The organism is Streptomyces sp. PR69, assembly GCF_026420845.1.
Lineage (GTDB): Bacteria > Actinomycetota > Actinomycetes > Streptomycetales > Streptomycetaceae > Streptomyces.
In genome coordinates this window covers 1-57671 of the sequence record NZ_JAOWCB010000014.1, presented here as the reverse complement: position 1 = coordinate 57671, position 57671 = coordinate 1, and the positions used below count along the sequence as shown (strand labels likewise).

General features: G+C 70.8%; 45 protein-coding genes, 1 tRNA gene and 1 pseudogene (1 of these 47 running past the window's edge). 15 read left to right on the top strand and 32 right to left on the bottom strand.

Annotation, left to right across the window (positions count from 1 at the left end):
* On the bottom strand, nt 1-304 hold the 5' portion of the coding sequence (locus OF819_RS15785; RefSeq protein WP_267244160.1) for a SigE family RNA polymerase sigma factor. It extends 206 nt beyond the left edge of the window; the window shows 304 of its 510 coding nt (coding positions 1-304); the start codon lies at nt 302-304; its stop codon lies beyond the left edge, outside the window.
* Nucleotides 305-513: 209 nt separating this feature from the next.
* Here OF819_RS15785 and OF819_RS15780 point away from each other — a divergent pair, with 209 nt between their 5' ends.
* The gene (locus tag OF819_RS15780; protein ID WP_267244159.1) at nt 514-1338 is read left to right on the top strand and encodes a hypothetical protein; all 825 of its coding nucleotides are present in this window, start codon (nt 514-516) and stop codon (nt 1336-1338) included.
* Between the two features lie 132 nt (nt 1339-1470).
* On the opposite strand, the gene OF819_RS15775 is transcribed toward OF819_RS15780, so the two are convergent.
* The 3 genes from OF819_RS15775 to OF819_RS15765 form a co-directional block, all read right to left on the bottom strand.
* On the bottom strand, nt 1471-2634 hold the full coding sequence (locus OF819_RS15775; protein ID WP_267244158.1) for an FAD-dependent monooxygenase: 1164 nt from the start codon (nt 2632-2634) through the stop codon (nt 1471-1473).
* A complete protein-coding gene (locus OF819_RS15770) occupies nt 2631-3176 on the bottom strand; it encodes a TetR/AcrR family transcriptional regulator (protein ID WP_267244157.1) in 546 nt (181 codons plus the stop codon). The genes OF819_RS15775 and OF819_RS15770 overlap by 4 nt, the downstream gene beginning before the upstream one ends.
* Before the next feature lie 201 nt (nt 3177-3377).
* Nucleotides 3378-4598: a trypsin-like serine protease gene (locus tag OF819_RS15765; RefSeq protein ID WP_267244156.1), complete on the bottom strand. Its 1221-nt coding sequence runs from the start codon at nt 4596-4598 to the stop codon at nt 3378-3380.
* A 384-nt stretch (nt 4599-4982) separates the two neighbouring features.
* Between OF819_RS15765 and OF819_RS15760 the strand changes: the two genes are divergently transcribed.
* Nucleotides 4983-6245 carry a DNA sulfur modification protein DndB gene (locus OF819_RS15760; protein WP_267244155.1) on the top strand — a complete coding sequence of 421 codons (1263 nt, stop codon included), beginning with the start codon at nt 4983-4985 and terminating at the stop codon, nt 6243-6245.
* Nucleotides 6246-6678: 433 nt separating this feature from the next.
* On the opposite strand, the gene OF819_RS15755 is transcribed toward OF819_RS15760, so the two are convergent.
* The 11 genes from OF819_RS15755 to OF819_RS15705 all read right to left on the bottom strand — a co-directional run bounded on the left by OF819_RS15755 (nt 6679) and on the right by OF819_RS15705 (nt 23571).
* Nucleotides 6679-6755 (bottom strand) — tRNA-Thr (locus OF819_RS15755).
* A gap of 126 nt (nt 6756-6881) precedes the next feature.
* Entirely contained in the window at nt 6882-8438 is a 1557-nt protein-coding gene (locus OF819_RS15750; protein ID WP_267244154.1) for an alpha/beta hydrolase, read from the bottom strand.
* Nucleotides 8439-8718: 280 nt separating this feature from the next.
* A complete protein-coding gene (locus tag OF819_RS15745) occupies nt 8719-9924 on the bottom strand; it encodes a DNA polymerase III subunit delta' (protein ID WP_267244153.1) in 1206 nt (401 codons plus the stop codon).
* A 167-nt stretch (nt 9925-10091) separates the two neighbouring features.
* Nucleotides 10092-13418 carry a dTMP kinase gene (gene tmk, locus OF819_RS15740; RefSeq protein WP_267244152.1) on the bottom strand — a complete coding sequence of 1109 codons (3327 nt, stop codon included), beginning with the start codon at nt 13416-13418 and terminating at the stop codon, nt 10092-10094.
* A gap of 101 nt (nt 13419-13519) precedes the next feature.
* Nucleotides 13520-16405: a type I DNA topoisomerase gene (gene topA, locus OF819_RS15735; protein WP_267244151.1), complete on the bottom strand. Its 2886-nt coding sequence runs from the start codon at nt 16403-16405 to the stop codon at nt 13520-13522.
* Between the two features lie 349 nt (nt 16406-16754).
* Nucleotides 16755-16952, bottom strand: coding sequence for a hypothetical protein (locus OF819_RS15730; RefSeq protein WP_267244150.1), 198 nt, complete (start codon nt 16950-16952; stop codon nt 16755-16757).
* Nucleotides 16953-17290: 338 nt separating this feature from the next.
* Entirely contained in the window at nt 17291-18895 is a 1605-nt protein-coding gene (locus tag OF819_RS15725; RefSeq protein ID WP_416370546.1) for a methyltransferase, read from the bottom strand.
* Between the two features lie 90 nt (nt 18896-18985).
* On the bottom strand, nt 18986-19687 hold the full coding sequence (locus OF819_RS15720) for a small secreted protein (RefSeq protein WP_267244149.1): 702 nt from the start codon (nt 19685-19687) through the stop codon (nt 18986-18988).
* 254 nt (nt 19688-19941) lie between these two features.
* Nucleotides 19942-22356 (bottom strand): sodium-translocating pyrophosphatase, encoded by a 2415-nt coding sequence (locus tag OF819_RS15715; RefSeq protein ID WP_267244148.1) that lies wholly within the window; start codon nt 22354-22356, stop codon nt 19942-19944.
* 303 nt (nt 22357-22659) lie between these two features.
* Nucleotides 22660-23100: an ATP-binding protein gene (locus OF819_RS15710; protein WP_267244147.1), complete on the bottom strand. Its 441-nt coding sequence runs from the start codon at nt 23098-23100 to the stop codon at nt 22660-22662.
* Nucleotides 23101-23217: 117 nt separating this feature from the next.
* Nucleotides 23218-23571 carry an STAS domain-containing protein gene (locus OF819_RS15705; protein ID WP_267244146.1) on the bottom strand — a complete coding sequence of 118 codons (354 nt, stop codon included), beginning with the start codon at nt 23569-23571 and terminating at the stop codon, nt 23218-23220.
* Between the two features lie 79 nt (nt 23572-23650).
* Between OF819_RS15705 and OF819_RS15700 the strand changes: the two genes are divergently transcribed.
* Nucleotides 23651-26245 carry a DEAD/DEAH box helicase gene (locus tag OF819_RS15700; protein WP_267244145.1) on the top strand — a complete coding sequence of 865 codons (2595 nt, stop codon included), beginning with the start codon at nt 23651-23653 and terminating at the stop codon, nt 26243-26245.
* Here the strand turns inward: OF819_RS15700 and OF819_RS15695 are convergent.
* The 7 genes from OF819_RS15695 to ssd form a co-directional block, all read right to left on the bottom strand.
* Nucleotides 26136-26573, bottom strand: coding sequence for an Rv3654c family TadE-like protein (locus OF819_RS15695; protein WP_267244144.1), 438 nt, complete (start codon nt 26571-26573; stop codon nt 26136-26138). The genes OF819_RS15700 and OF819_RS15695 overlap by 110 nt on opposite strands.
* A complete protein-coding gene (locus tag OF819_RS15690) occupies nt 26570-26971 on the bottom strand; it encodes a TadE family type IV pilus minor pilin (RefSeq protein WP_267244143.1) in 402 nt (133 codons plus the stop codon). The genes OF819_RS15695 and OF819_RS15690 overlap by 4 nt, the downstream gene beginning before the upstream one ends.
* The gene (locus OF819_RS15685) at nt 26958-27185 is read right to left on the bottom strand and encodes a DUF4244 domain-containing protein (RefSeq protein ID WP_267244259.1); all 228 of its coding nucleotides are present in this window, start codon (nt 27183-27185) and stop codon (nt 26958-26960) included. Before OF819_RS15685 ends, OF819_RS15690 begins: the two co-directional genes overlap by 14 nt.
* 97 nt (nt 27186-27282) lie before the next feature.
* Complete coding sequence (locus tag OF819_RS15680; protein WP_416370545.1) at nt 27283-28077, bottom strand: type II secretion system F family protein; 795 nt, start codon at nt 28075-28077, stop codon at nt 27283-27285.
* 140 nt (nt 28078-28217) lie between these two features.
* Nucleotides 28218-29072 carry a type II secretion system F family protein gene (locus tag OF819_RS15675; protein WP_267244142.1) on the bottom strand — a complete coding sequence of 285 codons (855 nt, stop codon included), beginning with the start codon at nt 29070-29072 and terminating at the stop codon, nt 28218-28220.
* Nucleotides 29073-29086: 14 nt separating this feature from the next.
* Nucleotides 29087-30235: a TadA family conjugal transfer-associated ATPase gene (locus OF819_RS15670; RefSeq protein ID WP_267244141.1), complete on the bottom strand. Its 1149-nt coding sequence runs from the start codon at nt 30233-30235 to the stop codon at nt 29087-29089.
* Nucleotides 30232-31350: a septum site-determining protein Ssd gene (gene ssd / locus OF819_RS15665; RefSeq protein ID WP_267244140.1), complete on the bottom strand. Its 1119-nt coding sequence runs from the start codon at nt 31348-31350 to the stop codon at nt 30232-30234. The genes OF819_RS15670 and ssd overlap by 4 nt, the downstream gene beginning before the upstream one ends.
* Before the next feature lie 477 nt (nt 31351-31827).
* On the opposite strand from ssd, the pseudogene OF819_RS15660 reads away from it, so the two are divergent.
* A pseudogene (locus OF819_RS15660) lies at nt 31828-32649 on the top strand (HAD family hydrolase); the annotation flags it as partial.
* 551 nt (nt 32650-33200) lie between these two features.
* Here OF819_RS15660 and OF819_RS15655 read toward each other — a convergent pair.
* Nucleotides 33201-34049, bottom strand: coding sequence for an oxidoreductase (locus tag OF819_RS15655; protein ID WP_267244139.1), 849 nt, complete (start codon nt 34047-34049; stop codon nt 33201-33203).
* 95 nt (nt 34050-34144) lie between these two features.
* Between OF819_RS15655 and OF819_RS15650 the strand changes: the two genes are divergently transcribed.
* Nucleotides 34145-35149, top strand: a complete 1005-nt coding sequence (locus OF819_RS15650; protein ID WP_267244138.1) for an ATP-binding protein — start codon at nt 34145-34147, stop codon at nt 35147-35149.
* Here OF819_RS15650 and OF819_RS15645 read toward each other — a convergent pair.
* Nucleotides 35137-36429 (bottom strand): hypothetical protein, encoded by a 1293-nt coding sequence (locus tag OF819_RS15645; RefSeq protein WP_267244137.1) that lies wholly within the window; start codon nt 36427-36429, stop codon nt 35137-35139. The genes OF819_RS15650 and OF819_RS15645 overlap by 13 nt on opposite strands.
* A gap of 297 nt (nt 36430-36726) precedes the next feature.
* Between OF819_RS15645 and OF819_RS15640 the strand changes: the two genes are divergently transcribed.
* The 6 genes from OF819_RS15640 (at nt 36727) to OF819_RS15615 (ending at nt 45117) form a co-directional block, all read left to right on the top strand.
* Complete coding sequence (locus OF819_RS15640; protein WP_267244136.1) at nt 36727-39330, top strand: bifunctional SulP family inorganic anion transporter/carbonic anhydrase; 2604 nt, start codon at nt 36727-36729, stop codon at nt 39328-39330.
* A gap of 240 nt (nt 39331-39570) precedes the next feature.
* Complete coding sequence (gene acs / locus OF819_RS15635) at nt 39571-41526, top strand: acetate--CoA ligase (RefSeq protein WP_267244135.1); 1956 nt, start codon at nt 39571-39573, stop codon at nt 41524-41526.
* A gap of 258 nt (nt 41527-41784) precedes the next feature.
* A complete protein-coding gene (gene nhaA / locus OF819_RS15630) occupies nt 41785-43221 on the top strand; it encodes a Na+/H+ antiporter NhaA (RefSeq protein ID WP_267244134.1) in 1437 nt (478 codons plus the stop codon).
* Nucleotides 43222-43266: 45 nt separating this feature from the next.
* Nucleotides 43267-43722: a phage holin family protein gene (locus OF819_RS15625; protein ID WP_267244133.1), complete on the top strand. Its 456-nt coding sequence runs from the start codon at nt 43267-43269 to the stop codon at nt 43720-43722.
* 52 nt (nt 43723-43774) lie between these two features.
* Nucleotides 43775-44722 carry an alpha/beta fold hydrolase gene (locus tag OF819_RS15620; RefSeq protein WP_267244132.1) on the top strand — a complete coding sequence of 316 codons (948 nt, stop codon included), beginning with the start codon at nt 43775-43777 and terminating at the stop codon, nt 44720-44722.
* Nucleotides 44723-44928: 206 nt separating this feature from the next.
* Nucleotides 44929-45117, top strand: coding sequence for a hypothetical protein (locus OF819_RS15615; protein ID WP_267244131.1), 189 nt, complete (start codon nt 44929-44931; stop codon nt 45115-45117).
* Between the two features lie 105 nt (nt 45118-45222).
* Here OF819_RS15615 and OF819_RS15610 read toward each other — a convergent pair whose 3' ends face one another.
* The 3 genes from OF819_RS15610 to nth all read right to left on the bottom strand — a co-directional run bounded on the left by OF819_RS15610 (nt 45223) and on the right by nth (nt 48290).
* Nucleotides 45223-46422, bottom strand: coding sequence for a MarP family serine protease (locus OF819_RS15610; RefSeq protein ID WP_267244257.1), 1200 nt, complete (start codon nt 46420-46422; stop codon nt 45223-45225).
* Between the two features lie 120 nt (nt 46423-46542).
* Nucleotides 46543-47280 (bottom strand): NUDIX hydrolase, encoded by a 738-nt coding sequence (locus tag OF819_RS15605; protein ID WP_267244130.1) that lies wholly within the window; start codon nt 47278-47280, stop codon nt 46543-46545.
* 146 nt (nt 47281-47426) lie between these two features.
* A complete protein-coding gene (gene nth / locus OF819_RS15600) occupies nt 47427-48290 on the bottom strand; it encodes an endonuclease III (protein ID WP_267244129.1) in 864 nt (287 codons plus the stop codon).
* A 282-nt stretch (nt 48291-48572) separates the two neighbouring features.
* Here nth and OF819_RS15595 point away from each other — a divergent pair, with 282 nt between their 5' ends.
* Nucleotides 48573-49247, top strand: coding sequence for a Crp/Fnr family transcriptional regulator (locus OF819_RS15595; RefSeq protein ID WP_267244128.1), 675 nt, complete (start codon nt 48573-48575; stop codon nt 49245-49247).
* A gap of 226 nt (nt 49248-49473) precedes the next feature.
* Here the strand turns inward: OF819_RS15595 and OF819_RS15590 are convergent, their stop codons facing one another.
* The 4 genes from OF819_RS15590 to OF819_RS15575 are packed head-to-tail and all read right to left on the bottom strand — an operon-like array spanning nt 49474 to nt 51914.
* Nucleotides 49474-50304, bottom strand: a complete 831-nt coding sequence (locus OF819_RS15590) for an MBL fold metallo-hydrolase (protein WP_267244127.1) — start codon at nt 50302-50304, stop codon at nt 49474-49476.
* A complete protein-coding gene (locus OF819_RS15585) occupies nt 50301-51251 on the bottom strand; it encodes an NUDIX hydrolase (RefSeq protein WP_267244126.1) in 951 nt (316 codons plus the stop codon). Before OF819_RS15585 ends, OF819_RS15590 begins: the two co-directional genes overlap by 4 nt.
* Before the next feature lie 37 nt (nt 51252-51288).
* Nucleotides 51289-51756, bottom strand: a complete 468-nt coding sequence (locus tag OF819_RS15580; RefSeq protein WP_267244125.1) for a RidA family protein — start codon at nt 51754-51756, stop codon at nt 51289-51291.
* Nucleotides 51753-51914 (bottom strand): DUF4177 domain-containing protein, encoded by a 162-nt coding sequence (locus OF819_RS15575; protein ID WP_005314434.1) that lies wholly within the window; start codon nt 51912-51914, stop codon nt 51753-51755. Before OF819_RS15575 ends, OF819_RS15580 begins: the two co-directional genes overlap by 4 nt.
* An 83-nt stretch (nt 51915-51997) precedes the next feature.
* Between OF819_RS15575 and OF819_RS15570 the strand changes: the two genes are divergently transcribed.
* Both OF819_RS15570 and OF819_RS15565 read left to right on the top strand, forming a co-directional pair.
* A complete protein-coding gene (locus tag OF819_RS15570; RefSeq protein ID WP_267244124.1) occupies nt 51998-53083 on the top strand; it encodes an ArsA family ATPase in 1086 nt (361 codons plus the stop codon).
* Nucleotides 53080-54438, top strand: a complete 1359-nt coding sequence (locus tag OF819_RS15565; RefSeq protein ID WP_267244123.1) for an ArsA family ATPase — start codon at nt 53080-53082, stop codon at nt 54436-54438. The genes OF819_RS15570 and OF819_RS15565 overlap by 4 nt, the downstream gene beginning before the upstream one ends.
* A gap of 105 nt (nt 54439-54543) precedes the next feature.
* On the opposite strand, the gene OF819_RS15560 is transcribed toward OF819_RS15565, so the two are convergent.
* A complete protein-coding gene (locus OF819_RS15560; RefSeq protein WP_267244122.1) occupies nt 54544-54888 on the bottom strand; it encodes a WhiB family transcriptional regulator in 345 nt (114 codons plus the stop codon).
* Nucleotides 54889-55284: 396 nt separating this feature from the next.
* On the opposite strand from OF819_RS15560, the gene OF819_RS15555 reads away from it, so the two are divergent.
* Nucleotides 55285-57671: transglycosylase domain-containing protein (locus OF819_RS15555; RefSeq protein WP_267244121.1), on the top strand; the 2387-nt coding region annotated here is incomplete at its 3' end.

The window sequence follows — 57671 nt, the reverse complement described above, 5'->3', positions numbered from 1 at the left end:
GAAGGGCCGGATCGCCGCCGGGCGGCGCGGCGGAGTCAGGGAGCTCGCCGAGGGGGCGCTCGGCGGCGGAGCGCCGCCGCTGATGGGTCAGAAAGACGCGTACGAGGATGGTCTGGGCATATCCCGCGGGGTTGTCCGCCTTGGAGACACGCCCCCACTGCGCGTACACCCGCCCGAGCGTCTCCTGGGTCAGGTCCTCAGCGAGATGAGCGTCGCCGCTGGTCAGCAGGCAAGCGGACCGGAACAGCGAACCGGACCGGCCGACCGCGAACTCCTTGAACTCCTCTGCACGCGACCCCCGCATGCCCTCCCCGTTCGTCGTGCTCCGCACCTACATCTGACTGACGCGCCGGCCTCGGCGAAATGTTTCAGCGGTCGTGCCGACCGTGTCCAAACCGTCATCTGGGGAATCCAAGCGTTATCCACAGCCCCCCATGGACGTGATGCATCGCTGTTAAGTTCGAGCCGTTCTGGCAGAAACCAGTCACAAAACCAACCACGGGGGGACCGGGCATGCGTCTCGGGCGAAACAGCGCGGCGGTCTGCGCGGCATCGGCGGTGCTGCTGGCGGCGGCGATCACCGGCTGCGACGACAAGGACGGCGAGGCGGCCGCCGCCCGCAAGGCGACGCCGACCGCCACCGCAACCGCGTCGCCCGGCGCGTCGGAAGGTCCCGACTCCAGCCCGAGCGCCAGCGTGAGCCCGCCCCCGAGCAGCAGCCCCAGCGCCAGCGCCACGCCGGCCGCCTCGAAGCCCGCGGCGTCCACGCCTGCGGCCAGATCCACTCCGCCTGCCGAGCCGGTCAAGCCCATCAAGTCCGCCAAGCCCACCAAGTCCGCCAAGCCCAAAGCGACCAAGCCGCCGGTGCCGACGCTGCTGGGGCTCCACGCCTCGACGCAGGGCGGCCGCCTCAGCCTGGTGCGCGGCGGCGCGCCACAGGAGTTCACCGTCACCCTGCGCAACGGCAACACCTACGCGTACCGGCATCTGCGGCTTGCGTTCCAGATGGAGTTCCTGGTCCGCGAGCCCGGGGACGAGCCGGCCTCGGGCCCCGGCTTCGTCCTGGAGCGGTGGGACCGCGCGGCGGGCGTCTGGCGGGCGCAGGAGCTGCGCATCGCCAACGATGTGATGCCCTACTGGCTGTACGAGGGCGGAGAGCCGCTCGCCCGCGACGCCGTCCGCACCGAGCGCTTCCGCCTGCGGGCCGGGGCAGCCGTGGCGACGGGCTCCACCCCTTTGATGATCTACGCGATAGACACCGACGCCCCTCAGGGCGCCTCATTCGAGCGCCACCGCCCGGGATACTTCTACCTGCCCCACACGACACGCGCATCCTGAGCGGGGCCACTTCCCTACCTCGGGGCTCCGCCCCAGACCCCACCCCTGGGCTCATTTGAGCCCGTCTGGGGGAGATTGAGGACACGGCGCTGAAGTCCGTACCGGGGCTCTGGGGGGCGAAGCCCCCAGAAGTCACGCCCCCGGCACAGAAGGCTTTCCCGACAGGGACCGCGCCATCAGCCGGTCCACGCCCGGCAGCGCCGAGAGCCGCATGGCCAGGCGCCGCACCCGCAGCCGGGTCGGCGATGACGGCAGAAACCACTCGGCCGCTGCCCGCCCGGCCCGCTGCCGGTCCTCCACGACCGGACGCCAGCGCCGCTCATAGGCCGCGAGCCGCTGCTCCACCGAGCCGCTCCGGCCCAGCTCCTCGGCCAGCACATACGCCCCGGCGACCCCCAGCGACGCGCCCTGCCCGGCGAGCAGCGAGACCGCATGGGCGGCATCGCCGGTCAGCACCGTACGGCCCCGGCTCCATCCGTCCATCACGATCTGCGCCACATGGTCGTAGTACACGTCCTGGTGCGGCGGGCACTTCTCCAGAGCGCGCGGCACGATCCAGCCGAGCCCTCCGTACTCCGCGCGCACCACGGCCCGGGCGTCCGCGGGCAGTTCGCGCTGCGCGCTGCGATGCACGGCGAACGCCGCGACCTTCCCGTCACGCAGCGCGTAGAACCCCATCTGCTGCCCCACGGTGTCGGTGAGACAGAATCTGCCGCTCACCTCACGCAGCAGGCCGGGATCGTCGAACACAAAGGCGGCCGTATGGAATCCGAGGTGCCGCAGATACCGGTCCTCCCCACCGAAAACGAGCCGCCGCACGGTCGAATGCACCCCGTCCGCCCCGACGAGCAGATCCGCATGCTCCGCACCGCCGTCCGCAAGGGTGACCCGTACGCCGTCCGCGGTCTCCTCGATCCGCTCGGGACCGGTCCCGTACCGCAGGTCGACCCGATCCGACAGCCCTTCCCGCAGCGCGCGTTCGAGATCGGGCCGCATGATGCTCATCAGCCGCCCGCCGACGACCCGGGAGAACCGCCCGTAGTCCAGCCCGGCCCTGCGCCGGCCCCGCTCGTCCACATAGCTGACCTCGTCGACCCGGTAACTCAGCTCCCTCAGCCGGGGAAGCAGCCCCATGGCCTCGGCGGCGTCATAGCCGGGGCCGAAGAAGTCGACCATGTAGCCCTGCCCACGCGGGCCGGGCGCCCTCTCCAGTACGACGACCTGCCACCCCATGCCGTCCAGCCGCTGTGCCAGGGCGAGCCCCGCGATGCCCGCCCCGCAGATGACCGCCTTCACCGCGTCCCCTCCCCCCGCAGCCCCCCGCCGTAGACCGCGAGCAGCTCGTCCCCCCAGCGCTCAAGCCCCGCCGCCGAGAGCGGATCGACCCCGACAACCTCCTGGATCCGCCGCCGCAACAGCACCACGGCCAGATCGTTGACCAGCAAAAACGCCGCCCGCACCAGCGGATCCCGGCCCGGCGTCGCCGTCCCGGACTCCACCATCCCCGCCAGCGCCTGCCGGCTCAGCTCGAACAGTCTGCGGAACAGCGCCCGTCCCGCTTCGCCCTCGGCCGTCAGCAACCGGGTGAGATACCCGGGCACCGCCGACCCCTCCGGCAGCTGCCCCGCGATGGCCTCGGCCACGGACCCACTGGCTCCACCGGCGACGGCCTCGTCCAGCACCTTCTCAAAGACGGCTGCCACATACCGGTCGACCTCTTCCCGCAGGCCCTCCTTCGACCCGAAGTGATGCACCACCAACCCCGGCGACACCCCCGCGGCCGCCGCGATCTGCCGCACCGACACCCCCTCGACGCCACGCTCGGCAAAGAGCCGCAACGCCTCATCCCGAACGACAGCCCGACTCGTCCGGTCCTCGGCCATCCCAGAAGATCCAGCATGCATTGAACACATGTACAGCATGCTAAACACTCGTTCAATCACCGGCAAGCCCCCACCGCCCGCCACCGGCCCCAAAACGGCAAAAGCCCAGGTCACCAAAAGTGACCTGGGCCTTGACCCGTGTTGCGACGCGGGAGATCAGCCGAGCGGCAGAGGAGACGGACCCGCCGGGGCGGCACCCGCGACGCGGAAGTTGTCCGCGTGCTCCAGCGTGAAGCGCTCCCAGGTGGACGCCTTGTCCGAGCGGGCGCGCAGCAGACCCGCGTCCGACCCCGTGTACTTGAGTTCCGTGCTGACGAACTTGCCGTTCCGCACCGACTTCAGGGCATAGCTCTGGCCACCCTGCGGCACCAGAGTCAGCCGCTCCCACGCGTCGGGACGCTCGGTGCGGGCGCGCAGCATCCCCTCGTACTTGCCGGTCCGGTTGATCTCGACGCTCACGAAGAGGCGATTGCTCACCGACCGGAGCGAGACCGTCTTTCCGCCGTCAGACGTGTGGAGCGTGAACTGCTCCCAGCCCTGGGCCTTGTCACTGCGGGCCCGCAGCCTTCCCTCGTCCGCACCGGCGGCGCTCAGCTCAGCCGCCACATACTTGTCGTTCGCGTGCGCCTTCAGAGACCAGCGGGCGACGTGCGCGCCGATCCAGTCCGCAATGTCATCCACCCGGGTCTCGACGGCGCCCCGGCGGGTCTCCTCGGACCCGAGGCATCCCCCCTGCCAGGAACGGCTGCTGACGGCGACCAGCTCATCGCCGCCGGCGCCGGCGCGGACCGCGGGGCCACCCGCGTCCCCCTTGCAGATCGCCGCGCCGTCCTGGCCCTCGACGTCCAGCTGGGCACCGCGGGTGCCGGTGACAGCGAACGTACCGACATGCATCCGCCCCGGCACCCACTCATCCTTGGTGCGGCCGTACCCGGCGACGGCCAGCTTCTCCCCGTCCACGGGGGCCTTGGCGCTGAGCGCCACCGGCTCGATGCCCGTGACCGGCGAGGACAGCCTCGCCAGCACCAGATCCCGATCACTCCGCGGGACGAGTTCCACGATGTCCCGCACCTGGCCGGAGGCAGAACCCAGCTCCGTGCCCCCCACGGTGACCTTGGCAGGGCGGTCAGGCGCACCCGCGGTCACCTGCGCGGGGTCTGCCGCGAAGCAGCTCGCCGCCGTGGCGACCCACTGCGCCTCTATGAGAGCGCCGGAACAGGAGGCGTCCCCCTTACCGGCATCGATCTTCGCGACGAAAGACTTCTCCCCGTCGGGGGCGGGCTCCCCCACTACCGCCTGTGCCGGGCTGGCAACGAGCGCCCCCGCCGCAACCACCACGCCGGCGACCCAAGCCCCGTACCTCGTTGTCCTGCTCATGTGTCTCCCTCAATCACGGCATGCCGCCCCGTTCCCCCGGCCAAGCGCAGACTCGATCTCAAGGAGCCACTCCCCCCATAGGGTGTGCCAATGGCCAATCGGCTCACCAGAGATGCCGTGGTCAGCGGCGCTTTTAAGCTACCACCCGCTGATCACCGGGAAGCAGCTTGCTGACACTTCGAGGCAGGCGCCACCGGCTGCGGTGCCGGTTCGACGCGGGGGGCTTCACCACACCCCAAGGGATCCCATATCAAGTCCCCCGAGAGCCGCCAACACCCCACGCCTTCGGGCTGGATCAGGCGGATCTTTCATGACTGTATGGATGGGGAACTTTTCTGACGCTACGTTGGATGTTCGCGCCATCGTCAAGAACCAAGGATCCGCATGTTCTTCAAAGAGCTCGGGCTGACTCAACACGACTCCCTTGCCGCCGCTCAGGCCGCCGCCAGCGAAGCCGCCACCGCCTCCGGCGGGCGCGTCTTCACCTGCGTGGTGTTTCAGCAGGGCGGACGCCTCATGCTAACCACTGCGTTCTCGTACGCTTTCCTCGTCAACCATGTCGCCGCGGACTCTGCGGCCAAGGGCGGCAACCCCAGAACGGCGACCAACCGCCCTATGGACAGTGGCCATGTACGTGCAATCACCAAGTATCTTGCCGAGAACGAGAAGGACTACATCCTCCCCCCTCTGACACTGAACGTCCGCTCGATTCCGGCAATCCACATCCCTCGTGGCAACTTCGCGATGACAGCTGGATTTGTAGTCATCGGCGACGAGACTCGGTTCTCTGTGACCGATGGCCAGCACCGGCTCGCGGCCATCGCCAAGCGCGGCGAAGCTCTGGCCGACAGCGACACGCAGTTCATGTCCGACGGCATCTCCGTCGTCATCGTCGTTGAGCCTGACGTCGCGCGCATTCACCAGGACTTCGCCGACGCTGCACAGACCAAGCAGATCCCAGCAAGCCTGCTGGCCGCGTACAACACCCGCGAACCGCTGAACCGCGTCCTTACGAAGATCGTGGACAACTCTGAACTCTTCAAGGGGCGGATCGACGAGACCTCCAAGAGCCTCTCAAAGCTTTCGCCCGCGATTTTCCTGCTCAACCAGGTGCGGGGGATGATCAAGGAGCTTCTGTTCCACGACTACGCGCTCAGCGAGGCGAGCATCCCCGCCCGTAGCCTCCAGGTCATCGGAACCAATGAGACTCAGGACGCCTTCATTGCCCGCACCCTGGCTATGCTCGCCACCCTCACTGACAACATGGCGCCCTGGAACGCGATAGCCAAGCTCCCCACGACCGGAGGTGTCGCGAACCAGGTCGTGGACTACCGCAAGCACTACGTCAACATGACCGCAACCGGGCTCGTCGTCATCGGCCACGTCGCGTACGAAATCGAGAAGCACCCGGACCCTGACTGGCGCACCGCAAAATACGTCGACCTCGCGACCAAGATTGACTGGCGCCGCGACGCCGGACTCTGGCAGGGCAACATCATTAACGGCGACAAGATCAGCACTACACGGGCACCCGGCCGCCGGGCCGCGGCGGCCGTCATGAATGCCCTTGAGCTGATGCCCCTCGACGCCAGCATCGCACAGCCCGTCATGGAGCCCTTTGCTCCGCAGTTGAAGCCTCTGAACTAGCACGCTCAGAAGCGCCCCGCCCCCGGCCTTTACCGGGGGCGGAGACACTCTCTTGGTTTGGACAGCACCCCGCCGAGCCGCTGGCATAGACCGCCGCCTGCGCAGCCCCTTGAACTACGGGATTGTGGAATCTCATCAAAGGCCGTTGCAGCCCTGGCTCAAGCTGGTGGCCGCCCCACCCGGGGCAGCCTCGGTGTTGTTACCCAGCACACCGTTCAGGATGCTCACTTCACCGAGGGCGTCGAGGCGACGGCCGCCATGGTGCCGCGCGGAAGTGCCCGCCTGCCCCAGCAGAGGGCGGTCGAGCAGGCGAACGAGCAGGATGGCCTCACGTCGGCCTCACATGAGGGTGCGAAGATCATCGCGGTCCGCCCCCGCACGGTCACTGCATAAGAAAAAGCCCAGCTCAGCGGGTATCTGAGCCGGACTTCTCTGGAGCCACCTGCGGGATTCGAACCCGCGACCTACGCATTACGAGTGCGTTGCTCTGGCCAACTGAGCTAAGGTGGCGCGCTGCGAGAAAACGCGTCCCCCCTCGGGAACACGTTCGCATCAGCAGCGGCGCTAAGTCTACAGGGTTATTCTGGGTGCCCCGAACCAGGTCCTGCGTGGCCCCGGTCCCGCGTCTCGGCAGGGTCAGCAGCGCTTGCCGTCCTTGGGAGGGGTGCCTTCCAGGAGGTAGGTGTTGATCGCGGTGTCGATGCAGTCGCTGCCGCGGCCGTACGCCGTGTGGCCGTCGCCGTCGTAGGTGAGCAGGGTGCCGGAGTCGAGCTGGGCGGCGAGGGACTCGGCCCACTTGTAGGGGGTGGCCGGGTCCCTTGTGGTGCCGACGACCACGATCGGGGCCGCGCCCTCGGCCTCGATGCGGTGGGGGGCGCCGGTGGCGGCTGTGGGCCAGAAGGTGCAGTTCAGGGCCGCCCAGGCGAAGCCCCTGCCGAAGACGGGGGACGCCTTCTCGAATTCCGGCAGGGCCGAGCGCACGGCGGCGGCGTCCTTGAAGGCGGGCGGGAGGTCGAGGCAGTTCACGGCGGCGTTGGCGTACATCAGGTTGGCGTAGGAGCCGTCCGGAGAGCGCTCGTAGTAGCTGTCGGCCAGCGAGAGCAGGCCCGAGCCGTCGCCGTTCATGGCCGCTGTCAGCGCCTCGCGCAGCTGCGGCCAGGCGCCCTCGTCGTACATCGCCGCGACGACGCCCGTGGTGGCCAGTGACTCGCCCAGCTCACGGCGCTCACCCGTGGGCACCGGTTCGGCGTCGACCTGCGCGAAGAAGGCCTTCATCCGGGCCGATGCGTCGGCGGCGGACGTCTGGCCGAGCGGGCAGTCCGGCTGCCGTACGCAGTCGGCGGCGAACGCCTGGAAGGCCGTCTCGAAGCCTGCGGTCTGGTCGCGGTTCAGCTCGCGGGCGGAAAGCGAGGGGTCCATCGCGCCGTCGAGGACGAGCCGGCCGACCCGCGCGGGGAACAGCTCGGCGTAGGTCGCCCCGAGGAAGGTGCCGTACGACGCCCCCACATACGTCAGCTTCTCGTCGCCCAGCACCGCACGGAGGATGTCCATGTCACGCGCCGCCTCCACGGTGGACACATGCGGCAGAATCTCGCCGGAGCGCTTTTCGCAGCCCGCCGCGAAGTCCTGGAGCGCCCTGGTCAGCGCCGCCGTCTCGGCCGCGTCGTCCGGGGTCTGGTCGACCTGGGTGTACGCGTCCATCTCCGCCCCCGTCAGGCATTCGACGGGCTCGCTGCGCGCCACGCCGCGCGGGTCGACGGCGACCATGTCATAGCGGGCCCGCACCGGGGCGGGGTAGCCGATGCCCGCGTACCCCTGGAGGTAATCGAGGGCCGAGCCACCGGGTCCGCCCGGATTGACCTGCAGCGACCCCAGCCGCTTGCCCGGTCCGGTGGCCTTTTTGCGGGCGACGGCCAGCTCGATGGAGCCGTCGCCGGGGGCGTCGTAGTCAAGCGGGGCCTTCATCGTGGCGCAGTCGAAGCCGGGCACCCCGCACTCCCGCCAGGTCAACTTCTGTGTGTAGTACGGCTTGAGACCGGCGGAAGGCGCGGCCGCCGCGGATGCGGAGGAGGGGGCGGCGTCGGACGACTCGGCGGCGTCGGACGGCGAACTTCCGCCGGTGCAGCCGGAGATGAGCACGCTCAGCGAGGTGAGCGCGAGGGCGGAGGTGCGGAGCAGACGCCTGGTGTCCATTCCCGGAGAGTAATGGAAGGGTGCGGCGGAAGGGCGGGCAGGCATATGCGCGGCGCGGGGCGTCAGCCCACGCCAGGGCGTCAGCCCGTGCCGGGTGTCAGCCCACGCCAGGGCGTCAGCCCGTGCCGGGTGTCAGCCCACGCCAAGGCGTCAGCCGGGTGTCAGCCCACGCCGGGTGTCAGCCCGTGCCGGGTCTCGGCCCACGCCGGGTGTCAGCCCGTGCCGGGTCTCGGCCCACGCCGGGTGTCAGCCCGTGCCGGGTCTCGGCCCACGCCGGGTGTCAGCCGGCCCGCAGCGCCACCGCCATCGCCTCGACCGCCAGCAGCGGGGCGACGTTGCGCTCCAGCGTCTGGCGGCAGGCGACGATCGCCTCTATCCGGCGCAGCGTCCGCTCCGGCGTGGAACCCCGCGCAACGCGGTCCAGCGAGTCCCGTACATCCTCATTGGCGAGCATGACCCCGGAACCCATCTGCAGCGCTAGCACATCGCGGTAGAAGCCGGTCAGGTCCGAGAGCGCGAGGTCGAGGCTGTCCCGCTGAGTGCGCGTCCTGCGGCGCTTCTGCTTGTCCTCCAGCTCCTTCATCGCCCCGGCGGTGCCGCGCGGCATCCGGCCGCCCGCGGCCGCGCCCAGCGCGGCCTTGAGCTCTTCTGTCTCCTTGGCGTCGATCTCCTCCGCCGCCTGGGCTGCGTCCTCGGCAGCGGCGTCGATCAGCTCCTGGGCGGCCTTGAGACAGCCGCCGATGTCCTCGATGCGCAGCGGCAGCTTGAGCACCGCCGCCCGCCGGGCACGGGCGCGCTCGTCGGTGGCCAGCCTGCGCGCGCGGCCGATGTGCCCTTGCGTGGCGCGGGCGGAGGCCGCGGCGACCTCCGGCTCGATGCCGTCTCGCCGTACGAGGACGTCGGCGACGGCCGCGACCGGGGGTGTGCGGAGGGTGAGGTGACGGCAGCGGGAGCGGATGGTGGGCAGCACATCCTCCAGGGAGGGCGCGCACAGCAGCCACACCGTGCGGGCGGCGGGCTCCTCGACCGCCTTGAGCAGCACATTGGCGGCGCCCTCGGTGAGACGGTCGGCATCCTCCAGGATGATGATCTGCCAGCGTCCGCCGGCCGGGGAGAGCTGGGCGCGGCGGACCAGGTCGCGGGTCTCCTTGACCCCGATGGACAGCAGGTCGGTGCGGACGACCTCCACATCGGCGTGGGTGCCGACGAGAGCGGTGTGGCAGCCGTCGCAGAACCCGCAGCCCGGCTCGCCGCCGAGCGACCGGTCCGGGCTGACGCACTGCAGCGCGGCGGCGAAGGCCCGGGCGGCGGTGGAACGCCCGGAGCCCGGCGGGCCGGTGAACAGCCAGGCGTGCGTCATCTTCGAGGCCTCAGGGGCCGGCTCCCCCGCCGCCTCGGCGGTGACGAGGGAATCGGCATCACGGGCGGCGGCGGAGAGCTGCGCCCGGACACGCTCCTGCCCGACCACGTCATCCCATACGGCCATGCGCCGTCACCGCCCTTTCTGCGCTGCGGCCTCCCATTGTGAACGAGCCCTCTGACAATCCGTCCCGCCCGTCTCTCCCTCGGGACGGGCGGCCCGGACAAGCGCCCCGGGCGACCCGGCGGCCCGGACAAGCGGCCCGGGCGACCCGGCGACCCGGACGGCCAGGCTCAGCGGCCCTGCCTGCGGTCGTCGTCCTCGTGCGGGCCGAGCAGTTCGTCCGCGAGGGTCGGCAGATCGTCCAGCGGGGTCTCCTCGGCCCAGTCCGGACGCCGACGGCGCGGCCGGTCCCCGGCGCCCCGGTCCCGGTCCGGGGCCTGCCCCTGGCTCTCCCGCCCGGCCGTGCCCGCATCCGGCTCGACCTGCGGCAGTTCGCGGGTGGGGTCCTGCGCACCGGAGGGCGCGGCAGAGGGCAGCTCGTCGCGGAAGAGGCCCGGCGGAACCCGGTCCGCTGGGTCTTCCACCTTCGGCAGCAGGGCCGTTTCCGCCGTGTCCGAGGAGTCGGAGGCTTCCGAGGAGCCGGACGCGTTCGGCGAGCCGGACTTGTCCAGGGCGCCGGACGTGCCCGAAGACCCCGGGGAGCCCGAGTCGTCCCCCGGAACCTTCGGCAGCAGCGTCGTCTCGGTCTCGTCCGCCCCGGCGTCCCGGGCGGCCGACTTCCCGATGACCGGCCGCGGGACCTCCTGCGTCACCTCGTCCGGGCCCACCTCGCCCGCCTCGTCCGGGCCCACGTCATCCGGGCCGGCCTCGTCCGCACGGCGCTCCGGCTTCACCACCGGCGTGGGCACGGTCACCTCGGACGCCGATTCATCCCGGGCCCTCGCGGCCGCGGCCGCGGCCGCGGCGGCCTCGGCTTCCGCGCGCCGCCGCGCCTCCTCCGCCTTCAGCAGCGCTTCCTCGGCCTTGCGCTGCTTCTCCAGCCGCCGCGCCTCGGCCTCCGCCCGCAGCCGGGCCTCTTCCTCCGCCTGCTTGCGCAGCCGTTCCTGCTCCGCCCGGCGCGCCTTCTCCTCGGCCTCGCGCCGCCGCCGTTCCTCCTCGGCGAGCCGCCGCGCCTCCTCGGCCCGCTGCCGGGCCTCCTCCGCCTGCCGCTCTGCCTCGCGCCGCTTGGCTTCCTCCAGTTCGCGGCGCTTGCGCTCCTCCTCTTCGGCGCGCAGCCGGGCGAGCTGCTCCTGGCGCTCGCGCTCCCTGCGCTCCTCCTCGGCCTTGCGCGCCGCTTCTTCCTCCGCGCGCCGCCTGGCCTCCTCCTCGGCGGCCTTGCGGGCCTCCTCCCGGGCCTTCACCTCGGCTTCGGAGAGCGGCAGAAGCTGGTCGAGCCGATGCCGTACGACGGTGGTGACCGCCTCGGCATCCTGGCCGGCGTCCACCACGAGATAGCGGCCCGGGTCCGCCGCGGCCAGCGTCAGGAACCCGGCGCGCACCCGCTGATGGAACTCGGCCGGTTCCGACTCCAGCCGGTCCGGCGCCTCGGTGAACCGCTCGCGCGCGGTCTCGGGCGAGACGTCCAGCAGCACGGTCAGATGGGGTACGAGGCCGTCCGTCGCCCAGCGCGAGATACGGGCGATCTCGGTCGGCGACAGATCCCGTCCCGCGCCCTGATAGGCGACGGAGGAGTCGATATAGCGGTCCGAGATGACCACCGCGCCCCGCTCAAGCGCCGGGCGCACCACCGAGTCGATGTGTTCGGCGCGGTCGGCGGCGTACAGCAGCGCTTCGGCCCGGCTGGACAGTCCGGCGCTCGACACATCGAGCAGGATCGAGCGCAGCCGCTTGCCGATCGGCGTGGCACCCGGCTCACGGGTGACCACCACCTCGTGGCCCTTGGCGCGGATCCACTCGGCCAGCGCCTTGACCTGCGTGGACTTCCCGGCTCCGTCGCCGCCCTCGACGACGAGGAAGAATCCCGCGGCGGCGGTGGCCTGCGCCGGGTCCGAACCGCCGCGCAGCGCCTCGCCCAGATCGCGGCGCAGGGGCACCCCGGCCCGGTCGTCCGTCCTGGCGAGGACGACGACGGCCACGGGCAGCAGCAGCGCTCCGACGAGCATCAGGGTGAACGCCGCTCCGCCGTGCGCGAAGACGACGTCGCCGCCCGTCAGCCGGCGCCGGCCGATCCCCGCGGCCAGCAGCGGGGCCGCGATCGCGCCGAGCCCGATGGCGACCCGTACGACCGCCTGCAGATGGTCGGTGATCCGGGCGCGCCGGAACTCCTCGGTCTCCTGGTCGATCAGCACATGCCCGGTGTTGGCCGCCACCCCGGCGGCACAGCCAGCCAGCACGGCGAGCAGCACCACGGTCGCCGTGTCGGGCACCAGACCGGCCGCGAGCAGCGCCACGCCGGTGACGGCGATGGCGAGGGCGAGGAGCCGCCGTCGCGAGAGCGCCGGCAGGACGGCCCCGGCCGCGCGGATGCCGACCCCGGTCCCGCCGGTGAGGCCCAGCACGAGCAGCGCGAAGGCCGCCGGGCCGCCGCCCAGGTCGACGGCGTGCAGGACGGACAGCGCCACGGCGGAGGCGATGGCCCCGGCGACGGCGGCGCAGGCCAGCACGAAGAGCGGTATCCCGCCGGTGCGCCCCTTCTCCAGCCGCCGGTCTCCCCGCTTGTCTCCCTGCCTGTCTCGGTGCTTGTCTCCCTGCCTGTCTCCGCTGTCGGCGCCGGAGGCCGAGGGGCGGCGCAGGCCCTCCAGCGGCGAGCGCGGCCGTGGCGTCTGCGTGCCGGGAAGCTCCAGGAAGTACAGGGTGGACACGGACGCGGCGAAGAGGCCGGCCGCCACATACGAGCCGAGAGCCGCCTGGTGCAGCGAGAACCAGTCCACTCCGGTGGCGAGCAGCTTGCCGATCAGCGTGGCGGCGAGCAGAGCCGCGGCCGCCGCGGGGACGGCGGCGAAGCCGGTGCGCAGCCACAGCCTGCGCAGTGCGCCGAGCCTGTCGGGCAGCGGCCGCACCGCGGCGCCCTCCGGGGGCGGTCCCGGCAGCAGGGCCGGAGCTGCGCTCTCCCGTGCGATGGTCCAGAAGCGCTCTGCCGTCCCGGTGAGGAAGACGGTGACGAGCAGCAGCGTGAGCGCGTTGCCCCGGAGCCAGTCGATCCACAGGGGCGCGACGACCAGCAGCGCGAGCCGTACGCCATCCGCGCCGATCATGGTCCAGCGGCGGTCCAGCGGGCCGCCGGGGGCGGTCAGCGTGGTCATCGGGCCGAGCAGTACGGCTCCGAAGAGGAGGGTGGACAGCACACGCACGCCGAGCACGGCTGCGACGGCGAAGGCCGCTCCGCGGTAGCCGCCGCCGAAGGCGCCCTCCAGGACCGCCGCCTCCAGCGACAACAGCAGAAGCACCAGCACCGCGAGCGCGTCGCCGACGCCGCTGACGAACTGCGCGCTCCACAGCCGCTTGAGCGCGGGGTAGCGCAGCAGGGCGCGGACGGCGCGCTCTTGTGAATCGGCGGTCAGCGCGTCGGGAACGTCGGACACGTCGGAATCCGCAGCAGTGTCTGAGGCTCGCGTCATCCGCCCAGCCTATCCGGACTGCCCTGCTCCCCGGAGGTATGCCCGAACATGCGCGCGGAGGCGCAGCTCCTCGTCCCGCTCCTCGTCCCGCTCCTCTTCCGCTACTCGTCCCCGGAAGACGCGTTCGCCGACGCCGCCTTCTTCGCGGCCGTCTTCGTGGCCGTCTTCGCGGCCGTGGACTTCGCCGCGGTCTTCTTCCCTGCCGTGGTCTTCTTCGCTGCCGTCTTGGCCGCCGTGGCCTTCTTCGCGGCCGTCTTCTTCGCCGCGGTCTTCTTGGCGGCCGTCTTCTTCGCCGGCGCCTTCTTGGCCGTCTTCTTCTTCGCGGGCCCCTTGGCCCGCTTCTCGGCGAGCAGCTCGTAACCGCGCTCCGGAGTGATGGACTCCACGCTGTCGCCGGTGCGCAGCGTGGCGTTGGTCTCGCCGTCCGTCACATACGGGCCGAACCGGCCGTCCTTGACCACCACCGGGCGCTCGCTGACGGGGTCGGTGCCCAGCTCCTTCAGCGGCGGCTTGGCCGCGGCGCGCCCGCGCTGCTTGGGCTGGGCGTAGATCGCCAGCGCCTCGTCCAGCGTGATGGTGAACAGCTGCTCCTCGGTCTCGAGGGAGCGCGAGTCCGTGCCCTTCTTCAGATACGGGCCGTAGCGGCCGTTCTGAGCGGTGATCTCGACGCCTTCGGGATCGGCGCCGACGACCCGCGGCAGCGACATCAGCTTCAGCGCGTCGTCGAGGGTCACCGTGTCCAGGGACATCGACTTGAACAGCGACGCCGTGCGCGGCTTGACCGCGTTCTTGCCGGTCTTGGGCGTGCCTTCGGGCAGCACCTCGGTCACATACGGGCCGTAGCGTCCGTCCTTGGCGACGATCGTGTGGCCGGTGACCGGGTCGACGCCCAGCTCGAAGTCGCCGCTGGGCTTGGCCAGCAGCTCTTCCGCGTACTCGACCGTCAGCTCGTCGGGGGCCAGGTCGGCGGGCACGTCGGCGCGCTGATGCCCCTCCGCGTCCTTCTCGCCGCGCTCGATGTACGGGCCGTAGCGGCCGACGCGCAGCACGATGTCGTTGCCCACGGGGAAACTGGAGATCTCCCGGGCGTCGATCGCGCCCAGGTCGGTGACCAGCTCCTTGAGGCCGCCGAGGTGGTCGCCGTCGCCGTTTCCGGCTTCGGAGGCGGCGCCGGCCCGCTCGCCCTCGCCGAAGTAGAACCGCTTCAGCCACGGCACGGCCTGTGCCTCGCCGCGCGCGATGCGGTCGAGGTCGTCCTCCATCCTGGCGGTGAAGTCATAGTCGACGAGCCGGCCGAAGTGCTTCTCCAGCAGGTTGACGACGGCGAAGCTCAGGAAGGAGGGCACCAGGGCCGTCCCCTTCTTGAACACATAGCCGCGGTCGAGGATCGTGCCGATGATCGAGGCGTAGGTGGACGGGCGGCCGATCTCCCGCTCCTCCAGCTCCTTGACCAGCGAGGCCTCGGTGTAGCGGGCGGGAGGCTTGGTGGCGTGGCCGTCGGCCGAGATCTCCTCGGCGGTCAGCGCGTCGCCCTCGGCGACCTGCGGCAGCCGCCGCTCGCGGTCGTCCAGCTCGGCGTTCGGGTCGTCCGCGCCCTCCACATAGGCCTTCATAAAGCCATGGAAGGTGATCGTCTTGCCGGACGCGGTGAACTCCGCGTCCCGGCCGTCCGACGCCCGCCCGCCGATCTTCACGGTGACGGAGTTGCCGACCGCGTCCTTCATCTGAGAGGCGACGGTCCGCTTCCAGATCAGCTCATAGAGCCTGAACTGGTCGCCGGTCAGGCCGGTCTCGGCGGGGGTGCGGAAGCGGTCGCCCGAGGGGCGGATCGCCTCGTGGGCCTCCTGCGCGTTCTTGACCTTCCCGGCGTAGACCCGCGGCTTGTCCGGCAGATAGTCGCCGCCGTAGAGCTGGGTGACCTGTGCCCGGGCCGCCGAGACGGCGGTGTCGGAGAGCGTCGTGGAGTCCGTACGCATATAAGTGATGAAGCCGTTCTCGTACAGCTTCTGCGCGACCTGCATGGTGGCCTTCGCCCCGAAGCCGAGCTTCCGGGAGGCCTCCTGCTGCAGTGTCGTCGTACGGAAGGGTGCGTACGGGGACCGGCGGTACGGCTTCGACTCCACGGACCGCACGGCGAACGAGGCGTTCTCGAGCGCGGCGGCCAGGGCGCGGGCGTTCGTCTCGTCCAGCTGGAGCACCTGGGCGGAGGAGCCGCCCTTGAGCTGTCCGTCCGGGCCGAAGTCCCGGCCCTGGGCGACACGCTTGCCGTCGACGGTGTTCAGGCGGGCGCTGAAGACGGACGGGTCGGAGGCGTCGCCCGCGCGGCCGGTCGCGAAGACGCCGGTCAGGTCCCAGTACTCCGCGGAGCGGAAGGCGATGCGCTCGCGCTCCCGCTCGACGACGAGCCGGGTCGCGACGGACTGGACACGGCCGGCCGACAGCCGGGGCATGACCTTCTTCCACAGGACCGGCGAGACCTCATAGCCGTAGAGCCGGTCGAGGATACGGCGGGTCTCCTGGGCGTCGACCATGCGCTGGTTGAGCTCGCGCGGGTTGGCGACGGCCTCGCGGATCGCCTCCTTGGTGATCTCGTGGAAGACCATCCGCTTGACCGGGACCTTGGGCTTGAGCACCTCCTGGAGATGCCAGGCGATGGCCTCGCCCTCGCGGTCCTCATCGGTGGCGAGATAGAGCTCGTCGGACTCGGCGAGCAGCTCCTTGAGCTTCTTGACCTGGGCCCTCTTGTCGGCGTTGACGACATAGATCGGCTGGAAGTCATGGTTGACGTCGACGCCGAGGCGGCGCACCTCGCCGGTGTACTTCTCGGGCACCTCGGCGGCGCCGTTCGGCAGGTCGCGGATGTGCCCGACGCTCGCTTCGACGACGAAGCCGGGGCCCAGATAGCCCTTGATCGTCTTCGCCTTGGCAGGCGACTCGACGATCACGAGTCGGCGGCCGCCCTGTGCGGTCTCGCTGGTCGGGGACAACTTCGCTCTTCTCTCCGGTCGACGCTCGGTGACACATACGGCAGTGCGGCGGTGGTGTGTCGCGCTGCACGGTGCGTGTCGCTCCTGCCGCTGCGGAGTGTGACGGTACAACCCGCCCCCGTGTCAAACGGCAAAAGCCCGCAACGGCCACTCGAACGGTAACCCGACTCCAGGCATTCCTGCCGCCCGGACCGGCACGCCGGCCCTCGGCTCCCTGATCCACTTATGGGGTATGCCCGGGGAATGCCCCAGGTGCGGCACCCGCCGCCCGATGGGCGATTCCGCTGGTCAGGCCGGATTGCCCGGGCTCTCCGGGCGGCGAAGGCGAGGCGAATTTGTCAGATACGTGTCATACACGGGCGAAGCACCACACGCCCAGCGCGAGGAAGGCCGCTCCGAAGAGAGCGGTGAGGGCCGCGGCCGTGGCAGGGCTCACTCCATGGGCCACGGGCGCCCGGTGCGCCAGACGCGCTCCGGTCCACACCAGCAGCGCGGCTCCGAACAGCGCGAACGCCGTCCCCGCGAAGATCGCCGGCCCGCTCTCCATATGCCTGTCTCTCCCGCCTGGTCCCTGCGCGCCCTGCCTGGTCCCTGGTGCTTGAGGCTGACACCTCCGAACGTCTTCGGCGCGAATTCCAGGTGAACGACCCGCCGGTTCACCCGCCCGGCGTCACCGGGCGTCCGGAGCCGCGGGCTCGGGGCCCGGAGCCGAAGCTCGCCGCGAGCTCTCAGGGCGGGAGCCGGGGGGCAGTGAGCGCTCCGGTGCGGGGAGCCCGGGGGTAGCCGGCGCAGGGGAGCCCGGGGCAGGCAGCCCTGGAAGCAGAGGCGGAAGCCGGGCATTGGCCGATTTCTCCCTTGTCGCGCCGAGGTCCCACGTATAAAGGGCTATGTCCCCATCGCAGGCTCCTCTCCCGATTCGCCGCCCACCCGCCCCGCTTCGCCGCCCACCGGCTCCAGGAACCCTTCCTCGATCAGCCGGCGCAGCGCCAGGGGCGTCCGGTCGCGCAGCACCACGGGGTCCTCGTCGATGAGCTGGGCGATCGCATCCAGGATCCGGCCGGCGCTCAGGGTGCCGTCGCAGACGCCCGCGAAGCCGGCGCCCACCGTGTCGACCCTGGTCGCCCGGCGCATGCCCCTGTTCTGCCGCAGCACCACATGCTCGGGGTCCTCGGCGCCCGGCATGCCGACCTGCTCCTGGACCACTTCCGCCGCCAGCCTGAAGCGGTCGGCGAGCAGGGCGGCGTCATCGTGCGTCCGCAGATAGTCCGCGCGGTCGAAGTGAGCGCGGACGACCTCGCCGAGCGGCTGCTCGACCGGGTGCGGCCACTCCTCGATCACGATCGACGGACGCTCGGCGTGCGACTTCCGCAGCGTGATCCAGCCAAAGCCGACGGCCTTGGCCCCCCGCGCCTCGAACTCGTCCAGCCACTCCTCGTACCGCGCCGCATACCTCTCCGGGTCGCCGTGGTGGTCGCCGCTGTCACGCAGCCACAGCTCGGCGTACTGCGTCACGTCCTGCACCTCGCGCTGGACGATCCACGCGTCGCAGCCGCTCGGCACCCACGAGCGCAGCCGCTCCTGCCAGTCCTCGCCCTCCACGTGCTGCCAGTTGGCGAGGAACTGGGCGAATCCGCCGTCGTTCAGCCGGTCCCCCGCCTGCTGGACGAGCGTGCGGCACAGATCGTCGCCGCCCATGCCGCCGTCCCGATACGTCAGCCGCGCACCGGGAGAGATCACGAACGGCGGGTTCGACACGATCAGGTCGTAGGTCTCGTCCTCGACCGGCTCGAAGAGCGACCCTTCACGCAGATCGGCCGGCCGGGCGCCGGAGAGGGCGAGGGTGAGCCGAGCGAAGTGCAGGGCGCGGGGATTCAGATCCGTGGCGGTCACCCGGGTGGCGTGCTGGGCGGCATGCAGCGCCTGGATGCCGGAGCCGGTGCCGAGGTCGAGCGCGGAGCCGACAGGAGTGCGCACGGTGATCCCGGCGAGTGTGGTGGACGCCCCGCCCACGCCGAGCACCACCCCCTCGCCCTTGCCGCTCGCGCCGCCCGCCCCGCCGACCGAGCACCCGAGGTCGGAGACGACGAACCAGTCCTGTCCCTCCGGCCCCCCGTACGGCCGTACGTCCACGGTGGCGCGGACCTGCTCGCCGTCCTCGATGAGCCACCCGTCGGCGAGGCACTCCTCCAGGGGCAGGGCGGCGCGGGCGCGGTCGGCGGCCACAGGGCGCTGGAGCAAAAACAGCCGTACGAGCGTGTCGAGAGCGCTGTCCCCGCGGGTGGCGCGCAGGGCGGGCACGGTTTCGCTGCGGGCGAGCGCGGCATAGGCGGGGGCGCCGAGCAGATCGAGCAGCCCGTCGGCGGTGAAGGCCGCGTCGAGGAGCGCCTCGCGGAGCCGGAGCGCGGAGCCCGCGGAGGCGCCTGAGGCGTCGGAGTCGTCGGAGAGGGAGGCGGACAGGGGAAGGCCGTCGGCAGGGGTGGTCGTACTCACCTGACCCATTGTGGTCGCCGCCACTGACAATCGCCGCACGACCCGGCCCGCTGTGCGGGTGCCGGGCCGTCACACGGCATCAGACACGGGTCAGGAATCGGCCCCAGACGAGGACTCAGATGCAGAAGCGGACGCGGACGAAGCGGACGACGACGCAGAAGGGGGCGAGGACGACGGGGCGGACGCCTCGGGCGACTCCGCCGAGTCCGCTCCGTCGGCTCCGTCGGCGCCCCCCGCCGGGCTGGGCGTCTCGGTCGACTGACAGCCGGGCTGCTTCGCCATCGCGGTGCCCAGCTCCCCGGAACGCAGCTTCTCCAGCGCGTCCTGGTCCATGTTCTCGATCTTGCCCAGGCCCTCGGCGACGTCCTGCAGACCGTCCGCGAACTGCTGCTGGTTGCTCGCGTCGAGAGCGTCGACCTGCTTCTTCAGGTCCTGGTAGGCCTTGGATGCGGCTTCGAGCTCCCTGATGGAGTCCTGCTGGAGCTGTTCGCCGTTCTCCACCGGCGGCACGCCCGCCTCGCTGATGGCGTCGGCGAGAGCCTGGTCGGCCTCGGCGATGTCCTGGAACGCCTCCGAGTCGGCCTTCTTGATGTCGGCCGGCTGTCCGTCGGCGGCGGTCGAGATGATCTTCTGGTGGGCGGCGCTGTGCTTCTCGAACTGCGGCTGTGCCTGGTCGCAGAAGGTCTTGGCCCAGGCGTTCACCTTCTCGTCGCCGTCGTCGTCACCGCAGCCCGACAGTGCGAGTACGAGTACCGCACCGCTGGACAGTGCGGCCGCAAGCTTCTTGTTCACCGGATTGGTCCCTTCCAAGGCTCTCGGCCCCGGAACATACACGCCAAGTGGGCGACAAACGCGTGTCGTGCACCCGATTCATAGGCTATTGCAGCCATTTGCACCAGCGTGATGCGAGACGAGGCTCACGAAGGCAGAGACAGGCAGAAGCAGAGACAGGCGGCAGACAGACACAAGCGGGTGGACGGCGCCTGACAAATGCGCCGTCCACCCGCTCTTCGCACCGGCGTGTCAGCCGGGTTGTGCCGCCGCGGCTAGGAAACCACCGCGGGATCGGGCGACTTCGCGTTCCGCTCCGACGCGTCGCCGCCCTCGCCCTCGTCGCCCACGGCGATGCCGCGCCGCTTGGATGCGTACACCGCCCCGACGATGATGCCGATCGCCAGCACCGCGACCAGGGCGCGCACCGCCGGGCTGGCGTCGTCGCCGTAGCTGAACTGGATCACCGCGGGCGCGATCAGCAGCGCCACCAGGTTCATCACCTTCAGCAGCGGGTTGATCGCGGGACCCGCCGTGTCCTTGAACGGGTCGCCCACGGTGTCGCCGATGACGGTCGCCGCATGCGCCTCGCTGCCCTTGCCGCCGTGATGGCCATCCTCGACGAGCTTCTTGGCGTTGTCCCAGGCGCCACCGGAGTTGGCGAGGAAGACCGCCATCAGGGTGCCCGCGCCGATGGCTCCGGCGAGGAACGCCCCGAGGGCGCCGACGCCCAGGGAGAAGCCGACCGCGATGGGGGTCATCACGGCGAGCAGTCCGGGAGTGGCCAGCTCGCGCAGGGCGTCCTTGGTGCAGATGTCGACGACCCGCCCGTACTCGGGCTTCTCCGAGTAGTCCATGATCCCCGGGTGCTCGCGGAACTGCCGCCGCACCTCGAAGACCACGGCCCCCGCCGACCGGGACACCGCGTTGATGGCGAGACCGGAGAAGAGGAAGACCACGGCCGCGCCGAGGATCAGGCCGACCAGGTTGTTGGGCTGCGAGATGTCCATCACCAGATTCACCGGAGCGCCCTCGCCGAGGGTCTCGCCGACTTCCGCCGCCGCCGTGGCGATGGCGTCGCGGTACGAGCCGAACAGCGCGGCCGCGGCCAGCACCGCCGTGGCGATGGCGATGCCCTTGGTGATGGCCTTGGTGGTGTTGCCGACGGCGTCGAGGTCGGTGAGGACCTGGGCGCCTGCGCCCTTGACGTCGCCCGACATCTCGGCGATTCCCTGGGCGTTGTCGGCGACGGGCCCGAAGGTGTCCATGGCGACGATGACGCCGACCGTGGTGAGCAGCCCGGTGCCGGCGAGTGCCACCGCGAAGAGCGCGAGCATGATCGACGTACCGCCGAGCAGGAACGCGCCGTACACGCTGAGGCCGATCAGCAGCGCGGTGTAGACGGCCGACTCCAGTCCGATGGAGATGCCGGCGAGGATCACGGTGGCGGGCCCGGTCAGCGAGGTCTTGCCGATGTCCCGCACGGGACGGCGGTTGGTCTCGGTGAAGTAGCCGGTCAGCTGCTGGATCAGGGCAGCCAGCACAATGCCGATCGCGACGGCGACGAGCGCCAGGACGCGCGGGTCTCCGTCGTGCGCGGTGATGGCGGCCTCGGTCACACCGGCCAACTCCGCGTACGAGGAGGGCAGATAGATGAAGACCGCTGCTGCCACCAGCACGAGCGAGATCGCCGCGGAGATGAAGAAGCCGCGGTTGATGGCGGTCATCCCGCTGCGGTCGGCGCGCCGCGGGGCGACCGCGAAGATGCCGATCATCGCGGTGACCACGCCGATCGCCGGGACGATCAGCGGAAAGGCGAGTCCGGCGTCGCCGAAGGCGGCCTTGCCGAGGATCAGGGCCGCCACGAGGGTGACGGCGTACGACTCGAAGAGGTCGGCGGCCATGCCCGCGCAGTCGCCGACGTTGTCGCCCACGTTGTCGGCGATGGTGGCGGCGTTGCGCGGATCGTCCTCGGGGATGCCTTGTTCGACCTTGCCGACGAGGTCGGCGCCGACGTCCGCGGCTTTGGTGAAGATGCCGCCGCCGACTCGCATGAACATGGCGATCAGCGCCGCGCCCAGACCGAAGCCTTCGAGCACCTTGGGTGCGTCGGCCGCGTAGACGAGGACCACGCAGGCGGCGCCCAGCAGGCCGAGGCCCACCGTGAACATGCCGACCACGCCTCCCGTGCGGAACGCAATCTTCATGGCCTTGTGCGCGACGGACGTCAGATCCTTTTCCGGCTCGCCCTCGCCGGGGGTCGCCTCTCGCGCGGCCGCGGCCACACGCACATTGCTGCGTACGGCAAGCCGCATGCCGATGTATCCGGTGGCGGCCGAGAAGAGCGCGCCCACCAGGAAGAACACCGAACGTCCCGCTCTTTGCGACCAGTTGTCCGCGGGCAGCAGCATCAGCAGGAAGAACACGACGACGGCGAAGATGCCGAGTGTGCGCAACTGCCGTGCCAGATAGGCATTCGCTCCTTCCTGCACGGCTGCCGCGATCTTCTTCATGGAATCGGTGCCTTCGCCTGCGGCGAGCACCTGGCGCACGAGCAGCTGCGCGACGAACAGAGCCGCCACGGCGACCGCCGCGATCACAATGACGATCATCCGATTGTCATCGGTCAGGACCGCGGCCGCGAGGGAAGTGGGTTGATCGATCAGTGCCGGGTTGGAGAGCCCCGCCATTCGTCCTCCTTGACGTTCAGAGCTCAAGATGTGGACGGATTCTAGGGAGCGGAACCTGATCAAAACAGGGCGCGGCAAATGGAATTGACCTTGACTGGCTACTCAGCAATTGATCGCGCCCCGGAACTACCCCCGAAAGCGGTAATGGGGCAAAGGCATTGACGCTTGATCGATGATCTGGAAAATGCGAAGAGGCCCTGCTGAACAGGGCCTCTTCGCAAGGAAACAACCAGTGTGACGCAAGCGGCGCTGACCGTGCGAACGGCCGGCTCCAAGTCGGCTCCGGGCGCGCCGGGCGGCGAGTCAGGAGCCAGCACTGGCCGGATTGGCCGGCCAGCTCATCCGGATCACTCCGCCGTCGTCGTCGGAGGAGACCTCCACATCGTCGACGAGGCCGCTGATGACAGCGAGCCCCATCTGGTCGTCGGCCCCGTCGCCCTCTGCTTCCGGCTCCGCGCCCTCGACCCCGCCGACGGCCGCACCGCGGCCCGAGCCGGGGACCTCATCGCCGACCTCGATGGAGAATGACTTCTCCTCCTCGGTCAGCATCACCCTGACGGGCGCCGCGATGCCATGGCTGCGGTGCAGCCCCACCGCGCGGCTGCATGCCTCTCCGACCGCGAGGCGCACCTCGTCCAGCACTGCCTCGTCGACACCCGCCCGGCGCGCGACAGCGGCCGCCACCAGACGGGCGGTCCTGACATGCTCGGGCTGAGCGCTGAAGCGGAGCTCAACGGTGGCCATGCGATCCCCCTCGAACGTTCGAGCGTGCTCACCGGGCCCCGGGCTGGCTGCCCGGTGCCCTCAACTTCCTTCTCCCGGCTTCGGCCGGTCGTGTCCCGGCGTCAGCCGACCGGGCCATCAGTCGGTGGCCTCCACGGCCTCCTCGACCGAGTTGTGAATCGGGAACACCTTGGTCAGGCCCGTGATCCGGAAGATCTTGAGAATGCGCTCCTGCTTGCAGACCAGGCGCAGCGAGCCCTCATGGGCGCGCACACGCTTCAGTCCGCCCACGAGCACACCGAGGCCGGTGGAGTCGAGGAAATCCACGCCCTCCATGTCGACGACCAGGTGGTAACTGCCGTCGTTCACCAACTCGACCAACTGCTCGCGCAGCTTGGGCGCGGTATACACATCAATCTCGCCACCGACCTCGACGACCGTACGGTCGCCGCCTCGGCCGGTCACAGTGCGAGTCGACAGGGACAGGTCCACGGATCCTCCAGCACCTTGCTATCGAGCGGCCGCCCCCGCAGGTCTCCCCGGCGGAGCCGGAGGACGGTCGCCAGCCGCGATGGCATTCAATCACTTACCAGCAGCCATGCACGACGCCTTGGGCCCATTGTCCGTCATGCCGGTGACACACTCGGTGCCGATGGCCAGGAATCCGCGTCCCAGACGACCACCCGAGAGCCGGGAGACCCGCCCCTCCCCCCATGCGGTCCTCGACCGCCTCGCCGCGGGCGCGGGCCGGGCTGCGCGCATCACTCATACGGAGCACTTGCCCCCGAGGCCGGGCCGGCATGCCCTCTGGCCGCACCGCATCCGCCCCGAAGTGATCAACGCCATTCAGCAGGCCGGCATCGACCACCCCTGGGCCCATCAGGCGGCCGCCGCCGAGCACGCCCTGGACGGCGAGTCCGTCGTCATCGCCACCGGCACCGCCTCCGGCAAGTCGCTGGCCTACCTCGCCCCCGTGCTCTCGGCCCTGCTCGACGGAGCAGAGGCGCCGGCTCAGGAAACCCAGCAGCGCGCAGCGCTCCCACGGGGTGGTGGCGGGAGACGGGCGGGCAGCCGGGGGGCCACGGCCCTGTATCTCGCGCCCACCAAGGCACTGGCGGCCGACCAGCGGCGCGCCGTGGCGGAGCTGGCACAGCCCCTGGGCAACCGGATCCGGCCCGCCGTCTACGACGGCGACACGCCGGTCGAGGAACGCGAATGGGTCCGCCAGTACGCCAACTACGTCCTCACCAACCCCGACATGCTGCACCGGGGGATACTCCCGTCCCACCCCCGCTGGTCCTCCTTCCTGCGCGCCCTGCGCTATGTCGTCATCGACGAGTGCCATACCTACCGGGGCGTCTTCGGCTCCCATGTCGCCCAGGTGCTGCGCCGGCTACGCCGGCTGTGCGCCCGCTATGGCGCGCACCCCGTCTTCCTCCTCGCCTCCGCCACCGCCGCGGAACCGGCCGCGGCCGCGGAACGCCTCACCGGACTGCCCGTGCGGGAAATCGCCGACGACGCCTCCCCTCGCGGCGAGCTGGTCTTCGCCCTGTGGGAGCCGCCGCTGACCGAGCTCCACGGAGAGAGGGGCGCCCCCGTCCGCCGCACCGCCACCGCCGAGAGCGCCGACCTGCTCACCGATCTGACCGTGCAGGGGGTGCGTACCGTGGCCTTCGTACGCTCCCGGCGCGGCGCCGAGCTGATCTCTGTGATCGCCAAGGAGCGTCTGGCCGAGGTCGACCGCTCACTTCCCCGGCGTGTCGCCGCCTATCGCGGCGGCTATCTCCCCGAGGAGCGCCGCGCCCTGGAGCGGGCCCTGCACTCCGGAGAACTGCTCGGCCTTGCCGCCACCACCGCCCTTGAGCTGGGTGTCGACGTCTCGGGTCTGGACGCCGTCGTCATCGCCGGCTATCCGGGCACCCGCGCCTCCCTGTGGCAGCAGGCAGGCCGTGCGGGACGCTCCGGAGAGGGCGCGCTCGCCGTGCTCGTCGCCCGCGACGATCCGCTGGACACCTATCTCGTCCACCACCCCGAGGCGCTCTTCCGGCAGCCCGTGGAGTCGACGGTCCTCGACCCCGACAATCCCTATGTCCTCGCCCCCCATCTGTGCGCGGCCGCCGCCGAGCACCCGCTGACCGAACCCGACCTCGAACTCTTCGGCCCGTCCGTTCCGGAGCTCCTGCCCCAGCTGGAGGCCGCCGGCCTGCTGCGCCGCCGTGCGTCGGGCTGGTACTGGACCCGCCGTGAGCGCGCCGCCGATCTCACCGACATCCGGGGCGAGGGCGGGCGGCCGGTGCAGATCGTGGAGGCGGCCACGGGCCGGCTGCTGGGCACGGTCGACGCCTCCGCCGCCCACTCCACCGTCCACGAGGGGGCCGTCCACCTCCATCAGGGCCGCACCTACCTGGTGAAACAGCTGGACCTCGAAGACCCCAGCAGCGCCGTCGCCCTCGTCGAGGAGGCCAGCCCTCCGTACTCCACCACCGCCCGTGACACCACCTCCATCTCCGTCCTCGAAACCGACACGGAAGTCCCCTGGGGGGACGGACGCCTGTGCTTCGGCTCCGTGGAGGTCACCAATCAGGTCGTCTCCTTCCTCCGCCGCAAGCTCATCACCGGTGAGGTGCTCGGGGAGACCAAGCTCGATCTGCCGCCCCGCACCCTGCGCACCCGGGCCGTGTGGTGGACGGTCACCGAGGACCAGCTGGAAGCCGCCCGCGTCGGCCCCGAGCAGCTGGGCGGCGCGCTGCACGCCGCCGAGCACGCCTCCATCGGCATGCTGCCGCTCTTCGCCACCTGCGACCGCTGGGACATCGGCGGGGTGTCCGTGCCGCTCCATCCGGACACCCTCCTCCCCACCGTCTTCGTGTACGACGGACACCCGGGCGGCGCAGGCTTCGCCGAGCGGGCCTTCCACACCGCCCGCGCCTGGCTCACCGCCACCCGCGAGGCCATCGCGTCCTGCGAGTGCGAGGCGGGCTGCCCTTCCTGCATCCAGTCCCCCAAGTGCGGCAACGGCAACGACCCGCTCCACAAGAGAGGCGCCGTACGCCTCCTCACGGAACTGCTGCGGCACGCCCCCCTGGAAGCACAGCACCCCCAGGCGCCGCAGGACCCGTCAGCGCCGAAGGACTCGTCGGCGCCGCAGGACCCGCCCGCGCCCTGACCGCGGGGGCGTACGGGCCGAAGCGGGCCCGCGCCGTGACCTCCGCGACCTCGCCCCGCACGGTGCAGCTCACCACCGCCGCTCCCTGAGCGCGAGCTGTCCGCACGGCGCTCGCGCAGGCGGCGGAAGGGCCGTGGAGCGCCCGGTCGGCCGCGGCGAGCGCGGCCAGATCGGCCGCGGCGGCGGCCCGGTGACGGGCGGCGACCGCCTGTCCCAGCGCCAGTGCCGCGGCGAAGACCGCGCAGAGCACGGTCACCGCCATGGCGGTCAGCACCGTCGCCGACCCTCGCTCCCCGAACCGCACCCTGCGCCGTTCCCCGTCGCTCATGGGGCCGTCTCCCCTCGCACGGCCGTACCTCCGACGGTGTCCTCAGCCGATGCAGCCGCCTCGGCGCTCAAGGTGAGCGACAGCGCTCCCGGGCCCGGGGTCCCTGCTTCCACCCGCACCCGCCATAGATCACCCGCCCGCAGCAGCGTGACCCGCGCGCCCTGCGGGGCCACCGCCCGCGCCGCGCCCACGGCCACGGCGTACGGCTCGGACCGCGCCGCGGCACGCGCTCCGGCCCGGGCCGCGTCCACGCACTGGATCTGCGCGGCGGCGGCCATCAGAGCCCAGACCAGCGCCATGGCGAAGGCCACGAGTGCCGGCACGGCGATCGCCGCCTCCGCCGTCACCGACCCCTTGTCCCGCAGCCGCCTGCCCCACAGCCGCTCAGAACTGTGCATTGAGCGCTTTGCCGATCACCGACTGCAGCGCCCCGGACACCGCCGCGCTGGTGACGATCTTGTAGAGCACAGCCGCGAACGCACAGGCTGCGATCGTTCCCACGGCGTACTCCGAGGTCGTCATTCCGGCGTCCCGTGCCCTGCGGTCACGCCACAGGGCACACAGCTGCTCCCGTGCCCGCCGCGTCCGCCGAATCGACGTCCGCGCCGTCATCTGCGTCCTTTGCATGTCTGCCTCCCAAGGGGGTCGTTTCAGATGTCTGCTGTCTGTGTGATGTCTGTCTCTCGCCGTCCGGGCGCATGACGTGCCGTCAGCCGCCGCTGAGCAGCCCGTCCGCCAGACCGATCACCACCGGGGCCACGCCCACCGCGAGGAAGGCCGGCAGAAAACACAGCCCCACCGGTGCGGTGATCAGCACCTGTGCCTTGCGGCCGCGAGCCGTGGCCAGCCGGGCCTGGTCCGCCCGCAGGCGGTCGGCCAGCCGGGCGACCGGCTCCGCCGCCGGTGCGCCGGTACGGTCCGCCCGCTCCAGACAGCCGGCCAGCGGCTCGGCTCCCGCTATCCGGCCGAACCGGGCCCACGCCCGGGCCGGTTCACCTCCGAGCCGCAACTCCGCGGCGGTCCGCACCAGCCGGCCGCCCACGGGCCCGGAGAGGGCCTCTCCCACCGCCTCCGCCGCGTCGCGGGGCGCCGCTCCGGCGGAGAGACAGGCGGCCAAGAGGTCCGCCGCCAACGGCAGCTGCCCCGCGGCCTCCTGGGCGTCCGCCCCGTCCACACCGCCCGCGCCGTCCATACCATTCGTGCCGTCCGTGCCGGCTGCAGCGCCCTGCGCCGCGGTCCTCGCACAGGCCGACTGCCACCGCCGCACCGCATAGCCCGCCGCGAGCCCGGCCACCGCGCCGACGACCCCACCGATCAGCACCCACCCGGAGACCAGAGCCCCCAGCGGCCCCGCCCACCGCCGCGCCCGCGTCGCCGGCCCATGCCATCGCCGTCGTCGGTCCGCCGACGGCTGCCCGCCCGCGGCGGGCAGCAGGGCCTCGGCTCGTTTCCGCGTCCGGCGCTCACGGCGGCGGCCGGCCGCCATGAGACCGAGCAGGGCCACGGCCGCGAGGACAGACGCCGGCGCAGCGAGTCCGCGAAGGGCGTCCAGCAGCGCAGGGTCCGGCGAAAGGGCCGGGTCCAGCGAAAGGGCAAGGTCCGACGGAAGTACAGGATCAAGCGAAACTCCCGTCGCATCGGCGCTCATACCGGCTCTCCCCGTCGTACGATCCGCCCGGCCCAGTACAGACCTGCGCTCTCCAGCAGCCCGCCGGCCGTGAGGCAGACAAGGCCCGCGGGCGTATGCAGCAGCACCCGCAGCGGTTCGGCGCCGAGCGCCGTGCCCATCGCCAGGCCCGCCAGCGGCAGCAGCGCCAGCAGCAGGACGGTCGACCAAGCGCCCGCCAACTGGGCTCTCAGCTCCTCCCGTTGGTCGCGACGGGCCCGCAGCGCCGACTCAAGCCGGTCGAGCCCCTCCGCAAGGCCCGCACCGCCGTCCACGGCCACCCTCCAGCAGGCCGCCATCCCCGCAAGCCCCTCCGCCCCCGGCGCCCGTGCCGCCTCCCGCAGCGCTCCCGGCACATCGCCCCCGAACCGCGCGGCTGCCAGCACCCCGGCCTCCCCGCCGCCCAGCGCTCCGGTGGAGCGCACCGCAGATGCCAGCGCCGGCCCCGGCTGCAGCCCCGCCCTCAGTTCCCCCACGACCGCCCCGCACAGTGTGACGACGCCCTGCGCCCTGCGCTCCCGCTCCCTGGCGTGCTCCGCAGCCCGCAGCCGTCGCCCAAGCAGCGGCACGGCCACCGCTCCCGCGATCAGCGGCAGCAGCGACTCGCCCAGCATGGCCACGACCAGCGCCGCGGGCACACACCACCACTCGCGCCGCGCCCCTGCCTGCCGCCGCAGCCGGTGTGCCGCCGTCCGCACACGGTCCACCGCCCGGCCCTGCGACGGCGCCACCGCGCCACCGCCCGCGAGCAGCAACCGGCCCCTCCGCAGCCCCTGCTCCCCATCGGCCATCAGCCACGCCGCCGCCCCCGCACACAGCGCGGCCGCGTACATCGGCTCATCTCCCCTCACAGCGCACCCCCGGCCAGTGACCGCAGCCGCTCCCAGCCCGGTGCGCGGATGAAGCCCTCCTCGCCCCACCGCAGCGCGGGGACGGTCACCACAAAGCCGTCCCGGTCCCGCTCCAGGACATGCACTTCGGCGATCCGCCGACGCCCGCTTCGGTCCCTTGCGAGATGGATCACCGCCTTCAGCGCGGCTGCCAACTGGCTGTGCAGCGCGGCCCTGTCCAGCCCCGCAGCCGCTCCCAGCGCCTCCAGCCGCGGCGGGACGTCCGCCGCCGCATTGGCGTGCACGGTCCCGCACCCGCCTTCATGCCCGGTATTCAGCGCGGCAAGGAGAACCGACACCTCCGCGCCGCGCACCTCGCCCACCACCAGCCGGTCCGGCCGCATCCGCAGTGCCTGACGCACCAGATCCCGCAGCGTCACCAGGCCCGCGCCCTCCTGGTTGGCGGTGCGCGTCTCCAGCCGCACCACATGCGGATGGTCGGGGCGCAGCTCCGCTGAGTCCTCCGCGAGCACGATCCGCTCCCGCTCGCCCACCATTCCCAGCAGGCTGGACAGCAGGGTGGTCTTCCCTGAGCCGGTGCCGCCGCTGATGAGGAATGACAGCCGGGCCTCGACCAGTGCGCGCAGCGCACTGTGGCCGCCGGGCGGAACCGTCCCCGCCGCGATGAGCTCCGCCATCGAGAAGGCGCGGGGCCGGACCACCCGCAGCGACAGACAGGTCGACCCCACCGCCACCGGAGGAATCACCGCGTGCATACGTGTCCCGTCCGGCAGCCGGGCGTCCACCCAGGGCCGTGCGTCGTCCAGCCGCCGCTCCGCCACGGCGGCGAGACGCTGCGCCAGCCTGCGCACCGAGGCCGCGTCCTCGAACGTCACTTCCGTCAGCTCCAGTCCGCGGCCGCGGTCCACCCACACCCGGTCCGGCCCGGACACCAGCACATCCGTCACCCGGGGGTCGGCCAGCAGCGGTTCAAGCGGTCCCGTGCCCACCAGCTCGCAGCGGAGCCGCTCGGTGCCGCCCAGCACCTCCGCGTCCCCGAGGAGCCGCCCCTGAGCCCTGAGCGCCGCGGCCACCCGCGCCGGAGTGGGCTCGGCCCCGCTCTCGGCCAGCTGCCTGCGCACCTCGTCGAGCAGTCCCGCGGTCATGAGACGCCCTCTCCCCGCATGCCGTCCCCGGCCAGCGCGCGCTCCCAGAAGGCCGAGCAGAACCGGGCCAGCGGGCCGCGGGGACTGGCCCCCGGCGGTGTGCCGGTGTCCTGTGCCGTCAGCAGCCCGTCCTCGACGGGCAGTTCACCGGCGAGCGGAAGCCCCAGCGCGCCGGCGACCCACTGCTCGTCCAGCCCGGAGGCATAGGGCCCGCGAACCACGGCGCGCAGGTCCTGGAGCACCATGCCGACCGCCGACGCCACGCGGTTCGCCGCGGCGACCGCACGCAGCTCGCCCGGTACGACCAGCAGTCCGAGGTCCAGCTGGGCCAGTGCCTCAGCCACGCCTTCATCGACTCGGCGCGGCAGATCGACGACCACGACGCCGCCCCTCCTGCGCGCCGCCGCGAGGACCGAACGCATCGCCTCCGGAGGGATGACCACAGAGTCGCCGCGATCCCAGCTGAGCACCCTCAGCCGATGCAGTTGCGGAAGCGACTCCTCCAACGCGCCACCCGCGACCCTGCCTTTGGACGCCGCGAAATCCGGCCATCGTCTGCCCTCCGCCTGCTCACCCCCGAGCAGCACATCGAGCCCTCCGCCCAGCGGGTCCGCGTCGACGAGCATGGTGCGGCTGCCCGTGCGCGCCGCGGTCACCGCCAGGGCGCATGCCAGCGTCGACGCCCCGGCGCCGCCGCGCCCGCCGATCACTCCGACGGTCAGGGCCTGCCGTCCGACCCCTTCCGTGGCATCGGCGATGCGGTCCACGAGCCAGCTCTCCGCGTCCGGCAGCCGCAGCACACAGTCCGCCCCGATCTCCACCGCCCGCCGCCAGACGTCCGGGTCGTCCTGGTCCCGCCCCACGAGGAGCACCCCGCTTCTGCGGGTGGCCCCGCGGCAGCGCGCCGCGGCGTCGTCGCCGACCAGGACCAGAGGCGCCCCCGTCCAGGCGCTCCCTCGCTCAGGCAGACAGTGGCAGACCTCCGGTTCGGCTCCTGCGGCGGCGCACAGCCGCAGCAGATCGTCGAGCAGCTCCAGGTCCTCAGTGATGATCAGCGGGCCGTCGCGCCGCCCTTCGGCGGTCTGCCGCATGCCCGATGCGATGGATCCAGCCATGATCGCAACGCCTCCTCCTGCGCCCTCGCTTCACCGCGAGATGTGGATTCCTTCAGTCCGCGAACTCCGCGGCCGGAATCACCGTGCAGCGCACTCGGAAATCGTGTGGATCTTGCTGAAAAACTGTGGACAACTGGCCACTTGTGAATATCTCCGTAACCCGAACCAGTGACTTCCGGAGAGCACCCTTACGGCTACGCACAGTGACGAATCTGGGCATGGCTAAGCCGTGCCTGACAATGGGGCCCCATCGGGCCGGCAGCCGGATCCGATCATCTAATGAACGAAGAAATGCCCCCGGACATGCGACGACCCCCGCCGGGGGGGAGAGCGGGGGTCGTCTCTCCGGCCGACTCGGGGGGGGAGGAGCCGGTCCGGGTTAGCACGGTCGCGAACGATCCGTGACTTCCATGGTGTACCCGAGAGCCTTCTCAGGCAAACCCACGCGCCCCAGCGTACGCCGAATGGCGGGCACCTATGCTCAAGCCCGTGGAAAACCACTCCTTGCCGCGCACAGCAGCCTTCTTTGACCTGGACAAGACGGTCATTGCGAAGTCGTCGACGCTGACCTTCAGCAAGTCCTTCTACCAAGGCGGGCTGATCAACCGGCGTGCCGTCCTGCGGACCGCCTACGTCCAGTTCGTTTATCTCGTCGGGGGCGCAGACCACGACCAGATGGAGCGGATGCGGGAGTACCTCTCCTCGCTCTGCAAGGGCTGGAACGTCGAGCAGGTCAAACAGCTCGTCGCCGAGACCCTGCACGATCTGATCGACCCGATCATCTACGACGAGGCCGCGTCCCTCATCGAAGAGCACCACACCGCCGGGCGGGACGTCGTGATCGTCTCCACGTCCGGCGCCGAGGTCGTCGAGCCGATCGGCGAGATGCTCGGCGCGGACCGAGTGGTGGCGACCCGGATGGTGGTGGGCGAGGACGGATGCTTCACCGGCGAGGTCGAGTACTACGCCTACGGCCCGACGAAGGCAGAAGCGGTCAAAGAGCTCGCCGAGTCGGAGGGATACGATCTGGCGCGCTGCTATGCCTACAGCGATTCGGCGACCGATCTGCCGATGCTGGAGTCCGTTGGCCATCCGTACGCCGTCAATCCGGACCGCGCGCTGCGCCGGGAGGCCTTGGCGCGCGATTGGCCGATTCTGGACTTCCACCGTCCCGTACGGCTGAAGCAGAGACTGCCCGCCTTCTCCATGCCGCCGAGGCCCGCCCTGGTCGCCGCCGCCGCGGTCGGAGCTGCGGCGGCGACCGCGGGCCTGGTCTGGTACGCGAGCCGCCGCCGCGCCGCCGCGCCCAGCAGGACGATGAACCGGATGAGAAAGGCCGCCGGCCGGGTGGCGGAAAAGGCAGTCAGCCACTCGGCCGACGCCGTGAGCACGCCGGAGGGGCTGACCAGCCGGGCACCGGACCGGATCGCCGAGCCTTTCGCCCGTGTTTGAACCCAAAAGTAAAGAAGTACAGCCAGGGGTTCCGCTTGCCCATCCCCTGGAGTACAAAGGAGTCAACGGCCCGCGAGACCAAGGACATCCGAAAGGATCATCTTTTAACTCAAGGCCCCACGGACCGGAGCATGAAAACTGAGCACCCACGCGACGTCGACCCGTCGATTACGGGCCAGCCGCACCAGGTGACGGGCAGAAGTTCCCGGCCTGATGGGCACATATTCGAGGACGCTTGGTAACTCGGTGGACATGCCAGCGGCGGTACCACTACCGGTACCGCCGCAGCCCTTTGTGCGCGACGCCGAGCTTGTGCGCGACGCCGAGCCGCTTCTCCGCGCGCCGCGCACTCCCTGAGGACACGCCGCCTTAAGGACACCCCCTCAGGGCACACCTCTTCAGGCGGCCCCGCGCTGAAGCGCTTCACAGACCGCCGTCGACTCCCGGACGCCCAGTTCCACCGCGCGCCCGCAGTGTGCGATCCATGCGGCCATTCCGTCCGGCGTTCCGGACAGATACCCGTCGAACGCCGCGAGATACGCCGCGCGCCCCAGCTCCGCATGACCGACCTCGGCCGGGCAGATGGCCTTGGGGTCCAGCCCGCTGCCCACCAGGACGATCCGTTCGGCCGTCCGCGCCACCAGTCCGTTGTGCGAAGCGAAGGGGCGCAGCGCCAGCAGTTCGCCATGGACGACGGCAGCCGCCACCAGCGCGGGCGCCGAGCTGCCCGCCACGATCAGCTCCGCCAGTCCGTCCAGCCGCCCGGCGAGTTCGCCGGCGTTCGGCAGGGGCGCCTCGATCAGCGGTTCGTCGACGCCTTCGCCCGTGAGCCTGGGCCGGCCGACCGTCTCATCCGCCACCGCCCCGCCCGCTGCGACCAGATGCAGCCGCGCCAGCACACGCAGCGGCGACTGCCGCCAGATGGACAGCAGCTGGCCCGCCTCCGCGGTCAGCCGCAGGGCGGCGCCCACCGTGCGCGACTCGGGCTCGCCGCCGAAGTCCGTACGCCTGCGCACCTCTTCGAGGGCCCAGTCCGCGCCCGACAGGGCGGCGGAAGCGCGGGCTCCGCGCAGCGCCGCCTCGGCGGTGATCTCGTTGCTGCGGCGTCGCATCACCCGGTGCCCGTAGATCCGGTCGACCGCTGTGCGCACCGCGTCCACGGAGTCGGAGACGCCCGGGAGGCCGGCCAGCGTGGCGAGAGGGTCGGCCGAGGGGTCGGGAGTGGCGGGCGAGGCATGCGTACTCATAGCCGCGAGGCTACGCGCCCCGGGCCTGCACCCCACGTTGGAGTGGTCTTCTTCACGCGACGCGACCACCGGCCGAGAACAGAGCACTACGCTAGGTGAACATGAAGATCGCTTTCGTAGGGAAGGGCGGCAGCGGGAAGACCACGCTGTCCTCGCTCTTCATCCGCCACCTGGCCGCTCATCAGGCCCCCGTCGTCGCGGTGGACGCCGACATCAACCAGCATCTGGGGGCAGCACTCGGACTCGATGAGGCGGAGACCGCCGCACTCCCGGCCATGAGCGCCCAACTGCCGCTGATCAAGGACTATCTGCGGGGTTCCAATCCCCGTATCGCCTCCGCCGAGACAATGATCAAGACCACCCCGCCGGGAGCGGGGTCCCGGCTGCTGCGCGTGAGTGAGAGCAACCCCGTCTACGATGCCTGCGCCCGCCCAGTGCGGCTGGACGGCGGCGAGATCCGGCTGATGGCCACAGGGGCTTTCACCGAGTCCGACCTCGGCGTCTCCTGCTACCACTCCAAGGCAGGCGCGGTCGAACTCTGCCTCAACCATCTCGTCGACGGCCCGGACGAGTATGTGGTCGTCGATATGACCGCGGGCGCCGACTCCTTCGCCTCGGGGATGTTCACCCGCTTCGACATGACCTTCCTGGTGGCCGAGCCGACCCGCAAAGGGGTTTCCGTCTACCGCCAGTACAAGGAGTACGCACGGGACTTTGGCGTCGCCCTGCGGGTCGTCGGCAACAAGGTGCAGACCCGGGACGACGCGGAGTTTCTGCGTGATGAGGCGGGCGACGACCTGCTCACCGTCTTCGCGGACTCCGGGTGGGTCCGTGCGATGGACAAGGGCCGTCCCGCCCGTTTCGAGTTGCTGGAGCAGGAGAACCGCGCGGCGCTGGAGATGCTGCGGCACACGGCGCGGGAGTCGTACGCGGGACGGGACTGGGACCGCTATACGCGCCAGATGGTGCACTTCCACCTCAAGAACGCCGCGAGCTGGGCGAACGAGCGGATGGGCGCCGACCTGGCCGCCCAGGTCGACCCCGGCTTCGTACTCGGCGAGGAAGCCCTGCTCCAGGGGGCCCTGCCTCAGCCCGCCTGACCGGCGCCCTTCTCCACCGCCGCCGGGGAGGCGGGTCCGGACGGGGCCGCCGGCTGGGCGGCGAGATAGGCCGTCCAGCCGCCCGCCGGGGCCTGGCCCACCTTCAGGGCCCGCAGCTTCGCAAGGACCCCGGAATCCTGGGCGTCCAGCCAGTCGGCGAGCTGCCGGAAGGACACGCACCGCACATCGGGCTTCACACAGACGGTCGCGATGGTCTCCTCGATGGCGCGCATATACGTGCCGCCGTTCCACGACTCGAAGTGGTTGCCGATGATCAGCGGCGCCCGGTTGCCCGCGTAGGCCCGGTCGAAGGCCTGCAGCAGGCCGTCGCGCATCTGGTTGCCCCAGTACCGGTGCATGGCGGGGTCGCCGTTTGCGGTGCCGGACTGGTTGACCATGAAGTTGTAGTCCATGGAGAGCGTCTCGAACTGCCGGCCGGGCATCGGCACGAGTTGCAGGGGCAGATCCCACAGGCCCCTTTCCTTCTTGGGCCAGAGCTGGTCGTCGATGGCGCTGGAGTCATAGCGGAAGCCCAGCTCAGCGGCAGCGCGCACAAAGTTGTCGCGCCCCTCCAGGCAGGGTGTGCGCCCGCCGATGAGCTCGCTGTCGTAGTCGAAGGGCAGCGGCTTCTCGTCCTTCAGCCCGGCGTTCGTCTTCCAGTTCTTCACAAAGGACTTGGCCTGCCGGATCTCGCTCTTCCACTCCTCGACGGACCAGGTGCCCACGCCGCCGTCCGCGCCGCAGAAGTGACCGTTGAAGTGGGTGCCGATCTCATTGCCCTCAAGCCAGGCGCCGCGCAGCTCGCGCACGGTGTCCCGGATTCCCTCGGTGTCGTTGAAGCCGATGTCGGAGCGGCCCGGCGCATGCTTCGGCGGGTCGTAGAGCGTGGCCTTCTCCTCGGGCAGCAGATAGACGCCGCTGAGGAAGTACGTCATGGTCGCGCCGTACTTCCTGCCTACCGAGCGGAAGTGGGAGAAGAGCTTCTGGCCGTCCTCACCGGAGCCGTCCCAGGAGAACACCACGAACTGCGGCGGGGTCTGGCCCGGCTTCAGGCGTTCCGGCTCGGGCAGTCCCGGCTGCGGTCCGGTGAACGCCGTGGAGCCGTCGCCGATCAGCCGCACCGCGCTCTTCGGGCCGGCGGCGCCCTGCTGCGAGGCAGTCGCGCCCGGCCGCGAGGCCGAGTCCACGGAGCCTGAGCCGGCACCGGAGCAGCCGACAAGCCCTGCGACCAGTGCCGCGGCGAGCACGCCGACGGCGATCCTGCTCGTGGCGGCCTTCATCCGCCCACCTCTTTCCTCGCTCTTCCAGCAGTACGACAGTCCGCATGTATGACCGTGCGGATGGCGTCGCCAACGTCGCACCGAGGGCCGCGGAGGAGTGGGAGGGCGGGGCCCGATCAGATCACTAATCACCGGAACGAGTGAAAGCTTGCCCCATTTGCCCCGAAAATGATGCCGCAATCTTTACTCTGCATTACGATCAATTTACCGAGAGTTGAGAGTCCCGCCGCTACATGCCGTGACCCACGGCCGCGACCCCACATTCCGCGACCGCGCAGCCCCGGAGGAGACGGGAACATGTCTGCCTGCGTCCCCACCCGCACCGACGACGACGCTTCTCGCACACCGCCCCGACGACGCCGGCTCGGCCGGAGCGCCCGCTTTCGACGCCGGACGCACAGCCCGCCCGGCGCGCAACCACCCGGCAGCCGCCGCTTCCGCTCCCCCATTGCCGGCGCCGATCTGTCCGCTTCCATCTCCGTCTTCCTGATCGCCCTGCCGCTGTCCCTCGGCATCGCGCTCGCCACCGGGGCGCCGCTCCAGGCCGGGCTGGTGGCGGCAGCGGTCGGCGGCATCGTCGTCGGGCGACTCGGTGGGGCGCCGCTCCAGGTCAGCGGCCCCGCGGCCGGGCTGACCGTGGTCACCGCCGATCTGATCCAGCGGTACGGCTGGCGCACCACCTGCGCCATCACCGTCGTCGCCGGACTGGCCCAACTCGGCCTGGCCGCCCTGCGAGTGGCCCGCTCCGCCCTCGCCGTCAGCCCGGCGATCGTGCACGGCATGCTCGGCGGCATCGGCGTCACCATCGCCCTCGCACAACTCCATATCGTGCTCGGCGGCAACCCCCAGAGCTCCGCCGTCGCCAACGTCCAGGGTCTGCCGGCCCAGTTGGCCGACCTCCACCCCGCCGCCCTGTCCGTCAGCGCGCTCACCGTGGCGACGCTCCTGCTGTGGCCGCGGATTCCGGGGCGGACGGGGCAGCTTGTACGGAAGCTCCCGGCGGCACTCGCCGCGGTGGCGGGCGCGACCGTGCTCGCCACCCTCGCCGGACTGAGTCTGCCCCGCGTCGATCTGCCGTCCTGGAGCAGCCACGCCCTGCCCGAGATGCCCGAGGGGCCCGTGCTCGGCCTGATCGCGGCCGTGCTCACCATCACCCTCGTCGGGAGCGTGGAGTCGCTGCTGTCCGCGGTCGCCGTGGACAGGCTGACCGCCGCGCGCAAGACGCCGGACGTACACATTCCGCGCGCCCGTCTCGACCGGGAACTGGCCGGCCAGGGAGCGGGCAATATGGTCTCGGGCACCCTCGGCGGACTGCCGATCACCGGCGTCGCCGTGCGCAGCTCCGCCAATGTCGCCGCAGGCGCGGTCAGCCGCAACTCAACGATCCTGCACGGCCTGTGGGTGGTAATCGCCGCGCTCCTGCTGGTGCCCGTGCTCGATCTGATCCCGCTGGCCGCGCTGGCGGCGCTGGTGATGGTCGTGGGTGTGCAGATGGTCAGCATCACCCATATGCGCAGCGTCAAGCGGAACCGCGAGGCGCTGGTGTACGCGGCGACGTTGACCGGAGTGGTGCTCACCGGCGTGCTGGAGGGCGTCGCCATCGGGATCGCGGTGGCGGTCATCGTGGCGCTGCACCGGCTGACCAGGACACAGATCACGGTCGAGGAGCAGGAGGGCGTGCACCGGGTGCGGGTGCGCGGACAGCTGACGTTTCTGGCCGTGCCCCGGCTGAGCCGGATGCTGGGTCAGGTGCCGTTCGGCGCGAACTGCCTCGTCGAGCTGGACGGCTCCTTCATGGACCACGCCGCCCATGAAGCGCTGCACGACTGGCAGACGGCGCACATCGCACAGGGCGGGACCGTGGAGTTCACCGGCAGGGCGGGCAGCCGGATCAGCGAGCCGGCGTCGGAGACACACGGCTGCTGCCGCCCCTGGACGCCCTGGCGCAACCACTACTGCGGAAGCGGCACCCGGGCGGCGGCCGAGCGGCAGTCGCCGACCGTGCACCAACTGGCCAGCGGCCTCAGCTCCTTCCAGCGCAATACGGCCCCGCTGGTCCGCGATGAGCTGGCCCGGCTGGCACGCGAGGGACAGCGGCCCTCGCAGCTCTTCCTCACCTGCGCCGACTCCCGGCTGGTCACCAGCATGATCACGGCCAGCGGCCCGGGCGATCTGTTCACCGTGCGGAATGTGGGCAATCTGGTGCCCCTGCCCGGCGAGGAGAGCGGCGACGACTCAGTCGCCGCAGCGATCGAGTACGCGGTCGAGGTGCTGAAGGTGGATTCGATCACCGTCTGCGGGCACTCCGGCTGCGGGGCGATGCAGGCGCTGCTGAGCAGTCCGCCGGACGGGGAAGCCGGAGCGCAGACTCCCTTGCGGCGCTGGCTCCGGCATGGCCGACCGAGCCTGGAGCGGCTGGGCGATGCGCACCCCTCCCGGGTGCGCATTGCCGGGAGACCGCCTGCCGACGCGGTGGAGCAGCTGTGCCTGACGAATGTGGTGCAGCAGCTTGAGCATCTGCGCACGCATGAATCGGTGGCCCGCCGACTCGCGGAGGGCACCCTTGAGCTGCACGGCATGTATTTCCACGTGGGAGAGGCACAGGCGTATCTGCTGACGGACGGCGAGTGCGGAGCGGGGCGGCAGGACGGCGCGGGCGGCAGCGGCGGAGAGCGGGTAGGCCAGGAGAGTGGCGCGGTGTTCCACCGGGTCGATCCCGCCTTCTCTGCCCTGCCGGTGTCCGGGGCCGCCCGGCGGCCCGTCCGGAGCTCCGTCGGCTCCCGGATCACCCGGCTCTCCAGAGCTTCCGGAACCTCAACGACCTCCAACACCTCCCGGTCGTCCGACGGTTCCCGGGCGGCCGAGGAGCCGCAGGCTCCACTGGAGGAGTCATCCGTCTGAGCCCCGCCCCCCTGTGAACCGACCAGCCGGATCTGTCCGTGGGAACGGGTGGTTCCTCCTTCCCCACCGCCCGGGGAAGGAGGAACCCCGGGCTCAGCGCGCCCACGACAGCGGTCTCCGACGTGCGGCGAAATAGGTCTACACCAATTCCCGGCTGGCTCTTGTCACCCGGGCCGTCGACTGATGAGCTATGGCCTGGGACACATAGGCACAGAGGACGCCCTGGGAAAGGGAGATGTCGTGAGCAACGAGAGCCTGGCCAATCTTCTTCGGGAAGAGCGCCGATTCACGCCGCCGGCCGAGCTGGCCGCGCACGCCAATGTGACGGCGGAGGCGTATGAGCAGGCCACGGCGGACAGACTCGGCTTCTGGGCCGAGCAGGCCAGGCGCCTCACTTGGGCCGTCGAGCCGACCGAGACCCTCGACTGGACCAATCCGCCCTTCGCGAAGTGGTTCGCCGACGGCCGGCTGAACGTCGCGTACAACTGCGTGGACCGCCATGTGGAGGCGGGCCACGGCGACCGGGTCGCCATCCACTTCGAGGGCGAGCCGGGCGACAGCCGTGCCCTCACCTATGCGGAGCTCAAGGACCAGGTGTCCCAGGCGGCCAACGCGCTCACCGAGCTGGGCGTCGGCAAGGGCGACCGGGTCGCCGTCTATCTCCCGATGATCCCCGAAGCCGCCGTCGCGATGCTGGCCTGCGCCCGCATCGGCGCGGCCCACTCGGTGGTCTTCGGCGGCTTCTCCGCCGACGCCGTCGCCTCCCGCATCCAGGACGCCGACGCCAAGCTGGTCATCACCGCGGACGGCGGCTACCGGCGCGGCAAGCCGAGCGCCCTGAAGCCCGCGATCGACGAGGCCGTCACCAAGTGCCCCCAGGTCGAGCATGTGCTGGTCGTGCGCCGCACCGGCCAGGACACCGCGTTCACCGAGGGTCGGGACGTGTGGTGGGACGACATCGTCTCCCGCCAGTCCACCGAGCACACCCCTGAGGCGTTCGAGGCCGAGCATCCGCTCTTCATCCTCTACACCTCCGGCACGACGGGCAAGCCGAAGGGCATCCTGCATACCTCAGGCGGCTATCTCACCCAGGCGGCCTACACCCACCACGCCGTCTTCGACCTGAAGCCGGAGTCGGACGTCTACTGGTGCACTGCCGACGTCGGCTGGGTGACCGGCCACTCGTACATCGTGTACGGGCCGCTGGCCAACGGCGCGACCCAGGTGATGTACGAGGGCACACCCGACACCCCCCACCAGGGCCGGTTCTGGGAGATCGTGCAGAAGTACGGCGTCACCCTCCTCTACACCGCGCCGACGGCGATCCGCACCTTCATGAAGTGGGGCGACGACATCCCCGCCAAGTTCGATCTGTCCAGCCTGCGCATCCTCGGGTCGGTGGGCGAGCCGATCAACCCGGAGGCCTGGATCTGGTACCGGGAGCACATCGGCGGCGGAAACTGCCCGATCGTGGACACCTGGTGGCAGACCGAGACCGGCGCCATGATGATCTCCCCGCTGCCGGGTGTCACCGAGACCAAGCCCGGTTCGGCGCAGCGCCCGCTGCCCGGCATCGCGGCGACCGTCGTGGACGACGAGGCGCACGAAGTGCCCAACGGAGGCGGCGGCTATCTGGTGCTGACCGAGCCGTGGCCGTCGATGCTCCGTACGATCTGGGGTGACGACCAGCGCTTCATCGACACCTACTGGTCCCGCTTCGAGGGCAGGTACTTCGCCGGCGACGGCGCCAAGAAGGACGACGACGGGGACATCTGGCTGCTGGGCCGGGTCGACGACGTCATGCTGGTCTCCGGCCACAACATCTCCACCACGGAGGTCGAGTCCGCGCTCGTCTCCCACCCCAAGGTCGCCGAGGCGGCCGTCGTCGGCGCGGCGGACGAGACGACCGGTCAGGCGATCGTGGCCTTCGTCATTCTGCGCGGCAGCGCCGCCGAGGACGCAGATCTGGTCGCCGACCTCCGCAACCACGTCGGCGCGACGCTCGGGCCGATCGCCAAGCCCAAGCGGATCCTGCCGGTTGCGGAGCTGCCGAAGACCCGGTCCGGGAAGATCATGCGCCGGCTGCTGCGCGATGTCGCCGAGAACCGCCAGCTGGGTGATGTCACCACCCTGACGGACTCCTCGGTGATGGATCTCATCCAGTCGAAGCTGCCGAGCGCCCCCAGCGAGGACTGACCGGCCGAGCCACACCAAGAGAGACGCCAAGGGACGCCAAGGCACATCGAGGGACATCCGGCTGACGCGCCGGATGTCCCTTATGTGTCTATGGTGAGGGTCACGGATACGCCCTTGCGGGCTTGGGTAAGGTAAAGCGCGCGTCAACGACGCTCTTGATAAGACTTGATAAGAACTACATGTGACAAAAGGTGCGCCGGGAAGTCTGGTCGGCATGCGCTTCACCCCTGCCCACCCGACCATCGGAGGTCCTTCGACGTGCCCGCACCGACCCCCCCTGGCCAGACCGGCCAGACCGACCGTCCCGCCGACCAGACGGACCGCAAGTTCCTCGGGCGTCTGTCCCTCCCCGAGCGGAGGTTCATCGCCGACGCCCTGCGAGCCGAGACCGTCGGCGGCGTACTGCTGCTCATCGCGGCGATCGTCGCCCTCATATGGGCGAACAGCCCCCTGAGCGACGACTACCAGTCCGTACGCGACTTCCACATAGGGCCGGCTGCTCTCGGCCTTGACCTCTCCCTTCAGCACTGGGCCGCCGACGGACTGCTGGCCGTCTTCTTCTTCGTCGCGGGCATCGAGCTCAAGCGCGAGCTGGTCGCAGGAGAGCTGCGCGACCCCAAGGCGGCCACCCTCCCGGTGGTCGCCGCGATCGCCGGCATGGCCGCCCCCGCGCTGGTCTATCTGCTGGTCAACGCCATCGGCGGCGGTTCGACCGACGGCTGGGCCGTGCCGACCGCCACCGACATCGCCTTCGCGCTCGCCGTCCTCGCGGTCATCGGCACCTCGCTGCCGTCCGCACTGCGCGCCTTTCTGCTCACCCTCGCGGTGGTCGACGACCTCTTCGCCATCCTGATCATCGCGATCTTCTTCACCAGCGATCTGAACTTCGCGGCGCTGGGCGGCGCACTCGTCGGGCTGGGCCTCTTCTGGCTGCTGCTGCGCATGGGCGTACGCGGCTGGTATGTGTACATCCCGCTGGGCCTGGTGATCTGGGGGCTGATGTACAACAGCGGCGTCCACGCCACCATCGCCGGAGTGGCCATGGGCCTGATGCTCCGCTGCACCCGCCATGAGGACGAGGATCACTCGCCCGGGGAGCACATCGAGCATCTGGTGCGTCCCCTTTCGGCCGGTCTCGCGGTGCCGCTGTTCGCGCTGTTCTCCGCGGGTGTCTCCGTCTCCGGCAGCGCGGTCTCCGATGTCTTCACCCAGCCCGAGACGCTCGGCGTGGTCCTCGGTCTGGTGGCCGGCAAGATGATCGGCATCTTCGGCGGCTCCTGGCTGACCGTGCGCTTCACCAGGGCCCAGCTGAACGAGGATCTGGCCTGGGCCGATGTGTTCGCCGTCGCCACGCTCGCGGGCATCGGCTTCACCGTCTCGCTCCTCATCGGCGAACTCGCCTTCGTCGGCGATGAGGTGCTGACCGACGAGGTCAAGGCCGCCGTCCTGATCGGCTCGCTGATCGCCGCGATCTGCGCCACCGTGCTGCTCAAGCTGCGTGTGCGCAAGTACCAGGCGCTGTGCGCCGAGGAGGACCGCGACGAGGACCGCGACGGCATCCCGGACATCTACGAGCAGGACGATCCGGAGTACCACCTGCGGATGGCCGCGATCTACGAGGAGAAGGCCGCGAAGCACCGCCGGATGGCGGAAGTGGCGGGGGTGTCGCGCGACGGCGGCGACAGTCCGGCATGATCTGACACGGATTCGCAGGCGAAGAGCGAGAAGAGGGAGTCAGCGATGAGCGACCCCGGCATGACGGGCGTCAACGGCACCGGCCCCACCGCCGACCGCAGCCTCGGGCAGTTGGTCGCCTCCGCGACCGCGGAGATGTCCGCGCTGGTGCACGACGAGATCGCCCTGGCCAAGGCCGAGCTGCGCCAGGACGTCAAGCGCGGCGCGATCGGCGGCGTCGCGTTCATCGTCGCGGGGGTGCTGGTGCTCTTCGCGCTGCCCGTGCTGAGCTTCGCGGCGGCGTACGGGATCCACAATCTGGGCCTCGGCCTGGCCTGGTCGTTTCTGATCGTGGGCAGCGCATACGTCCTGCTGGGCGTGGCCCTCGCACTGCTGGGCGTCTCCAAGTTCAAGAAGGTCAAGCCGCCGGAGAAGTCCATCGCCTCGGCCAAGCAGACGGCCGCCGTCCTGCAGACCGTCAAGCCGCACACACGTCCGGCCCAGGACAAGGCAGTCGTGTGACGCTTTCGGAGCAGCCGCGCCGCAGTCCGGCGGATGTGGGACGCTCGACAGCATGACTGCCCCAGACATCCGTGCCGGCGGCTTCGGCGGCTCCGGCAGCCCCGTACGCATCGACGGCCCGTGGACCCACCGCGATGTGGCGGCCAACGGCGCCCGCTTCCATATCGCGGAGCTGGGCGACGGGCCGCTGGTGCTGCTGCTGCACGGCTTCCCGCAGTTCTGGTGGACCTGGCGGCATCAGCTGACCGCGCTCGCCGACGCCGGGTTCCGTGCGGTGGCGATGGACCTGAGGGGCGTGGGCGGCAGCGACCGCACACCCCGGGGTTACGACCCCGCGAACCTGGCGCTCGACATCACCGGGGTCGTCCGCTCCCTCGGCGAGCCGGACGCCGCGCTCGTCGGCCATGACCTGGGCGGATATCTGGCCTGGACCGCGGCGGTGATGCGGCCCAAGCTGGTGCGCCGGCTGGCGGTCTCCTCGATGCCGCATCCGCGCCGGTGGCGCTCGGCGATGCTGTCCGACTTCGCGCAGAGCCGCGCCGGATCCTATGTGTGGGGCTTTCAGCGCCCCTGGATTCCGGAGCGTCAGCTCGTGGCGGACGAGGGGGCCTTGGCCGGCAAGCTGATCCGTGCCTGGTCGGGTCCGCAGCCTCCGGACGAAGAGGCGATCGAGGTGTACCGGCGCGCGATGTGCATCCCGTCGACGGCGCACTGCTCGATCGAGCCGTACCGCTGGATGGTGCGCTCGATGGCACGGCCGGACGGCATCCAGTTCAACCGCCGGATGAAGCGGCCGGTACGGGTGCCGACGCTGCATCTGCACGGCTCGCTGGACCCGGCGATGCGCACCCGCAGCGCGGCGGGCTCGGGCGAGTATGTGGAGGCCCCGTACCGCTGGAGGCTCTTCGACGGCCTCGGCCACTTTCCGCACGAGGAGGACCCGGTGGCCTTCTCCACGGAGCTCATCAACTGGCTGAAGGACCCCGAACCCGACCGGTAGCCGTACGCGGCGGAAGGCGCCGGCAGTCGTACGCCGCGGACCGCACCGGCCGCCGGACCACACCCGCCGTCGGAGCGCCCGGTCGTCGGCTTCTGCAAAACGCCCGGGGAACGGTTGTCCTACGAACGGCCAAATGCCCGGCGCATAGGCCAATTGGCCGCGTCCGGCACGGTTACCGACCATGGGCCAGGGGCACACGTCGGGGTATGGGCTGGACGCACGACTACGGTGACGCAGCACGCAACCGCCGCACGGCCAGTGGGCCGATCACCCATGACACGGGTGGCCCCCGAGGCGAGGGCCATGATCATCCCGGGCAGGGGGTCGGCATCTCCCGCATCCTGAGGCGTCGGGCCCGCTGGGTGTCCGCGCGGCTGCGCCATACCCGCGGCTGACGAGGCTCGCCATACCGCTGCCCCGGCTCGCCGTATCCGCGGCCGACCCGGCCGGGAGGCCAGATCCACGGCTGACGCCCGTCGCCCCTTTCACCCTTCGCACGCCTACAGCGCGCAGCGCTGGCTGTCGACCTCCTGGTTGGCGCTGCGGCCAAGGGCGATGTCCTCGCGGATCTCATCGACCGTCAGGGCGTAACCGGTGTCCGGGTCGTCCAGGGAGCGGGCGAAGATGACGCCGTACACCCTGCCGTCCGTCGTCAGCAGCGGACCGCCGGAGTTGCCCTGGCGGACCGTGGCGAAGAGCGAGTAGACATCGCGCTGCACGATGCCGCGCTGGTAGATGTCGGGGCCGTTGGCGTTGATACGGCCGCGCACCCGCGCAGAACGGACATCGTAGGAGCCGTTCTCCGGGAAGCCGGCGACGATCGCGCTGTCGCCGGAGCGCGCATCGCCGTCGGCGAACTGCAGCGGCCGCGCCCGCAGATCCGGCACATCCAGCACGGCGATGTCCCGCTGCCAGTCGTACAGCACCACCTTGGCGTCGTAGAGCCTGCCCTCACCGCCGATCTGCACGGTCGGCTCGTCGACTCCGCCCACGACATGCGCGTTGGTCATCACCCGCCGCTCGGCGAAGACGAACCCGGTGCCTTCGAGGACCTTGCCGCAGCCCGGGGCCGTGCCGACGACCTTGACGATGGACTGCTTGGCGCGGGCGGCGACGGGGCTGCCGGCGAGCGCCGGGTCGGGAGCCTGGACCTCGGTGATGGGCTCGTTGGAGAAGGGGGTGAAGACCTGCGGGAAGCCGTTCTGCGCGAGGACGGAGGAGAAGTCGTCGAACCAGGTGGAGGCCTGATCGGGCATCAGGCGGTGGACGCCCTGCAGCACCTTGGAGTTGCGGGCCTCTTTGCCGAACGGGGGCAGGGACGTCTTGGCCAGGTTGGAGCCGATCAGCCAGGCGACCAGCAACATCGCCACCACATTGACCAGCGCGCCGCCGGTGGCGTCCAGGGCCCGGGCGGGCGACCAGGTGATGTACCGGCGCAGCTTGTTGCCCAGATGCGTGGTGACGGCCTGCCCCACGGAGGCGCAGACGATCACGATCACCACGGCGGCGATCGCCGCGGCGGTGGACACCTCCGTGTTGTTCGTCAGATGGTCCCACAGGACGGGCAGCGCATAGACGGCGACAAGGCCGCCGCCAAGAAAGCCGATCACCGACAGGATGCCGACGACGAAGCCCTGGCGATAGCCGACGATCGCGAACCACACGGCGGCGACCAGCAACAGGATGTCCAGCACGTTCACCGTCATTTGCCTCGCAGTGTCGTCGCCGGCGCTCCGCCGGCTGGCTTTCGGGTCCGGCGGCGGAGCCGCCCTGAGCGCGCCGCCTCCGCGGAGCACGGCGTACGGCGTGTGGTCAGCCTGTCATGAGCGCCAGTCCAGCGGGACCCGCCGGGAGCGGTCCCATGGCCGCTCCCAGCCCGCGAAGTGCAGAATCCGGTCGATCACTCCGGCGGTGAAACCCCAGACCAGGGCGGATTCGACCAGAAATGCCGGGCCGGTGTGGCCGCTGGGATGCAGTGCGGTCGCGCGGTTGGCGGGGTCCGTGAGATCCGCCACGGGGACGGTGAAGACCCTGGCGGTCTCGGCGGGGTCCACCGCGCCGACGGGGCTCGGCACGCGCCACCAGCCGAGCACGGGGGTCACCACGAAACCGCTGACCGGGATGTAGAGCCTGGGCAGCACTCCGAAGAGCTGCACGCCGGACGGGTCGAGACCCGTCTCCTCCTCGGCCTCGCGCAGGGCGGCGCGCAGCGGGCCGGTGGTGGCCGGGTCGCCGTCCTCGGGGTCGAGCGCGCCGCCGGGGAAGGACGGCTGCCCGGCGTGCGAGCGCAGCGAGCCGGCGCGCTCCATCAGCAGCAGCTCGGGGCCCCGCGCGCCGTCGCCGAGCAGGATCAGCACGGCGGACTGCCGGCCGCGCCCGCTCTTGGGCGGCAGAAACCGGCTGAGCTGCTCGGGCTCGACGCTCCGCACAACGCGTACGACGGGGTCGAGCCACTCGGGCAGCCCCTGTGTCGTGACGACGACCTCGCCCGCGGCCCGGCCCGTCTCTGTGACCCCGTGTGTCCGGGATGTCTCGTCCGTGTCTTCTCCTGTGCGCAATCAGATGCACCCCCTGCGCATAACGCCCCGGGGCGCTTGGATCGTTCCACAGCGGCCGCGCGGCGCGGCGCGGCCGGAGGCCGCCGGACCGCCTGCCGCCGGACCGCCCGCAGCCCCGTGCGTCACCGGCCCCGTCACCGGTCCCGTCACCCGGCCGCCCCCAGGGCGGCGGCGGGCGGCGCCGGCTTGCCCGGATAGTCGGGCGGCGGCTTCAGCCGCTGGCCCGGCTGCCCGCCCATTTCGTACTTCAGCAGCTTCTTGGCCTTCTCGGGGTCCGTCTCGCCCTCCCCGTACGACGGACAGAGATGCGCGATGGGGCAGGCGCCGCAGGCGGGCTTGCGGGCGTGGCAGATCCGCCGGCCGTGGAAGATCACGCGGTGCGACAGCATCGTCCACTCGGACTTCGGGAAGATCGCGGCGATCTCGGCCTCGACCTTCTCCGGGTCCTCCTGATCCGTCAGCTTCCACCGCCGCACCAGCCGGCCGAAGTGGGTGTCGACCGTTATGCCGGGGACGCCGAAGGCGTTGCCGAGCACCACGAACGCCGTCTTGCGGCCCACGCCGGGCAGCGTCACCAGGTCCTTGAGGGTGCCGGGGACCTCGCCGCCGTAGTTGTCCCGCAGAGCGGCGGAGAGGCCGATCAGCGACTTCGCCTTCGCCCGGAAGAAGCCGGTGGGCCGGATGATCTCCTCCAGCTCCTCCGGCACGGCGGCGGCCATGTCCTCAGGAGTCGGGTATCTGGCGAAGAGCGCGGGCGTGGTCTGGTTCACCCGCAGGTCCGTCGTCTGGGCGGAGAGGACCGTGGCGACCAGCAGCTCGAACGGATTCTCGAAATCAAGCTCCGGATGGGCGTACGGAAAGACCTCGGCCAGCTCGCGATTGATCCGGCGGGCGCGGCGGACCATGGCCAGCCTTGATTCCGATTTGTCGCTTTTCCTCCGCTTTGGCGGATTAGGCGAGCGGGGTGGCGACGGCTGTTCGCCCACAGCGGAATTCTGCTTCGCGGACACGCTTCCAGCCCCCTTGGCCTGCGCTCTCACCGGCGAATTGGACACCCGGCCAGCCTAAGGGCCGCCACTGACATCCGCCCCGGTCACCGGCAATCAGGACCCAATCGGGCCCCTGCCGTAGGGACAGACGCCGCTGTGCGTCAAACTTGTTGTGACTGATCGCACGAATTTTTGCCGCCCGGAAGTCCGTGGGCCCGCCCCCGGACGTGTACAGACGAGTACAGCACGGTCCGGCATCATGGGGACCAACGCCCCCTGAGCAGGTCGACAAGGAGAGAACTCGTGGACGACGTTCTGCGGCGCGCCCCGCTCTTCGCGGCGCTCGATGACGAGCAGGCCGCGGAGCTCCGCGCCTCGATGAGTGAAGCGACGCTCGCCCGTGGCGACGCGCTCTTTCACGAGGGCGACCCCGGGGACCGCCTCTACGTGGTCACCGAGGGCAAGGTCAAGCTCCACCGCACCTCCCCCGACGGCCGCGAGAACATGCTGGCCGTCCTCGGCCCCGGCGAGCTGATCGGCGAGCTGTCCCTCTTCGACCCGGGACCGCGCACGGCCACCGCCACCGCGCTGACCGAGGTCAAGCTCCTCGGTCTCGGCCATGGCGATCTCCAGCCCTGGCTGAACGCCCGCCCGGAGGTCGCCAGCGCCCTGCTGCGCGCGGTCGCCCGCCGTCTCCGCAGGACCAACGACCAGATGTCCGACCTGGTCTTCTCCGACGTTCCCGGCCGGGTCGCCCGTGCGCTGCTCGATCTGTCGCGCCGCTTCGGCGTGCAGTCGGAGGAGGGCATCCACGTCGTCCACGACCTCACCCAGGAGGAGCTGGCGCAGCTCGTCGGCGCCTCCCGCGAGACGGTGAACAAGGCCCTGGCCGACTTCGCCCAGCGCGGCTGGCTGCGCCTGGAGGCGCGCGCAGTGATCCTGCTGGACGTGGAGCGCCTCGCCAAGCGCTCGCGCTGAGCACACCCGCTGAGCACACCCGCTGAGCACAGGCGGTGAGCGCATCCGCCGAGCACGCCCGCCGCTGAGCACACACGCCGGCCGCGTACGCGTAACGCAGATACGAGCGGGGGCCGCCCGGGCCGAAGCCAGGGCGGCCCCTCGTTCTGCCGTGTGCCGCCGTCTCAGACGATCGCGGCGACAGGCGATGACGGCCAGCCTCCGCTCAGATCAGGGCGTGCGCCCGTCAGATCAGTCCGTGCTCCCGCAGATAGTCCAGCTGCGCCCGCACCGACAGCTCGGCGGCCGGCCACAGGGACCTGTCCACATCCGCGTACACATGGGCCACGACCTCGGGAGCCGTGCGATGGCCGTTCTCGACGGCCGTCTCCACCTGGGCGAGCCGGCTGGCGCGGTGGGCGAGATAGAAGTCGACGGCGCCCTGGGCGTCTTCGAGTACGGGTCCGTGGCCCGGCAGCACCGTATGCACCCCGTCGTCCACGGTCAGCGAGCGCAGCCTTCTGAGGGAGTCGAGGTAGTCGCCGAGGCGTCCGTCCGGATGGGCGACGACGGTCGTGCCCCGGCCGAGGATCGTATCCCCCGTCAGCACGGCCTGGTCCGCGGGCAGATGGAAGCAGAGCGAGTCGGCGGTGTGCCCGGGCGTCGGCACGGCCCGCAGCTCCAGCCCGCCCACCGTGATCACATCGCCGGCCGCGAGCCCCTCGTCGCCCAGCCGGAGCGCCGGGTCGAGCGCGCGCACCGCCGTGCCGGTCAGCTCGGCGAACCGCGCCGCACCCTCCGCGTGGTCGGGATGGCCATGGGTGAGGAGGGTCAGCGCGATGCGTTTGCCCGCCTTCTCCGCGGTGGACACGACCGTCTGGAGATGGCCTTCGTCGAGTGGCCCCGGGTCGATGACGACCGCGAGGGCGGAGTCCGGCTCCGACACGATCCAGGTGTTGGTGCCGTCCAGCGTCATGGCGGACGGATTCGGCGCGAGGACGTTGACGGCGCGGGCGGTGGCGGGGCCGGAGAGCACCCCGCCGCGCGGCTGCCCCGGCAGTGCGGCTGCGTCCGTCATCGGTCTTCCCCGCCTTCCGCCGGCCGCTCCGGGCCCGCCGGCTCGATCCTCTTGGTGAACTCCTCATGCCCGGGCCAGCTGAGGACGATCTCCCCCTCCACCAGTCTGGCCTGCGCGAGTACGGGAGTGAGGTCCTGCTCCCCCGCGGCCGCGAGGGCCGCCCCGGCCGTCGGGAACGCCGTCAGCGCCCGCAGCGTGGAGATCGTCGGGGGCATCATCAGCAGTTCGCCCTTGTCATAGCCGGCGGCCGCGTCCGCGGGCCGGATCCACACCGTGCGGTCGGCTTCGGTGGAGGCATTGCGGGCCTGCTGCCCCTGCGGGAGGACGGCGACGAAGAACCAGGTGTCGTAACGGCGCGGTTCGAACTCCGGGGTGATCCAGCGTGCCCACGCGCCCAGCAGATCGGAGCGCAGCACCAGTCCGCGGCGGTCGAGGAACTCCGCGAAGGACAGTGCGCGGTCGACGAGCGCCTGCCGGTCGGCCTCCCAGCCCGCGCCCTCGCCCGTGCCCGCGCCGTCGCCCGTGCCCCCGTCCGCACCCTCGACGGCGGTTCCGACGGCCCCGACGACCGTGTCCGGCGTACGGCCCGCGAGCAGCACGCCCGCCTCCTCGTACGTCTCCCGAACCGCCGCGCACACGATGGCCTGCGCGGACGCCGTGTCGTCCACGCCGAGTCTGGCGGCCCAGCGCTCCAGGGAGGGGCCTGCCCACCGGACCGGCCGGTCGTCCCGCGGGTCGACCCCGCCGCCCGGATATGCGTACGCGCCTCCGGCGAAAGCCATGGAGGCGCGTCGGCGCAGCATATGCACGGCGGGGCCGCCGTCGGGCGTGTCGCGCAGCAGCATCACCGTCGCGGCCCGCTTCGGGGCGACGGGCGTCAGCTCACCGGAAGCGAGAGCCCGGATCCGGTCGGGCCATTCGGGTGGGTACCACTGACCATTGGACATGACCGGATGCTATGCGCAATCACCGGGATGTTCGAGGTCAGCCCTGGACCAGCTCCACCTGGATCTCGACCTCCACCGGCGCGTCCAGCGGCAGCACGGCGACGCCCACCGCGCTGCGCGCGTGCACGCCCTTGTCGCCGAGCACCTCGCCCAGCAGCTCGCTGGCGCCGTTGAGCACCGCCGGCTGCCCGGTGAAGTCCGCGGCCGAGGCGACGAAGCCGACGACCTTGACGATCCGCGCGATCCGGTCCAGATCGCCGGCCACCGACTTCACGGCGGCCAGGGCGTTCAGCGCACAGGTGCGCGCCAGCTCCTTGGCCTCCTCAGGGGTGACTTCGGCGCCCACCTTGCCGGTGACCGGGAGCTTGCCCTCCACCATCGGAAGCTGGCCCGCGGTGTAGACATACGGCCCCGACTGCACGGCCGGCTGGTACGCGGCCAGCGGAGGCACCACCTCCGGCAGCGTCAGCCCCAGCTCGGCAAGCCTGGCCTCCACGGCGCTCATGAGGACTTCTCCCGCTTGAGATAGGCCACAAGCTGCTCGGGGTTGTTCGGGCCGGGCACGACCTGGACGAGCTCCCAGCCGTCCTCGCCCCAGGTGTCCAGAATCTGCTTTGTCGCGTGTACCAACAGCGGCACAGTGGCGTACTCCCACTTGGTCATGGAGCCGACTGTATCCGCAGCGCGCTGGCGCCGACCGACAGCCTCGTGCGTAGGCCGCGGCCCGACTGGTTAGGCTCGAATGCGTGAGCAGGCTCCAGGTCGTCAGCGGCAAGGGCGGTACCGGTAAGACGACGGTCGCCGCCGCCCTCGCGCTCGCCCTCGCGACCGAGGGAAAGCGGACTCTCCTCGTCGAGGTGGAGGGCAGGCAGGGCATCGCCCAGCTCTTCGAGACCGAGGCGTTGCCCTATGAGGAACGCAAGATCGCCGTCTCCTCCGGAGGCGGCGAAGTCTTCGCCCTGGCCATCGACGCCGAGCGGGCGCTCCTCGACTATCTCCAGATGTTCTACAAGCTCGGCGGCGCGGGCCGGGCGCTGAAGAAGCTGGGCGCGATCGACTTCGCGACGACCATCGCACCCGGCGTGCGCGATGTGCTGCTGACCGGCAAGGCCTGCGAGGCGGTGCGCCGCCGGGACAAGCTGGGCCGGTACGCGTACGACTACGTGGTCATGGACGCTCCGCCCACGGGCCGCATCACCCGGTTTCTGAACGTCAACGACGAGGTGGCGGGGCTGGCGAGGATCGGCCCGATACACAATCAGGCGCAGGCGGTGATGCGGGTCCTCAAGTCCCCGCAGACGGCGGTGCATCTGGTGACGCTGCTGGAGGAGATGCCGGTCCAGGAGACCGCGGACGGGGTCGCCGAGCTGCGCGAGGCGGGGCTGCCCGCCGGCAAGGTGATCGTGAACATGGTCCGGCCGCATCTCCTCGACGAGGAGGCGGTGCGCAGCGCCGCCGACGGCCGGCGTGACGAGATCGCCCGGGTGCTGGCCGCCGCGGGCCTGGGCGGCGCGGGGGGCCTGGGCGGCGCGGGCACGGCAGGCGGCCCGGGCGAGGGCAAAGGCGCAGGCATGGGCATGGGCATGGGCACTTGCGTGGATACGGGCATGGGTACGGGCATGGGTACGGGCGTGGCGAGTCTTGTCGATCCGCTGCTGGAGCAGGCCGCGGAGCACGCGCAGCGCGTCGAGCTTGAGCGCGAGCAGCGCGCGGCGCTCCGCCGGCTGGAGCTGGACTCATACGAACTGCCTCTGCTGAGCGAGGGAGTCGACCTGGCGGGGCTCTACCGCCTGGCGAAGGATCTGCGGAAACAAGGAGCGGCCGGGTCATGACGCTGCATTCGCCGTCCCGAGCGCCCCGGGACAGTCACAGCGGCGTCCTGGACGCCGCCGACGCCCTGGACGCGCCGCCCTCCCTGCAGATCGATCCGCTCATCGACGACCCGGCCACCCGCATCATCGTCTGCTGCGGCGCGGGCGGCGTCGGCAAGACGACGACCGCTGCGGCCCTCGGCGTACGGGCGGCGGAGCGCGGCCGCAGGGCGGTCGTCCTCACCATCGACCCTGCGCGCAGGCTCGCCCAGTCGATGGGCATCGACCAGCTGGACAACGTCCCGCGCCGGGTCGAGGGCATCGAGGACCCGGCGGGCCGTGGCGAACTGCACGCGATGATGCTCGACATGAAGCGCACCTTCGACGAGATCGTCGAGGCGCATGCGGACCCGGAGCGGGCGCGGGCGATCCTGGAGAACCCCTTCTACCAGTCCCTGTCGGCTGGTTTCGCCGGTACGCAGGAGTACATGGCGATGGAGAAGCTGGGTCAGCTGCGGGCGCGGGACGAGTGGGATCTGATCGTCGTCGACACTCCGCCGTCGCGTTCGGCGCTGGACTTCCTCGACGCGCCCAAGCGGCTCGGTTCCTTCCTTGACGGGAAGTTCATCAAGCTGCTGATGGCCCCGGCGAAGGTGGGCGGCCGGGCCGGCATGAAGTTCCTCAATGTCGGCATGTCGATGATGACGGGGACGCTGGGGAAGCTGCTGGGGGGTCAGCTGCTGCGCGACGTGCAGACGTTCGTGGCGGCGATGGACACGATGTTCGGAGGCTTCCGGACCCGCGCGGACGCCACATACCGGCTGCTCCAGGCTCCGGGCACGGCCTTCCTGGTGGTCGCGGCGCCGGAGCGGGACGCTCTGCGGGAGGCCGCGTACTTCGTCGAACGGCTGGCGGCGGAGGAGATGCCGCTGGCCGGGCTGGTGCTGAACCGGGTGCACGGCAGCGGTGCGGCGCGGCTGTCGGCCGAGCGGGCGCTGGCGGCGGCAGAAAATCTTGATGAGGGCCGCATTGTGGATCATATGACCGGGAAGACTGGTGTTCGTGACATCGTTCACGACCCCGACGATGCACACGACGCACCTAGGCTGTACGACGCGGCGGGCGCCTCTCCCTCTCCCGAATCCCCCTCCGCCGCTGCCGACGCTCACTCGGCGGAAGAACTGACCGCGGGTCTGCTGCGGCTGCACGCCGAGCGTATGCAGGTGCTGGCCCGGGAGCAGCGCACACGCGACCGCTTCACCGCGCTCCACCCCGAGGTGGCCGTGGCGGAGGTCGCCGCCTTGCCCGGAGACGTACACGATCTCGCGGGGCTACGGGCCATCGGCGACCGTCTCGCCGCGAACGACCGTCGCTGACGTCTGCCGTTGACGTCGTTGACATCTGTCGTCGAACGACAGACGTACCCATCGACCGTGGATGCAGACCTGCGCGTCACTCTGCGCGTCGCCCTGCCTGTCGGCCTATCCCACTGCCGCGTAAGTCTCGTATGTCTCGTCGTCGTCGAGGCCCGCAGGCAGAATGCCCGCGCTGCGTTCGTACTCTGTGCGCGCGGTTTCGAGCAGTCTCCGCCACGAGGTGACGGTGGGCCGCCTGCGCAGCAGCGCACGCCGCTCCCGCTCGGTCATTCCGCCCCACACGCCGAACTCCACGCGGTTGTCGAGCGCATCGGCCAGACACTCGGTCCGCACCGGGCATCCGGTGCACACCGCCTTGGCCCTGTTCTGCGCTGCCCCTTGTACGAACAGTTCATCCGGATCGGTAGTGCGGCAGGCAGCCTGCGCACTCCAGTCGGTTACCCAGCCCATGCCGGCGCCGTCCTCTCCCGAATCGAGGCTCCCCCACGGCGGCAGCGGCATATTCACCGCCGCCAGTTGAGGACGTTACGGAAGGCGGGCACAGCGCAACACCCCCGTGGGGCCCAATCTTGAATGGCCCGAACGGACTATGGGTACGCGGCAGATCACCCAGGGGAGTGAGCTGGGGGCATGCGTGACTATTCCGGCAAAGCGGGATAGTTCACTTGCGTCTCATCGGGCACATGACACCTCATGCGGCCACAGGGCCCCATGGGTGAAGCATGGGTGAAAAGGGCGGGGTCTCTGTCACATCTCTGATACAAAAACGCACCGCTGTGACAGCTGAGAGCAGCTTAGGCCAAGGCATGCGGCCTTGTCCGGCGAATGAGAACGTAGGCTGCCCCCATGGCAAAGAAGCGCTCGGGCGGTGGTCTGACCGGGACCCAGCAGGCCGCCAAGTTCCTCGGTGTCAGTGTGCTCTCGGGAGCCGTGCTGGCGGGCATCGCCCTGCCGGCGGCCGGCGCTCTGGGCCTTGCCGCCAAGGGGACGGTCGAGGGATTCGACGAGATCCCCGCCAACCTCAAGACTCCCCCGCTGAGCCAGCGCACCACGATCCTGGACGCGCAGGGCGGGCCGATCGCCACGGTGTACTCCCGCGACCGGACCGAGGTGGAGCTTGAGGACATCTCCCCGTATATGCAGAAGGCGATCATCGCGATCGAGGACGCGCGCTTCTATGAGCACGGGGCGATCGACCTGAAGGGCGTGCTGCGGGCGCTCAACCGCAACGCGCAGTCGGGCGGAGTCTCCGAGGGCGCTTCCACGCTCACTCAGCAGTATGTGAAGAACGTCTTCGTGGAGGAGGCGGGCGACGACCCCGAAAAGGTCGCCCAGGCCACCCAGCAGACCCTGGGCCGCAAGATCCGCGAGCTGAAGTACGCGATCCAGGTCGAAGAGGAGCTGGGCAAGAAGCGGATCCTGCGGAACTATCTGAACATCACCTTCTTCGGGCAGCAGGCGTACGGCGTCGAGGCCGCCGCCCGCCGCTACTTCTCCAAGTCCGCCAAGGACCTGACCCTGGAGGAGTCGGCGCTGCTGGCCGGACTCGTCCAGTCGCCGAGCCGCTATGACCCGGTCAATGACTCCCAGGAGGCCACCAAGCGCCGCAATGTGGTGCTGCAGCGCATGGCCGACGTGGGCAACATCTCGCAGGCGGAGGCGGACCGGGCGAAGGAGAGCCCGCTCGGGCTGAAGGTCAGCAAGCCCAAGAACGGCTGCATCACCGCCGTCAACGGCGCGGGCTTCTTCTGTGATTACGTACGCGAGGTGTTCCTGTCCGACCCCGTCTTCGGCAAGACGCGGGAGGAGCGGGCGAAGATCTGGAACCGCGGCGGTCTGACGATCAAGACCACGCTCGACCCGCAGGCACAGCAGGCGGCGCAGAACGCCATAAAGGAACACGTCTACGAGTCGGACGAGGTCGCCACCGCGGTGACCATGGTCGAGCCGGGGACCGGCAAGATCCTGGCGATGGGCCAGTCCCGCCCGTACGGCTTCGGAAAGACCGAGACGACGATCAACTACTCCGTCGACAAGGCCATGGGCGGCTCGAACTACGGCTTCCCGGTCGGTTCGACGTTCAAGCCGTTCGTCGCGGCCGCGGCCCTGGAGCAGGGCAAGCCGCCGACGCAGGTGTACTCCTCGCCGTACAAGATGCCCTATCCGGACGAGGTCTCCACATGCAGCGGGAAGCCGTGGAAGAACCTCGGCAAGGAAGAGATCCCGAACGAGAACACATCGGAGGTCGGCCCCTATGCGCTGAAGGAGGCCATGGCCCTGTCGGTCAACACCTACTTCGTGCAGATGGTGGAGGAGATCGGGCTGTGCCCGGTCGAGGAGATGACCGACAAGCTGGGCGTGGTGCAGGGCAACGGCGCAAAGCTGCCGGTCTCACCTGCCCCGCTGACCCTGGGCTCCACCGGCATCGCCCCGCTGACCATGGCCGGCGCGTACGCCACCTTCGCCAACCGCGGCACGTACTGCACCCCGACCGCCATCGAGTCGATCACCACGGCGGACGGCAAGAGCCTGGCGGTGCCCGAGACCAAGTGCGCCAAGGCCATGGCCGAGCGGACCGCCGACACCATCAACACGCTGCTGCGCGGTGTGGTCGACTCCGGCACGGGCCGGCAGGCCGGTCTCACCAGCCGGGACAGCGCGGGCAAGACCGGTACGACGGACTTCCGGAAGAACGCCTGGTTCGCGGGGTACACCCCGAACCTCTCCGGTGCGGTGTGGGTGGGCGACCCGGCCCAGAAGGTGGAGATGGAGAACATCACCATCGGCGGCGTCTACCACGCGAAGGTCTTCGGCGGTCAGGTCCCCGGGCCGATCTGGAAGGACGCGATGAGCGGGGCGCTGGACGGCAAGGAGGCGCCGCCGTTCAACACCGTGCACATCCCGGACATCCCGAAGGGCGGCGATCCCGGCCGGCCGGATGACGACAAGCCCGGCGACGGGAACGGCCGCGGCGGAAACGGAAACGGCCGCGGCGGGGCCGACAACGGAGGCAACGGCGACAACGGCGGGCAGACGCCCTGGCCCGGCATCTCCATCCCGCCGGACCTGATCGGCGGCAGCACCCAGGGGACGGCGGACGGCGGGGGCACCGGCGGCGACGGCGGCGTCACGGACGGAAGCACCGACGGCAACGGAAACGGAAGCCGCGGCGGAAACGGCGGCGGCTTCGACTTCGGCGGGAACTTCGGCGGGATCGGCGGCCGCAGCGACGA

Coding starts and splice junctions, on each gene's coding strand:
- OF819_RS15780 (WP_267244159.1), top strand. CDS start 514: ATGCGTCTCGGGCGAAACAGCGCGGCGGTCTGCGCGGCATCGGCGGTG.
- OF819_RS15765 (WP_267244156.1), bottom strand. CDS start 4,598: ATGAGCAGGACAACGAGGTACGGGGCTTGGGTCGCCGGCGTGGTGGTT.
- OF819_RS15760 (WP_267244155.1), top strand. CDS start 4,983: ATGTTCTTCAAAGAGCTCGGGCTGACTCAACACGACTCCCTTGCCGCC.
- OF819_RS15750 (WP_267244154.1), bottom strand. CDS start 8,438: ATGGACACCAGGCGTCTGCTCCGCACCTCCGCCCTCGCGCTCACCTCG.
- OF819_RS15745 (WP_267244153.1), bottom strand. CDS start 9,924: ATGGCCGTATGGGATGACGTGGTCGGGCAGGAGCGTGTCCGGGCGCAG.
- tmk (WP_267244152.1), bottom strand. CDS start 13,418: ATGACGCGAGCCTCAGACACTGCTGCGGATTCCGACGTGTCCGACGTT.
- OF819_RS15730 (WP_267244150.1), bottom strand. CDS start 16,952: ATGGAGAGCGGGCCGGCGATCTTCGCGGGGACGGCGTTCGCGCTGTTC.
- OF819_RS15715 (WP_267244148.1), bottom strand. CDS start 22,356: ATGGCGGGGCTCTCCAACCCGGCACTGATCGATCAACCCACTTCCCTC.
- OF819_RS15710 (WP_267244147.1), bottom strand. CDS start 23,100: ATGGCCACCGTTGAGCTCCGCTTCAGCGCTCAGCCCGAGCATGTCAGG.
- OF819_RS15700 (WP_267244145.1), top strand. CDS start 23,651: ATGGCATTCAATCACTTACCAGCAGCCATGCACGACGCCTTGGGCCCA.
- OF819_RS15695 (WP_267244144.1), bottom strand. CDS start 26,573: ATGAGCGACGGGGAACGGCGCAGGGTGCGGTTCGGGGAGCGAGGGTCG.
- OF819_RS15690 (WP_267244143.1), bottom strand. CDS start 26,971: ATGCACAGTTCTGAGCGGCTGTGGGGCAGGCGGCTGCGGGACAAGGGG.
- OF819_RS15685 (WP_267244259.1), bottom strand. CDS start 27,185: ATGACGGCGCGGACGTCGATTCGGCGGACGCGGCGGGCACGGGAGCAG.
- OF819_RS15675 (WP_267244142.1), bottom strand. CDS start 29,072: ATGTACGCGGCCGCGCTGTGTGCGGGGGCGGCGGCGTGGCTGATGGCC.
- OF819_RS15670 (WP_267244141.1), bottom strand. CDS start 30,235: ATGACCGCGGGACTGCTCGACGAGGTGCGCAGGCAGCTGGCCGAGAGC.
- ssd (WP_267244140.1), bottom strand. CDS start 31,350: ATGGCTGGATCCATCGCATCGGGCATGCGGCAGACCGCCGAAGGGCGG.
- OF819_RS15655 (WP_267244139.1), bottom strand. CDS start 34,049: ATGAGTACGCATGCCTCGCCCGCCACTCCCGACCCCTCGGCCGACCCT.
- OF819_RS15645 (WP_267244137.1), bottom strand. CDS start 36,429: ATGAAGGCCGCCACGAGCAGGATCGCCGTCGGCGTGCTCGCCGCGGCA.
- OF819_RS15640 (WP_267244136.1), top strand. CDS start 36,727: ATGTCTGCCTGCGTCCCCACCCGCACCGACGACGACGCTTCTCGCACA.
- OF819_RS15625 (WP_267244133.1), top strand. CDS start 43,267: ATGAGCGACCCCGGCATGACGGGCGTCAACGGCACCGGCCCCACCGCC.
- OF819_RS15620 (WP_267244132.1), top strand. CDS start 43,775: ATGACTGCCCCAGACATCCGTGCCGGCGGCTTCGGCGGCTCCGGCAGC.
- OF819_RS15615 (WP_267244131.1), top strand. CDS start 44,929: ATGGGCTGGACGCACGACTACGGTGACGCAGCACGCAACCGCCGCACG.
- OF819_RS15590 (WP_267244127.1), bottom strand. CDS start 50,304: ATGACGGACGCAGCCGCACTGCCGGGGCAGCCGCGCGGCGGGGTGCTC.
- OF819_RS15585 (WP_267244126.1), bottom strand. CDS start 51,251: ATGTCCAATGGTCAGTGGTACCCACCCGAATGGCCCGACCGGATCCGG.
- OF819_RS15580 (WP_267244125.1), bottom strand. CDS start 51,756: ATGAGCGCCGTGGAGGCCAGGCTTGCCGAGCTGGGGCTGACGCTGCCG.
- OF819_RS15575 (WP_005314434.1), bottom strand. CDS start 51,914: ATGACCAAGTGGGAGTACGCCACTGTGCCGCTGTTGGTACACGCGACA.
- OF819_RS15565 (WP_267244123.1), top strand. CDS start 53,080: ATGACGCTGCATTCGCCGTCCCGAGCGCCCCGGGACAGTCACAGCGGC.
- OF819_RS15560 (WP_267244122.1), bottom strand. CDS start 54,888: ATGGGCTGGGTAACCGACTGGAGTGCGCAGGCTGCCTGCCGCACTACC.